General features: G+C 68.0%; 45 protein-coding genes, 1 other RNA gene and 1 pseudogene (1 of these 47 running past the window's edge). 19 read left to right on the top strand and 28 right to left on the bottom strand.

Annotated elements, in window-relative coordinates:
• Nucleotides 1-908, bottom strand: partial view of a glucose-6-phosphate dehydrogenase gene (gene zwf / locus CKY51_RS04500; RefSeq protein WP_170292291.1) — the 5' portion only. 832 nt of this gene lie to the left of the window's left edge; 908 of the gene's 1,740 nt are visible here — the first part of the coding sequence; it begins with the start codon at nucleotides 906-908; the stop codon falls past the left edge of the window.
• Nucleotides 905-2,713 (bottom strand): glycoside hydrolase family 15 protein, encoded by a 1,809-nt coding sequence (locus CKY51_RS04495; protein ID WP_022971877.1) that lies wholly within the window; start codon nucleotides 2,711-2,713, stop codon nucleotides 905-907. The genes zwf and CKY51_RS04495 overlap by 4 nt, the downstream gene beginning before the upstream one ends.
• 126 nt (nucleotides 2,714-2,839) lie before the next feature.
• Here CKY51_RS04495 and CKY51_RS04490 point away from each other — a divergent pair, with 126 nt between their 5' ends.
• Nucleotides 2,840-3,550 (top strand): response regulator transcription factor, encoded by a 711-nt coding sequence (locus CKY51_RS04490; RefSeq protein WP_031339402.1) that lies wholly within the window; start codon nucleotides 2,840-2,842, stop codon nucleotides 3,548-3,550.
• On the opposite strand, the gene CKY51_RS04485 is transcribed toward CKY51_RS04490, so the two are convergent.
• Nucleotides 3,547-4,929 carry a sensor histidine kinase gene (locus CKY51_RS04485; protein ID WP_022971879.1) on the bottom strand — a complete coding sequence of 461 codons (1,383 nt, stop codon included), beginning with the start codon at nucleotides 4,927-4,929 and terminating at the stop codon, nucleotides 3,547-3,549. The genes CKY51_RS04490 and CKY51_RS04485 overlap by 4 nt on opposite strands.
• 212 nt (nucleotides 4,930-5,141) lie before the next feature.
• On the opposite strand from CKY51_RS04485, the gene CKY51_RS04480 reads away from it, so the two are divergent.
• Complete coding sequence (locus CKY51_RS04480) at nucleotides 5,142-7,484, top strand: YadA-like family protein (protein ID WP_022971880.1); 2,343 nt, start codon at nucleotides 5,142-5,144, stop codon at nucleotides 7,482-7,484.
• A 61-nt stretch (nucleotides 7,485-7,545) separates the two neighbouring features.
• The gene (locus tag CKY51_RS04475) at nucleotides 7,546-9,426 is read left to right on the top strand and encodes a S8 family peptidase (RefSeq protein WP_022971881.1); all 1,881 of its coding nucleotides are present in this window, start codon (nucleotides 7,546-7,548) and stop codon (nucleotides 9,424-9,426) included.
• A gap of 101 nt (nucleotides 9,427-9,527) precedes the next feature.
• On the opposite strand, the pseudogene CKY51_RS04470 reads toward CKY51_RS04475, so the two are convergent.
• The 5 genes and pseudogenes from CKY51_RS04470 to CKY51_RS04450 form a co-directional block, all read right to left on the bottom strand.
• Nucleotides 9,528-9,740: pseudogene (locus CKY51_RS04470) on the bottom strand (hypothetical protein); the annotation flags it as partial.
• A 6-nt stretch (nucleotides 9,741-9,746) separates the two neighbouring features.
• On the bottom strand, nucleotides 9,747-10,415 hold the full coding sequence (locus CKY51_RS04465) for a S1 family peptidase (protein ID WP_152248939.1): 669 nt from the start codon (nucleotides 10,413-10,415) through the stop codon (nucleotides 9,747-9,749).
• Nucleotides 10,416-10,492: 77 nt separating this feature from the next.
• Nucleotides 10,493-10,780 carry a hypothetical protein gene (locus CKY51_RS04460; protein WP_211904867.1) on the bottom strand — a complete coding sequence of 96 codons (288 nt, stop codon included), beginning with the start codon at nucleotides 10,778-10,780 and terminating at the stop codon, nucleotides 10,493-10,495.
• 112 nt (nucleotides 10,781-10,892) lie between these two features.
• Nucleotides 10,893-14,216 (bottom strand): ankyrin repeat domain-containing protein, encoded by a 3,324-nt coding sequence (locus CKY51_RS04455; RefSeq protein ID WP_152248938.1) that lies wholly within the window; start codon nucleotides 14,214-14,216, stop codon nucleotides 10,893-10,895.
• Complete coding sequence (locus tag CKY51_RS04450; protein ID WP_031338372.1) at nucleotides 14,209-14,469, bottom strand: YcgL domain-containing protein; 261 nt, start codon at nucleotides 14,467-14,469, stop codon at nucleotides 14,209-14,211. The genes CKY51_RS04455 and CKY51_RS04450 overlap by 8 nt, the downstream gene beginning before the upstream one ends.
• 217 nt (nucleotides 14,470-14,686) lie before the next feature.
• Between CKY51_RS04450 and CKY51_RS04445 the strand changes: the two genes are divergently transcribed.
• The 5 genes from CKY51_RS04445 (at nucleotide 14,687) to CKY51_RS04425 (ending at nucleotide 21,143) form a co-directional block, all read left to right on the top strand.
• Nucleotides 14,687-15,883, top strand: coding sequence for a beta-ketoacyl-[acyl-carrier-protein] synthase family protein (locus tag CKY51_RS04445; RefSeq protein ID WP_152248937.1), 1,197 nt, complete (start codon nucleotides 14,687-14,689; stop codon nucleotides 15,881-15,883).
• Nucleotides 15,883-16,653, top strand: a complete 771-nt coding sequence (locus tag CKY51_RS04440; RefSeq protein ID WP_152248936.1) for a beta-ketoacyl synthase chain length factor — start codon at nucleotides 15,883-15,885, stop codon at nucleotides 16,651-16,653. Before CKY51_RS04445 ends, CKY51_RS04440 begins: the two co-directional genes overlap by 1 nt.
• Nucleotides 16,650-17,471 (top strand): glycosyltransferase family 2 protein, encoded by an 822-nt coding sequence (locus tag CKY51_RS04435; RefSeq protein ID WP_022970778.1) that lies wholly within the window; start codon nucleotides 16,650-16,652, stop codon nucleotides 17,469-17,471. Before CKY51_RS04440 ends, CKY51_RS04435 begins: the two co-directional genes overlap by 4 nt.
• The gene (locus CKY51_RS04430) at nucleotides 17,468-19,090 is read left to right on the top strand and encodes an NAD(P)/FAD-dependent oxidoreductase (protein WP_022970779.1); all 1,623 of its coding nucleotides are present in this window, start codon (nucleotides 17,468-17,470) and stop codon (nucleotides 19,088-19,090) included. Before CKY51_RS04435 ends, CKY51_RS04430 begins: the two co-directional genes overlap by 4 nt.
• 379 nt (nucleotides 19,091-19,469) lie before the next feature.
• Complete coding sequence (locus CKY51_RS04425) at nucleotides 19,470-21,143, top strand: tannase/feruloyl esterase family alpha/beta hydrolase (protein WP_031338376.1); 1,674 nt, start codon at nucleotides 19,470-19,472, stop codon at nucleotides 21,141-21,143.
• A gap of 18 nt (nucleotides 21,144-21,161) precedes the next feature.
• Here the strand turns inward: CKY51_RS04425 and fabG are convergent, their stop codons facing one another.
• The 9 genes from fabG to xanC form a co-directional block, all read right to left on the bottom strand.
• Nucleotides 21,162-21,893: a 3-oxoacyl-ACP reductase FabG gene (gene fabG / locus CKY51_RS04420; RefSeq protein WP_022970781.1), complete on the bottom strand. Its 732-nt coding sequence runs from the start codon at nucleotides 21,891-21,893 to the stop codon at nucleotides 21,162-21,164.
• 219 nt (nucleotides 21,894-22,112) lie between these two features.
• On the bottom strand, nucleotides 22,113-22,544 hold the full coding sequence (locus tag CKY51_RS04415; RefSeq protein WP_022970782.1) for a hotdog family protein: 432 nt from the start codon (nucleotides 22,542-22,544) through the stop codon (nucleotides 22,113-22,115).
• Nucleotides 22,531-24,897, bottom strand: coding sequence for an MMPL family transporter (locus CKY51_RS04410; protein ID WP_152248935.1), 2,367 nt, complete (start codon nucleotides 24,895-24,897; stop codon nucleotides 22,531-22,533). Before CKY51_RS04410 ends, CKY51_RS04415 begins: the two co-directional genes overlap by 14 nt.
• Nucleotides 24,898-25,137: 240 nt before the next feature.
• Entirely contained in the window at nucleotides 25,138-25,785 is a 648-nt protein-coding gene (locus CKY51_RS04405) for a LolA-related protein (RefSeq protein WP_038219940.1), read from the bottom strand.
• Nucleotides 25,709-26,683 (bottom strand): lysophospholipid acyltransferase family protein, encoded by a 975-nt coding sequence (locus CKY51_RS04400; RefSeq protein ID WP_022971482.1) that lies wholly within the window; start codon nucleotides 26,681-26,683, stop codon nucleotides 25,709-25,711. Before CKY51_RS04400 ends, CKY51_RS04405 begins: the two co-directional genes overlap by 77 nt.
• Nucleotides 26,680-26,967: an ApeI family dehydratase gene (locus tag CKY51_RS04395; protein ID WP_022971483.1), complete on the bottom strand. Its 288-nt coding sequence runs from the start codon at nucleotides 26,965-26,967 to the stop codon at nucleotides 26,680-26,682. Before CKY51_RS04395 ends, CKY51_RS04400 begins: the two co-directional genes overlap by 4 nt.
• 10 nt (nucleotides 26,968-26,977) lie before the next feature.
• Nucleotides 26,978-27,724, bottom strand: a complete 747-nt coding sequence (locus CKY51_RS04390; protein WP_031339056.1) for a lysophospholipid acyltransferase family protein — start codon at nucleotides 27,722-27,724, stop codon at nucleotides 26,978-26,980.
• Between the two features lie 53 nt (nucleotides 27,725-27,777).
• Nucleotides 27,778-28,461, bottom strand: coding sequence for a hypothetical protein (locus tag CKY51_RS04385; protein ID WP_022971485.1), 684 nt, complete (start codon nucleotides 28,459-28,461; stop codon nucleotides 27,778-27,780).
• 37 nt (nucleotides 28,462-28,498) lie between these two features.
• Nucleotides 28,499-28,768: a xanthomonadin biosynthesis acyl carrier protein XanC gene (xanC, locus tag CKY51_RS04380; RefSeq protein WP_031339058.1), complete on the bottom strand. Its 270-nt coding sequence runs from the start codon at nucleotides 28,766-28,768 to the stop codon at nucleotides 28,499-28,501.
• A 300-nt stretch (nucleotides 28,769-29,068) separates the two neighbouring features.
• Here xanC and CKY51_RS04375 point away from each other — a divergent pair, with 300 nt between their 5' ends.
• On the top strand, nucleotides 29,069-30,400 hold the full coding sequence (locus CKY51_RS04375) for an NAD(P)/FAD-dependent oxidoreductase (protein ID WP_031339059.1): 1,332 nt from the start codon (nucleotides 29,069-29,071) through the stop codon (nucleotides 30,398-30,400).
• Nucleotides 30,397-31,404, top strand: coding sequence for a chorismate transformation FkbO/Hyg5 family protein (locus CKY51_RS04370; RefSeq protein WP_022971487.1), 1,008 nt, complete (start codon nucleotides 30,397-30,399; stop codon nucleotides 31,402-31,404). The genes CKY51_RS04375 and CKY51_RS04370 overlap by 4 nt, the downstream gene beginning before the upstream one ends.
• A 15-nt stretch (nucleotides 31,405-31,419) precedes the next feature.
• On the opposite strand, the gene CKY51_RS04365 is transcribed toward CKY51_RS04370, so the two are convergent.
• On the bottom strand, nucleotides 31,420-32,763 hold the full coding sequence (locus tag CKY51_RS04365) for an AMP-binding protein (RefSeq protein WP_022971488.1): 1,344 nt from the start codon (nucleotides 32,761-32,763) through the stop codon (nucleotides 31,420-31,422).
• Nucleotides 32,764-33,180: 417 nt separating this feature from the next.
• On the opposite strand from CKY51_RS04365, the gene CKY51_RS04360 reads away from it, so the two are divergent.
• From CKY51_RS04360 to CKY51_RS04325, 8 genes are all read left to right on the top strand, one after another.
• Entirely contained in the window at nucleotides 33,181-35,550 is a 2,370-nt protein-coding gene (locus tag CKY51_RS04360) for a S9 family peptidase (RefSeq protein ID WP_022971489.1), read from the top strand.
• Between the two features lie 43 nt (nucleotides 35,551-35,593).
• Nucleotides 35,594-36,166, top strand: coding sequence for a hypothetical protein (locus CKY51_RS04355; RefSeq protein ID WP_022971490.1), 573 nt, complete (start codon nucleotides 35,594-35,596; stop codon nucleotides 36,164-36,166).
• A gap of 99 nt (nucleotides 36,167-36,265) precedes the next feature.
• Nucleotides 36,266-37,165, top strand: a complete 900-nt coding sequence (hemF, locus tag CKY51_RS04350) for an oxygen-dependent coproporphyrinogen oxidase (protein ID WP_022971491.1) — start codon at nucleotides 36,266-36,268, stop codon at nucleotides 37,163-37,165.
• A gap of 60 nt (nucleotides 37,166-37,225) precedes the next feature.
• Nucleotides 37,226-37,301, top strand: a non-coding RNA gene (locus CKY51_RS04345) — sX9 sRNA.
• A 393-nt stretch (nucleotides 37,302-37,694) separates the two neighbouring features.
• Nucleotides 37,695-38,396, top strand: coding sequence for an MtnX-like HAD-IB family phosphatase (locus CKY51_RS04340; RefSeq protein WP_022971492.1), 702 nt, complete (start codon nucleotides 37,695-37,697; stop codon nucleotides 38,394-38,396).
• 44 nt (nucleotides 38,397-38,440) lie between these two features.
• Entirely contained in the window at nucleotides 38,441-39,844 is a 1,404-nt protein-coding gene (locus CKY51_RS04335) for an aspartate aminotransferase family protein (RefSeq protein WP_152248933.1), read from the top strand.
• 25 nt (nucleotides 39,845-39,869) lie between these two features.
• Entirely contained in the window at nucleotides 39,870-40,934 is a 1,065-nt protein-coding gene (locus CKY51_RS04330; protein ID WP_022971495.1) for a peptidogalycan biosysnthesis protein, read from the top strand.
• Nucleotides 40,931-41,812: an arginase family protein gene (locus CKY51_RS04325; RefSeq protein ID WP_022971496.1), complete on the top strand. Its 882-nt coding sequence runs from the start codon at nucleotides 40,931-40,933 to the stop codon at nucleotides 41,810-41,812. The genes CKY51_RS04330 and CKY51_RS04325 overlap by 4 nt, the downstream gene beginning before the upstream one ends.
• A 51-nt stretch (nucleotides 41,813-41,863) precedes the next feature.
• On the opposite strand, the gene CKY51_RS04320 is transcribed toward CKY51_RS04325, so the two are convergent.
• The 8 genes from CKY51_RS04320 to polA all read right to left on the bottom strand — a co-directional run bounded on the left by CKY51_RS04320 (nucleotide 41,864) and on the right by polA (nucleotide 50,246).
• Complete coding sequence (locus tag CKY51_RS04320; RefSeq protein ID WP_022971497.1) at nucleotides 41,864-43,072, bottom strand: DegT/DnrJ/EryC1/StrS family aminotransferase; 1,209 nt, start codon at nucleotides 43,070-43,072, stop codon at nucleotides 41,864-41,866.
• Entirely contained in the window at nucleotides 43,062-43,445 is a 384-nt protein-coding gene (locus CKY51_RS04315; RefSeq protein ID WP_022971498.1) for a DMT family transporter, read from the bottom strand. Before CKY51_RS04315 ends, CKY51_RS04320 begins: the two co-directional genes overlap by 11 nt.
• The gene (locus CKY51_RS04310; RefSeq protein WP_022971499.1) at nucleotides 43,442-43,801 is read right to left on the bottom strand and encodes an EamA family transporter; all 360 of its coding nucleotides are present in this window, start codon (nucleotides 43,799-43,801) and stop codon (nucleotides 43,442-43,444) included. The genes CKY51_RS04315 and CKY51_RS04310 overlap by 4 nt, the downstream gene beginning before the upstream one ends.
• Nucleotides 43,798-44,664 (bottom strand): alpha/beta hydrolase, encoded by an 867-nt coding sequence (locus tag CKY51_RS04305; RefSeq protein ID WP_022971500.1) that lies wholly within the window; start codon nucleotides 44,662-44,664, stop codon nucleotides 43,798-43,800. Before CKY51_RS04305 ends, CKY51_RS04310 begins: the two co-directional genes overlap by 4 nt.
• 103 nt (nucleotides 44,665-44,767) lie before the next feature.
• Complete coding sequence (locus CKY51_RS04300; RefSeq protein WP_022971501.1) at nucleotides 44,768-46,159, bottom strand: sensor histidine kinase; 1,392 nt, start codon at nucleotides 46,157-46,159, stop codon at nucleotides 44,768-44,770.
• Complete coding sequence (locus CKY51_RS04295; protein WP_022971502.1) at nucleotides 46,149-46,838, bottom strand: response regulator; 690 nt, start codon at nucleotides 46,836-46,838, stop codon at nucleotides 46,149-46,151. Before CKY51_RS04295 ends, CKY51_RS04300 begins: the two co-directional genes overlap by 11 nt.
• A 109-nt stretch (nucleotides 46,839-46,947) precedes the next feature.
• A complete protein-coding gene (locus CKY51_RS04290; RefSeq protein ID WP_152248932.1) occupies nucleotides 46,948-47,178 on the bottom strand; it encodes a hypothetical protein in 231 nt (76 codons plus the stop codon).
• Between the two features lie 284 nt (nucleotides 47,179-47,462).
• Nucleotides 47,463-50,246 (bottom strand): DNA polymerase I, encoded by a 2,784-nt coding sequence (polA, locus tag CKY51_RS04285; RefSeq protein WP_022971503.1) that lies wholly within the window; start codon nucleotides 50,244-50,246, stop codon nucleotides 47,463-47,465.
• A 76-nt stretch (nucleotides 50,247-50,322) separates the two neighbouring features.
• Between polA and CKY51_RS04280 the strand changes: the two genes are divergently transcribed.
• Nucleotides 50,323-50,622 carry a DUF2782 domain-containing protein gene (locus CKY51_RS04280; RefSeq protein ID WP_022971504.1) on the top strand — a complete coding sequence of 100 codons (300 nt, stop codon included), beginning with the start codon at nucleotides 50,323-50,325 and terminating at the stop codon, nucleotides 50,620-50,622.
• A gap of 3 nt (nucleotides 50,623-50,625) precedes the next feature.
• Here the strand turns inward: CKY51_RS04280 and tssA are convergent, their stop codons facing one another.
• Together tssA and CKY51_RS22370 are read right to left on the bottom strand one after the other, a co-directional pair.
• Nucleotides 50,626-51,657, bottom strand: coding sequence for a type VI secretion system protein TssA (gene tssA, locus CKY51_RS04275; protein WP_022971505.1), 1,032 nt, complete (start codon nucleotides 51,655-51,657; stop codon nucleotides 50,626-50,628).
• Between the two features lie 45 nt (nucleotides 51,658-51,702).
• The coding region (locus CKY51_RS22370) for a beta strand repeat-containing protein (protein WP_170292290.1) at nucleotides 51,703-57,671 on the bottom strand (5,969 nt) is incomplete at its 5' end.

Below are 57,671 nucleotides of genomic sequence, written 5' to 3'. Positions count from 1 at the left end.
TACTGACCACGGACCACGTCCTCGGGGGTGAGCGGACGTACCGCTTCGATCACCTCGGCGCGGCGGCGATGCATGGCTTCGGTGGTGAACGCCGCCGGCGGCTCCATCGCGATCATCGCCAGCAGCTGGAACAGGTGATTGGGCACCATATCGCGCAGGCAACCGGTGGGATCATAGAAACGTCCACGCCCTTCCACGCCGATGGTCTCGGCGGCGGTGATCTGCACGTGGTCGATGCGATCGCGGTTCCACACCGGCTCGAACAAGCCATTGGCGAAGCGGAACGCCAGAATGTTCTGCACGGTTTCCTTGCCAAGGAAATGATCGATGCGGAACACCTGATCTTCCTGCAACACGCGCGCCACGGTGGCATTGAGGTGACGTGCGCTCGGCAAGTCGTGGCCGAATGGCTTTTCGACGATCACTCGCCGCCAACCCTCGCCTTCGCGCTGTTTGACCAGTCCGGCTGCCCCCAGATTGAGCAGCGCCGGCTCGAAGAAGCGCGCAGCAGTCGCCAGGTAGAACAGCACATTGCCCTGGGTGCCGTACCGCCCATGCAGGCGCTCCAGCAAGCCGCCCAACTGCTGGTACGCCTTCAGATCGGTGAAGTCGCCGCGCAGGTAATGCATGCGCTCGCGCAGCCAGTCCCAGGTGGCCTCGTCGAAACCATCGGTCTGGAACTCGGCATCGCGGCTACGCAGCAACTCGGTCATCGAGCGGCCCAGCGAGGTACGCCAGGCGCGCTCGCTGATGTCGCCGTGATCCACGCCGACGATGGCGAACTGCTCGCCCAGCGCGCCGGAGCGGCGCAGGTTGTACAGCGCCGGCATCACCAACCGGCGGGTCAGGTCGCCGCGCGCGCCGAACACCACGATGATGCACGGCGGCGTGGTCACTTGCTCACTCATGGATGCGTCTCCTTCTCGCCCATGCGTCCATGCAGGCGCAATGCCGCATTGACCAGGGCCACATGGGAATACCCTTGCGGGAAGTTGCCGAGCATGCGCTTGCCGCGCGGGTCGTATTCTTCGGCCAGCAGGCCGACGTCGTTGCATAGGCCAAGCAGGCGTTCGAGCAGGCTGCGCGCCTCATCGGTACGCCCGAGCAGCGCGTAGTTCTCCACCAGCCAGAAACTGCAGGCCAGGAAGGTGCCTTCGCCAGCCGGCAGGCCGTCGGCCGCATCATCGGCGCGATAGCGTTCCACCAGCCCGTCGACAGTGAGCTCGCGGGCGATCGCATCGGCGGTGGCGGCGATCCGCGGATCCTCCGGCGGCAGGAAGCCGACGATGGGGATCAACAACAACGACGCGTCCAGCCGATCGGAGCCATAGCTCTGCACGAAATGACCGTCTGGATGCACGCCCTGCGCCAACACTTCGCTGCGGATCTGCTCGGCCACCCGGCCCCAGTGTGCACGCTTGTCGGCATCGGCATGGGTGATGCCGTCGCGGCTGCCGCAGTCGAACGCCAGCCAGGCCATCACCTTGGAATGCACAAAGTGGCGACGCTGATCGCGCACTTCCCAGATGCCTTCGTCGGGCTGTTGCCACAGGGTTTCGAGCATCTCCAGGAAATGCTCGAGCAGCGATGCCGAGGTGCCGTCGTCGCCAGAAGGCGGCGCCACGCCCTTCTCGCGCGCGTAGTGGAAGGCACCGATCAGCTCGCCATAGACGTCCAGCTGGAACTGGTCCACCGCGCCATTGCCGATGCGCACCGGGCGCGAGTTTTCATAGCCCGGCAGCCAGTCGGCTTCCCACTCCTGCAGGCGGCGCTCGCCGGCAATGCCATACAGTGCCTGCAATTGATCGGGCGAGCCGGCGACCGCACGCTGCACCCAGTCGCGGAAGGCCGCTGCCTCGTCGTGATAGCCGGCTTGCAGCAAGGCGATCAAGGTGAAGACCGAATCGCGCAGCCAGCAATAGCGGTAGTCCCAATTGCGGGTACCGCCCAGCCACTCCGGCAGCGAGGCGGTGGGTGCGGCGACGATGCCGCCAGTGGGCAGATAACTCAGCCCCTTGAGCACCACCAGCGAGCGCCGTACCTGCTGCGTCCATGGGCCGACATCGGTGCAGCGGCGCGCCCAGCCGTGCCAGAACGCGGTGGTGCGTTGCAGCGCCTGTTCCGGATCGATGGCCGGCGGTACTGGCTGATGCGAAACGCCATGGCTGAGCAGAAACCAGGTGCGCTCACCTTCCTGCAGCGTAAAGTCGGCCTCGGTCCCCAGGTCCTCGCCATGCAGCGCCTGCGGCGAGCGCAGAGCCAATTGGTCGGGGCCGGCAATGGCGCGGATGCCGCCGTCGATGCTGGTGACCCATGGCACGGTACGCCCGTAGTTGAAACGGAAGGTCAGCCGCATGTGCATCGGCACACTGCCTTTGACGCATTGCACGATGCGCACCAGGTGCTGGTGCACTTCGTCGTCGGTGTCATCGGTACTGGCGACCATGAAGTCGATCAGTTCGACGGCGCCGGTCTCGGTGATCAGCCGCGTGCGCAACACCAGGCTGTCGTCTTCGTAGGCGCGCTCACTGCGGAACGGTGTTGCCGGCGCCAGCGCCCAGCGCCCATGTTCGGCAGTGCCAAGCAGGGAAGCGAACACCGCATCGGAATCGAAACGCGGCAGGCACAGCCAGTCGATCGATCCACTCCGGTCCACCAGAGCCGCACTGCGGCAATTGCCGAGCATGGCGTAGTCTTCGATTCGCGAGGCCATCGTGGGCGCCGTGACGGAGGAACCGCCAGTGTGCCAGCGGCGATGTCTGCGCAGCGTAAGCGCGTCATGGCGGGCTGCCATTCAGGCGCGCGCAAGCGCCCGGCTGCGGCTACACTGCCGCTGCGCATGACTTCCGATCCCGCTGCCCCTGCCCTGCGCATCCTGGTCCTGGAGGACGATGCGCTGCTGCGCGACCGCATCCTGGTACCCGGCTTACGCCGCTTCGGTTTCGCTGTCGACGGCTGCGGCACCGGCGCAGAACTGCTGCAGCGACTGCAGCGCGACAGGGCCGACATCGTGGTGCTGGATGTGGGCTTGCCCGATACCGACGGTTTCACCCTCGCCGGCACGCTGCGCCGGCAGTGCGCGCAGCTGGGGATCGTCATGCTGACCAGTCTTGGGCAGACCGAGGACCGCATCCGCGGCTTGACCGGTGGTGCCGATGCCTATCTGTCCAAACCGGTGGAAATCGATCTGCTCGCCGCCACCCTGCACAGCCTGGCGCGCCGCGTCAGCGGTCGCGCGCCGATGGGACCGCCACGCGGACGCTGGCAGATGAGCGAGGACGGGTGGTGCCTGCTGTCGCCGTCTGGCGCTGCCGCGGCGCTGACAGGCAGCGAGCGCCGGCTGTGCCTGCGGCTGCTCGAACAGCCGGGGCTGTTGGTGGCGCGGGAGATGCTGATCGCGGCCCTCACCGATCGCGTCTACGATTTCGACGCGCACCGGCTGGATTCGATGGTGCATCGTCTGCGCAGCAAGGTGCAGCGCCGCTGCGGAACGCCGTTGCCGCTGACCTCCGTCCATGGCCAGGGCTACATCTTCGATCCATCCGCCTAGGGCGTGTCCGCCGCAGTGCGTCCGCCCGTCGCCGTGTCGGCGTGCGGCAGCACGATCCGGAAGCGGGTCCCTGCGCCGACGGCACTGCGCACCTGGATCTGGCCGCCGGCGCGCACGACCAGGTCGCGCACCACCGCCAGACCCAGGCCAGTGCCGCGATCGGCGGGCTTGGTGCTGTAAAACGGCTCGAACACCTGCGCGGCCACCTCGGCCGGCATGCCATCGCCGTCATCGGCGACCTCGATGACAGTGCCGCTTCCGTCGGCGGACACGACGATCTCGAACTGGCCGCGGTCGGCGATCGCATCGCGGCTATTGGACGCCAGGTTCAGCAGCATCAGTTCGAACTGGCTGCGCTCGAAACGGATCGGTGCTGGCGTCGCCGGCAGCACGCAGCGCAACACGATGCGCGCCTCCAGCAACTGCCGCAGCATCGGCTGCAGCGCTTCCACCGCGACCGCCGCGTCGAAACATTCGACGTGTTCGGCATCGCGTCGGCTGAAGCGCAGCAGCCGACGCACGATGGCCATGCCACGCTCGGCCGATTCCTCCACCGCCGCCAGACTGTCTTCCAACTGCGCGATGCGCTGCGCGGCATGGCCAAGTTCGTCATCGTGGCGCGTGGCCGCAAAGCCGGACATCACCGCCAGAATGTTGTTGAAGTCATGCGCCAGGCCGCTGGCCATGCGCTCGGTGATCTCGCGCTTCTGCGCATGAATCAGTTGCGTCTGTGCGCGCTCGCGCTCCTGCATTTCCCGCTGCAGGCGCTGGCCGCGCGCATTGGACTCGCGCAGGCTCTCACGCAGCGCTTCGGTGGTGCGATCCAGCAACAACGCCACCAGCAAATAGCTGAACAACACCGGCAGCACGTTGAAGAATGCCTGCCCCGGCGTGTGGGCAGACGCGCTCAAGGCGTCGTGACCGACACCGACGCCGAGCATCGCCAGCAGGGCGACGAAGCTGATCCAGAGCGCCCGCCGCCCCAGCACCAGCCCGGCCAGGATCAGCACCAGCATCTGTGCCAGTTGGTCCGGCAACTGCTTCTGGAAGCCATGGATCGCGGCATTGACCAGCAACGATCCGAGCATCGCCGCGAGCAGCAGCTGCACGCCACCGCGCAGCGCGCCTTTGCGCACGCGCACGAAGCCAATGGCCGCGCAGGCGCCGATCAGCAAGCTCATGGCCAACGAGATGATCATCCCCGGCGGCACCGGATGGCCGCGCAATTGCGGCCAGGCCAACACCAAGGCGAGCACGATCGTGGCCGGAATGGTCACCGCCAGGAACAGCAACAGCAGCTGGATGACACGCGCATTGCGTCGATCCACCTCGTCCGCCAACGGCGCCCGGCCCAGCCAATTCCAGAACGCATTCGCCATGCCGTCCCGCCCAGCTCCGTTCAGTGAGAATTCGATGATGATCGTGTGAGAACTTGCAGGTGACAAGCCGATGACGGCGCGCCTAAGTTCACATGACGGAACGCGACCGGGGACGACGGCGCGATTCCCTGATCCCCCCTGACCGAGACGGAGGCGCTGCGCGCCACCGGCGGCCGCGCTCGTCCTGTCGTTTCCCCAACCCCGAGATCGCCATGAACGCACGCATTCCCCTGCACCGCACCGGCCGTCATCCCGCTCTCCGCGCTGCTGCCACCGCCCGCTTGCCGCATGTCGTCAACGCGCTGACCCTGGCCTGCACACTGTGCGTGGCAACGACGGCGATGGCGCAGACACCTGCGCCGCCTGCATCCGCGCCCGCAGTCGCCAGCACTGCCAGCGATGCCGGCACGTCCGCGACCAGCAGCGATACCAGCCGATACTTCCAGGCCAGCGGCAGCGACAGCAGCGATGCCGGCGCCTATGCCGATGGCGAGGAAGCGCTGGCCGCCGGCGAAGCCGCCTCGGCGGTCGGCACGGGCGCCATCGCACTCGGCGCCGGTGCGGTCGGCTATGCCAACCATGCGCTGGCGGTGGGCCATAACAGTCTGGCCACCGAGATCTCGACCACTGCCGTCGGCGGTGTGCTCGACCTCGACTTCTCCTACCAGCCCAACGGCGTGGTGATCCTGCAGCAGACCTCGGCGTCCGGCGTCGCAGCGACGGCGCTCGGCGCCGGCGCGCAGGCCAGCGGCAAATACAACGTGGCCGCCGGCGCTGGAGCGATCGCCAGCGACCGCTCCAGCGTGGCCATCGGTGGCATCGTCGATGTGGGCGAGGAAATGAATCCCGGCTTCGGCATGGAAGGCGTGCAGTTGCAGGCCACCCAGGCCACCGGCCCGCTGTCCACGGCGGTGGGCGGCGGCGCGCTGGCCACCGCCTACAGCTCGACCGCGGTGGGCGCGCTGGCCGACGCCAGTGCGAACCGTACTGTCGCAGTGGGCACCACCGCAGTGGCCAACCAATACGCGGCCGTGGCGGTGGGCGCGCAGAGCCAGGCCACCGCCGAATGGGCCACTGCCTTCGGCAATGGCGCACGCGCCTGGGGCACCCACAGCGTGGCCATGGGCCCCAGCGCGTTTGCGCAGAGCGACGACGGCACGGCGGTCGGCCCGGCTGCGCTCGCCCTCGGCGTCGGCTCAACCGCGCTCGGCAACGGCTCCTGGGCCGGCGGTACCCGCAGCCTGGCCCTGGGCGGGGGAATGGTATGGAACGGCAATTTCTTTCTCGACACCCCGGTGCTGTTCTACGACAGCATCGCCATGGGCACTGGTGCCGATGTCTTCGGCGACCACTCGGTGGCGATCGGCCCAGGCGCGCGGGTGGGCAACTCGCAGTTCGTCAACAATCAGCAAACCATCACCAACAACAGCGTGGCGCTGGGCGCCGGTGCGGTCGCCGAACGCGACAACACCGTGTCCATCGGCGCGGCGGGCGCCGAGCGTCAGCTCACCAACCTGGCGGCCGGTACGCTGGACACCGATGCAGTCAACCTGGCGCAGCTGCGCGGCGTGGCTACCGCGTTCGGCGCCGGCAGCGTGGTCGATGCGAACGGCCAACTGATCGGCGGCAACTATCTGGTGCAAGGCGCGCATTACGGCGACCTGGGCGCAGCGATGGGCGCGCTCGATACCGCGCTGACCGGGTTCGGCAATCGTCTGGACAGCCTTGGTGGCGCGGGCGGCATCAGCGTCGGTGGTAGCGGAAGTGCCGCCACCGCGCCCAGTACCGGTGCCGGCACCAATGCGGTGGCCGTCGGCTCCGGCGCCACCGCCAACGGCGAGAACGGCCTGGCGTTGGGCGCGCAATCGCTGGCCTACGGCCCCAACGACACCGCCATCGGCGGTAACGCCACGGTCAAGGCCGACGGCAGCACCGCGGTCGGCGCCAATGCGCGCATCGCCGCGGTGGCGACCAATGCGGTGGCGATCGGCGAGAGCGCCAACGCCTCGGCTGCCTCCGCCACAGCACTTGGCCAGGGCGCCTCGGCCAGCGCCGCCAATGCGGTCGCGCTCGGCCAGGGCTCGGTGGCCGACCGCGCCAATACCGTGTCGGTAGGCAGCACCGGCAACGAACGCCAGATCGCCAACGTCGCCGCCGGCAGTGCCGCGACCGATGCGGCCAACGTGGCGCAACTGCGTGCCGGCGATAGCGCCACCCTGAGCAGCGCCAATGCCTATACCAACACCCGCATCAGTGCGCTGGACGACAGCTTCACTCAGCTGCGCAGCGACACCGAGCGCCGTTTGAACAACATGGACCGGCGCATGGATCGGCTCGGCGCGATGAGCGCGGCGATGCTCAACATGGCGGTCAACGCCGCCGGCACGCAAAGCCCACGCGGGCGAGTATCGCTCGGCGCCGGCTTCCAGGGCGACCAGCAGGCACTGTCGATCGGCTACGCCCGCAAGCTCGGCGCGCGCGCCTCGTTCAGTCTGGGCGGTGCCTTCAGCAGTGGCGAGTCCTCGGCCGGCATCGGCGTCGGCGTGGACCTGTGACGTTGCGGGGCGCCACGCGCGCCGCTTTTTTTTCCTCTCACCTCGTTTCCAGGATCCGCAGATGATCTCTTCCAATACGCTTGCCGCTGCTCTCGCCGCTGTCCTGTGCGCCGCTGGCGCGCAGGCGGCCCCGCCTGCCATCGGTGTGGGCGACGTACACGAGGCAGTGCCGCCATCGGCTGCCGGCCAGGGCCAGCGCTTCATCGTCAAGACCCGCAACAGCAGTTCCCAGGCGCGCAGCCTGTTGGCCAACAGCGTGAACAGTGCGGTGGCGCGCAGCGGCATGCAGCGCGCCAAGCCGGCCAGCGCAGGCCTTCCGGCGCGTGGCGCGATCAGCGCGACGGTGCTGCGCGACATGGCGGTGCCGGGCTGGCACGTGGTGCAGACCTCGCGCCACCTCAGCGACAGCGAGCGCGCGGCCTTCATCGCCGAACTCCAGGCCGATCCCTCGGTGGTGTCGGTCCAGCCAGACCGCCTGTACCAGCGTCTGGACGAGGCCAGCGTGCGCCTGCCGACGGCCACGCTCAGCGCGGCCACCACCACGCCAAATGACCCGGCCTATGCCCGCTTGCAGTGGAACTTCCACGACCCGGTCGGCGGGGTCAACGCCGAGCAGGGCTGGACGCGCTCCACCGGCGCCGGCGTGGTGGTGGCGGTGATCGATACCGGCGTGGTCCAGGACAATCCCGACCTGGCCGCCAACGTGCTGCCGGGCTACGACATGATCACCGACCACCGCGTCTCGCGTCGCGCCAGCGATGGCCGCGTGCCCGGCGGCTACGACCTGGGCGACTGGATGGAGGCCGACTACTGCAACGCGCTGACCGGCTCCGGCAACGCGCCGGAACCGAGCTCGTGGCACGGCAGCCATGTCTCCGGCACCATCGCCCAGGTGACCAACAATGCCTTGGCCACCGCCGGCCTGGCCTTCGATGCCAAGATCGTGCCGGTGCGCGTGCTCGGCTCCTGCGGTGGCTTCGGCAGCGACATCGCCGATGGCATGCTGTGGGCAGCGGGGCTGCCGGTGGACGGGGTGCCAACCAATCCCAACCCCGCCGAAGTGATCAACATGAGTCTGGGCAGCGGCGGCCCCGATAGTTGCCCGCAGCTCTACCAGGACGCGATCGACCAGATCAACGCCAAGGGCAGCATCATCGTGGTGGCCGCCGGCAACTCCAATGCCGACGCCGGTACCTACACCATGTCGTCGTGCCGCGGCGTCATCAGCGTCGGCGCTTCGCGCATCAATGGCGGCCGCGCCAGCTACTCCAACTACGGCACGCGGGTGGACATCGCCGCGCCCGGCGGTGGCGGCGACATCGACGGCAATCCGAACGGCTACATCTTCCAGGTGATCAACGGCGGCACGCAGAGCCCGACCAGCGATTGGCAGATCGGCGGCATGGCCGGCACCTCGATGGCCTCCCCGCACGTGGCCGCGGCGGTGGCGATGGTGCAGAGCGTGGTCACCACTCCGTTCACCTGGATCGGCATGCGCGATCTGCTGCGCGCCAGCGCGCGTCCGTTCCCGGTGGCGATCCCCACCAACACGCCGATCGGCGCCGGCATCCTGGATGTGGACATGTTGCTGCAGATGGCCACCACGCCGCCGTGCCAGCCGTCGGACAGCAGTTGCGTGCCGCCGACCAAGACGCTGACCAACAAGGTCGAGCTGCGCGGCCTCGGCAGCCAGGGCGGCGATGCCTTGTACAGCTTCCAGGCGGCAGCAGGCACGGTGCTCAGCTTCATGACCTTCGGTGGCAACGGCAGCGTGGCGCTGTATGCATCGGCAGGCCAGCTGCCCACCAGCAGCAGCTACGACGCCCGTTCCGTTCGCACTGGCACCACCCAGACGATTCGCATCACTCCGGCCAGCGCCGGCACCTACTACCTGCGCCTGAGCGGGAGCTACACCGGTCTGACGCTGGTGGCGCGGCAGTAAGGCGGCCTGCAGGTGTGGGGAGCGCGCTCCCCACACCTGCCATGGCGTGGTACCGCACTGCGCAACGTTGCATGCCGCCGTCCTCATTGGCGCAAGGGCGCCAAGCGTGAGGCACGCAGGTGAGCAGCAAACCGGCTACGCGGGCGCTGCAGGTGGCGTCGCTCCATCACGACCACCAGGTCGGCGGCCTGCAGCAGTTCTGCACTGAGCGCGACCTCGGCATCGGCCGCCAGCCCGGCCGATTGCGTCTGCACGCCCGGCCAGTCGGCAAACACGTGAATTAAGCCGACACGCGAAGCGGGCTCGGCTTGAATAAATTGCTAGCCGGACGTTCCAGCCTCAATGATGGCAAGAATGTGCTTAGCTCCATATGCGACCAGGAATCCAGTGTTGTACGGGACAGTCATGGCAGTTGGCTCCCCTCTAGCATCCAGAACTTGCTCGTACTCAATGCGGAACTTTGAAACCACCCCTGCTACTCGCAGCTCCTTGCAATTCTGGTGAGAGTAAAAGAACAGCGGACCACCAGAGAAGCCCTCGTTGTTGATTGCATCTATGTGCAGGACCTGCGGATCATGAAGTTGGTAGGCAGAAACTGTCCCCTTCTTGGCGTACGCACAAGGCATGCCGCCCAAAAGATCTCCCACATTGCTCCACAATTTGTAGGGAAAGCCGAGGAAGTGCACGTCCTGCCCAAGGACTAATCCTGCGATAGTGGGAGTTACGGCTAACTCGGCATGGCTAAGTCGCTGTTGTAGCTTGAGCACGGAGATGTCTACCTCGCCCTTTCCATGCCCCACCACTTTGGCCGGTAGCGTGTGCCAACGCTCGCTGTGGAAGATTCGAATTTGTGTATCTGATTTGGACTGATCGAGCAGGTGCCGAGCAGTCACTAAGAATTCCTCTCCGCCAATTTCCAACGTGAATGCCGTACCGTACTGCTCGGCTTTTATGAAGAAGGTACGGAACAAGATGTTGGAAGGAACCATAAGCGGCTAACGCCTAAGTTAAGCCGCGTCACGAAGTGGCGTCGGCTTGAATGAATTGCTAGACGTTCTGCGGCGAGCTAATCGGCCACACAACGGAAAGTGATGTCAACGCGAGGATAGTTGCCGAGCAGGTAGGGAGGCTTTGTCTCTTGGGAGTCGACAACTTGAACTGATTTTCCGTTCTTGCTGCATTGAGCGTATGCCTCTCTCATTGCATCCGATTTCAGGTTGCCAAGTCCAGAGAATCCTGTGGCGGCTTGTTTGGTGATGATGTAAGTGTCCTTGCCGGTTTGGACAACGCCAGAATCCGAGGCGCAAGCGCTTACAGTTAGTGCGACGATACTGGCTAATGCGAGGCTTTTCACGGCGGCTCCCCATTTGTCTGATGAACGTGCAACACGCGTTCGGCCGTCGGGCTGCGCAAGCGATTGCGGCTGCAGACGAACACCACCTGCAGTGGGCCTGCCAGACGCCGGCTCAACGGCCCTCGCGCAGGAAGCGTGCCATCGACGACACTCCCGGCAGCGCCGGCTCGAACTGGCCAGCCACATCGATGAAGCCGCGCATGATGGCGATCTCGCGCGGGGTGCGGTTGAGGGCATCGCGCCGTTCGCCATCGGCACCGGCGCGCAACAAGCGCTGGACCAGCAACGGCAGGCCGTGCAGGGCGGCCAGATGCAAGGGGCCGAAACCGCGCTGATCGGCCACGTCCAGCGAGACGTCCTCGTCCAGCAGACGCTCGCTGCCAGCCAGCACCACCTGCTCGTCGCAGGCCGTGCCCGGCTCGGCACGCGCGCCCAACAGCAACAGCAGCGGACTGACCCGGCCACCGGCCAGGTGATTCGGATCGGCACCGGCCAGCAACAAGGTATCCAGCAAGGCCAGCAAGCGGTTCTTGTCGCGGGCACCGAAGCCGTACAAGGCCGCGCAGTGCAGCGGTGCCAGGCCTTGCGCATCGGTGGCGTGGACATCGGCGCCGGCCGTCAACAGACGCGCGACGATGTCCGGCAGGCCGAGCGCACAGGCCAGCATCAGCACGGTGACGCCCCCCGGCAGGCGATGCTCGATCTGCGCGCCGGCCTGCAGCAGGGCGGCGGCGATCTCGGTCTGGCGCATGCTCACTGCGGCCGACAGCGGGGTGGCGCCGCTGGTGGCGGCATGCTGCGGATCGGCGCCGCGCGCGAGCAGCTGGGTCACCACGGCCAGGTGGCCGCCACCGGCGGCGCGCAGCAGCGCGGTGCAGCCCTGCGCATCGGTGGCGTCGACCGGCAGCCCCAGGTCGATCAGGCGGCGCACCGCATCGCTGTCGCCACTGACCGCCGCCGCCGGCAAATCGGCATCGCGCAAGCTGCGCCGCGGCAGCGGCCAGATGCGCCAGTCCAGCCAGTCGGCCAGGTCGCGGCGCCCGATCGACAACGCCACGCCCAGCGGGGTCTGCCCATCGGCGGCGCGCGCTTCCGGCGAGGCGCCTTGCCGCACCAGCAGTTTGAGCGCGGCCTCGCGGCCGAGCGCAGTGGCCAGGTGCAGGGCCGTCATGCCATGGCTGTCGCGCGCCTCGCGATCCACGCCATGCTCCAGCAACCATTGCTGCAGACGCAGCCAGCCCAGCCGCACCGCCAGCGCCAGCGGCGGATCGCCGGCCGGCGAGGGCGTGAACGGATCGGCGCCGCGCTCGAGCAATTCCAGCGCGACCTGCTCCAGCGCGCGCGAGGCGGCGTCGTGCTGCACGCAGGCACTGAGCAAACGGCTCAGGCCGCCGGCACCGGCGGGCGAGACGCCGTGACGCAGCAACACCTGCAACGACGGGATCGCTTCGACGCCGCGCGAGAGCAGCGCGAACATCGGCACGTCGCCGCAGGCATCGCGCACTTCGGCATCGGCGCCGTGACGCAGCAACCAATCCACCGCTTCCGGATTGAGCGCCAGGTGCGCATCGTGCAGCAGGCCGCCCAATTCCTCCGCCGCGCAGAGTCGCGCCAGCGCGAGCAGGCCATCGCGCTGACCCAGTTGCAGGCCTTCGCGCAGCAGTACCAGCGGTGGACGGTCCGGCAGGATGGTCGGGCCGGCGCCATCGCCGTGCGCATCGCTGACCGCCACCGGCAACGGGTAGGCCGGATCGAGCAACTGCACCACGGCCCAACGTCCTGCCTCGGCAGCCACGTCCACCGCGCGGCGCCCCTGCGCATCGACGCGATCTGCCGGTACCTCCAGTTCCAACAGGCGGCGGATCAGTGCCGGCGACACACCTTCTGCCGCGCAGGCCAGCATCACCGCATCGCGGCCTTCGCCATCGACCGCCTGCACATCGACCTTGCGCGCGACCAGGCGCTCCAGCACCGCGCTGCGGGCCTGGCGGGCAGCATCCAGCCAGGGCGTACGACCGAGCAGATCGCGCGCCTCCAGGTTGGCGCCCGCCGCCAGCAGCGCCTCGACGATATCGCCATGCCCGGCCAGCGCCGCCTCATGCAGCGCGCTACGGCGCTGACGGTCGCGTGCATCCACGCGGGCCTTGTGCTTGAGCAGCAGCTGCACACCGGCCGGGTCGTCCTCTTCGGTCCCGGCCGCGGCCAGCAGCACCGGCGCACCGCCGGCCGGTTCGGACTGCGCACCGCGTTCCAGCAGGAATTTCGCCATGCGCCAGTTGCCGACCTGGCAGGCGATCGCCAGCGGCGAGTGGCCCTCGTGATTGAGGGCGTCCAGTTCGGCAGCGGCATCGCGCAGCAGCGCTGCCACGCCCGGATCGGAACTGCGCACGGCATGGTGCAAGGGGGTATTGCCCTCGTTGTCGCTGGCACGCGGGTCGGCACCATTGGCCAACAAGGTCATCACCGCGTCGGGGCGGCCATGCCAGCTGTCGCGGGTGGCCGCCAGCAAGGGCGTCATGCCGCGATGCGGCTGATTGACGTCGACCCGGCGCACGATCAATTCGCGTAGCAGCCGCAGGTCCGGCAGCACCGCCGCCAGCGCCGGCAGACTGCGCTGATCGCGCCAGTCCGGCGCCGGCAGCGCGTGCGGGTCGGCGCCGGCTTCCAGCAGCTGCAGGGCACGGTCGACACGGCCGCCGCGTGCAGCTTCATACAACTCAGGCACCAGCCGATGCTGGGCCACCGGCTCCAGCGGGCCGGGCTCGGCGGCGGCTTCGGAAAAGAAATCGGCCGCCTGGCGCGGCATCGGTGCCTCGCTGCGCGCCGGCACGGCCATGCGCTGCAGCAGCAGGTGGGCCAGCGGCGACAGGCAGGCCGTGGCTGCCGCCACCCCCCAGCGTGCCGCAGGCGACAGGCCCGCCGGCCAGGCCAGCGCAACCCCCAGCAGGCAGACCACCAGCACCAGTGCTGCGGCCAGCAGGCCGCGCCAGGCGTGTAGCTCCTGGCTGGCCAGCGCATGCCAGCTGTGCGACAGCGTTGCGCCCTCGCGCTCCAGCTCGCCCCACAGCGGCCAGGTGCGCCACAGGCCCAGCAGCGCCGCGCTCAACGCCACGCTCACCGCCAGCGCAGCGGCCAGGCTGCCGCTGTCGCGCAAGGCGGTCAGCGGCCAGCTGATCAGCGCGGCCAACGCCAGCAGGCCCACGCCCCAGATGGTCAGCAACGGCGGCAGCGCCTGCATCAAGGCGCGCGGCGTAGCCGGCACCGGCCGGGTGCCGCGTGCCCACGACACCGCCAGCGCGAAGGCCGGCTGTGCCAACCACAGCGCCAGTGCGGCGACCACACCGCCGACACCGCCGCCCAGCAAGCTCAACACCAGACCGGCGGCCGCGGCCATGGCCACGACGCGCTGGCGTGCGCCACGCGCCGCCTCAGTCATGGTCGCACTCGCCCGGTACCACGACCGTCTTGGGCAACTGCAGGTAGAAACCCTGCGCACGCAGTTGGGTGCGCACCTGCTCCACGTCGGCCTGCGCCAGCCGCCGCTCCGGCGTCAACGCCACCTCGAGCACGAACGCCAACGGCGCCAGCTGCGTCTGCACGGCGGCGGGAAGCACGGAAAAATCATCACGCGTGGCGAGGTAGACGAAGCTGTCCTGTTTGCGTTGGCTTTTGTAGACGTAGGCGTGCATGCGCGCGTGGTCGCGCTCGAAGAGCGGTATGTCGCTGGATTGTGGCCCAATTGCGCCGCGCGCGGAAGCGCGGCTGCGGTGCAAAAGTCCTGTCGCGTCAGCGACATGACCGTCATGTTCAGCTGCGCCGACGACCGGAGCGACGGCGCCCGTCGATATACTGCGGTGACTTTTCACCAGCCAGACCCTCGTGAGCTCAGCGCCGCATCCGTCCCCGATGGCCCCGATCGCCATCACTGCCTACACCTCCACCACCGCCCTCGGCCACGGCCTGGCCGCGCAAGCCAGCGCGCTGGAGGCCCGCCGCAGCGGCTTGCGCCGCAACGATTTCGGACCGCAACCGCTGGACTGTTGGATCGGCCGGGTGGAGGGTGTGGAAGCGGTGGTGCTGCCCGATCATCTGCAACCGTGGGACTCCCGCAACAACCGGCTGGCCTGGTTGGCCTTGCAGCAGGATGGCCTGGCCGATGCCGTGCACGCGCTGGCCAGCCGCCACGGCGCCGAGCGCGTGGCGGTGGTGATCGGCACATCCACCTCCAGTGTCGGCGCCAGTGAGGAGGCGTATACGCGTTTGGTCGAAGACGCCGAAGGCGCGCGCTTTCCTGACGATCTGCAACGCGCGATCGTGCACACCCCGCATTCGCCGGGCGACTTCGTCCAGCATGCGACCGGCCTGCGCGGGCCATGCATCACCGTGGCCACCGCCTGTTCCTCCAGCGCCAAGGTGTTCGCCCAGGCCGCGCGACTGATTGCCGCCGGTGTGGTCGACGCCGCGCTGGTCGGCGGCGTGGATACCTTGTGCGGCAGCGTGCTGTTCGGCTTCAACGCCTTGCAGGTGGTGGCACCCGGCCCCTGCCAGCCGTTCGACGCCCGCCGCGTCGGCCTGAGCCTGGGCGAGGCCGGCGGCTTCGCCGTGCTGGAGCGCACCGCCGATGCACCGAAGGCAGCGGCGTGGCTGTTCGGCTATGGCGAGTCCAGCGATGCCCACCACATGTCTGCGCCGCATCCGCAAGGCCTGGGCGCGCAACTGGCGATGCGCGGCGCGCTGGCCCGCGCCGGCGTGGACGCTGCCGAGGTCGGTTACCTCAATCTGCACGGCACCGCGACCCCGGCCAACGACAGTATCGAGGCGGCGGCGGTGGCGGCGCTGTTTCCGGCCACGCTGCATGCCAGCTCGACCAAGGCCTGGACCGGACACACGCTGGGCGCGGCCGGCATCGTGGAATCGGTGATCGCACTGCTGGCGCTACGCGACGGCCTGCTGCCCGGCACGCTCAACAGCAGCCAACCCGACCCGGCCTGCGGCCCGCAGATCCGTTTCGACAATGCCCATTCCCGGATTCGCTACGCAATGAACAATTCCTTTGGCTTCGGCGGCAACAACTGCTCGCTGCTGTTCGGGCAGGCGCGCTGATGCTGGCCGCCACTCTCGACGGCATCGGCTTCTGGGCGCCGGGCGTTCCCAACTGGCAGGCCGCGCGCGCGGTCGCCGATGGCGCCGCGCTGCAGGAGACCCCGGCGCGTCCGGCGCCGCAGCTGCTGGCCGCCAATGAACGCCGGCGTGCGCCCGATACGGTGGCGGTGGCGCTGGAGGCGGCGTTGGCCGCCTGCCAGGACGCCGGCCGCGACCCGGCCAGCCTGCCGTCGGTGTTCACCTCCACCCACGGCGACCTGGCCATTACCGATTACATGTGCACCACCCTGGCCAGCGATCCACTGGCGATCTCGCCGACCAAGTTCCACAACTCGGTGCACAACGCCGCGGCCGGCTATTGGACCATCGGCGCAGCGGCGATGACGCCGGCCACTGCGCTCAGCGCCGGGCCTGCCAGCTTCGCGCAAGGGTTGCTGGAAGCGGTGATGCAACTGGACGCCGGTGCCGAGGCGGTGCTGCTGGTCGCCTACGATGCCCGCTCGGTCGGACCATTGGGTCGGGTCGCACCCAGCCAGGGGCTGCTCGGCGCCGCGCTGGTGTTGAGCCGCCCCGACCAGGCCGGACGGCCGCAGCTGCAGCTGCAGCTGGCCGATGGCGCGCCTGCCGCCGCCGGACCGCTGCAGCAGCATTTCGCCAGCAACGCGATGGCGCCGATGCTGCCGCTGTTCGATGCGCTGGCCGTTGGCGGCCGCCAGGCCACGCTGTACGCCGGACCGGCGCGGGTGCTGCAGGTGGAGCTGCGCGCATGAGCCGGCAACCGCTGACCGCCGACAACACCGCCATCCTGGTGCCGGCATTGAATGAAGTGCTGCGCATCCGTGAAGTGGTGACCGATGCATTGGCCCACTGCCCGCACGTGATCGTGATCGACGACGGTTCCGACGACGGCACTGCCGACTGCATCGCCGACCTGCCGGTGCGGCTGATTCGTCACCCGCAGCGCCGCGGCAAGGGCGCGGCGCTGCGCAGCGGTTTTGCCGAAGCCCAGCGACTGGGCGCACGTGCGGTGATGACGATGGATGGCGACGGCCAGCACAAGGCCTCGGACTTCCCGCGCCTGCTGGCGGCTGCCAATCGCCACCCCGGTTGCGTGATCGTCGGTGCCCGCATGCGCAAGCGCGCCACCCAACCCACCATCCGCCGCATCGGCAACGACTTTGGCGACTGGGGTATCGCCTGGGCATGCGGCTTCCGGCTGGTCGACAGCCAGAGCGGACAACGGTTGTATCCGGCGGCGGTCTATACCTTGCCCGACGTGCCCGGCGAAGGCTTCGTGTTCGAAGCACAGCTGCTGATCTCGGCCGCACGCCAGGCCGGCGCGCGGGTGGTGGCCGTGCCGATCGAAACCCGTTATGCGGGCACCGCACCGGGCACCTTCCGCAAGAGTCACTTCCGCCTGGTGCGCGACCTGTGGAATATCACCTCGCACGTGGTCAAGCAGGTCTGGGCCTACGGCGATGTCTGGCGCGAATACCGCCGCGTGCGTGCCAACCCGGTGATCGTTGACGATCCGGATGGCGAATTTGCTACTGTGCCGAAGACCCCACGGAGCGACCCATCCACATGAATGTGCAGCGCGCAGATGTCGTGATCACCGGTGGTGGCCTGGCCGGCCTGAGCCTGGCGCTACAGCTGAAGCAACGCGACCCTGCGCTGGCGATCACCGTGCTGGAGCGGCGTGCGCATCCGGTGCGCGAGGCGGCCTTCAAGGTCGGCGAGTCCACCGTCGAGATCGGTGCGCATTACTTCGCCGAGGTGCTGGGTCTGCGCGAGCACCTGGAAGCCGAGCAGATTCGCAAGTTCGGCTTCCGCTTCTTTTTCTCCGACCAGCGCCACGATATCGATCGTTGCACCGAGGTCGGCGTCAGCCAGATCCTGCCTACGCCGTCGTGGCAGATCGACCGTGGCCGCTTCGAAAACTTCCTCGGCGAGCGCGCCCGCGCGCAGGGGATCGCCTTCCTCGATGGCTGCAGCGTCAAGGGCGTGGACCTGGCCGACGATGAGGCCGACCATGCCGTGCGTTACGAACGCGCTGGCGAACCGAGCACGCTGCGCACCCGCTGGGTGGTGGATGCCAGCGGCCGCGCCGGCCTGCTCAAGCGCAAGCTGGGCCTGGCGCAAGACAACGCCCACGATGCCAATGCGGTGTGGTGGCGCGTGGAAGGCCTGATCGATCCCAATGGCTGGTCGCAGGACAGCGGCTGGCTACAGCGCTGCACGCCGCCGGATCGGTGGCGCTCGACCAATCACATGTGCGGACCGGGCTACTGGTTCTGGTTGATCCCGCTGTCCTCGGGCGCGCATTCGCTGGGCATCGTCTGCGATGCGGCGATGCACCCGCTGGAGCGCATGAACACCCACGACAAGGCGATGACCTGGTTGCGCAAGCACCAGCCGCAGGTCGCCGCCACGCTCGACTCGGCCGAGCATCGGCTGCAGGACTTCCTGTTCCTGCGCAACTTTTCCTATGGATGCAAGCAGGTGTTCTCGCCGCAGCGCTGGGCACTGACCGGCGAAGCGGGGGTATTCCTGGACCCGTTCTATTCGCCTGGCAGCGACTTCATCGCCATCTCCAACACCTATATCTGCGAATTGATCGGCCGCGACCGTGCCGGCAAATCGCTCAGCCCCTACGTCGAGCTGTACCAGCAACTGTATTTCTCGTTTTACGAGAACACCTTGAGCCTGTACCAGGATCAATACCCGCTGTTCGGCGATGCGCAGGTGATGCCGATCAAGGTGATCTGGGACTACACCTACTACTGGTCGCTGCTGGCGCCATTGTTCTGCAGCGGGCGGATCGCCGATCTCGGCCTGCTGGCCCGTGCCAAGACCGATTTCCTGTTCGCCCGCGACATGAACCAGGCGATGCAACAGGTGCTGCGCGACTGGGGCGAGCGCAATCGCGCCCAGGCCATGCCGCCAGCCGACGGCCGCCTGCTCGACCAGTACTTGATCGACTGGTTCAACGCCCTCAACGGCGCCTTGCAAGACACCCTCGACGACGAAGCCTTTGCCGCCCGCCTGCACAGCAATATCGCCCGCATGGCGGTATTGGCGCGGGAGATCCTGCACAAGGCGCGACAACGCCATCCGCATCTGGCCGACCATGGACTGGACGCACTGACCGCCAACGCCGTCGGCGACCCGGTGCTCACCGCACCATGGTATGCAGACGCGGCCTGAGTCACCCACGGCGCGGTGCCGCAAGCGCCGCGCTCGTCGAGACTGTGGTTCGGGGCCACCCCGGTAGTTGCGCTGAGCTCTGACACGTCCCGCCATCGCCTGCCTCCAAGCCCAACGGTTCGCGCCTGCCGCCACCGGCGAGCACTTCGCTCGCCAAGTCATCGCTTCGCAGCTTTCAGTCGGCCATCACTGTATGCAGCCCGGCCTGGCGTGACACTCCATCACGCGCTGCCTGTCGCACTCCACGTGCGATAGCCCCCTCCTCAGCGCAATGGGCGCCGATCACCGTCGCCCTTCCCTCGCCTGGCGCGCCCGCAGGGTGTTGCGCACGGGCGTGCGCTGCAATCGCTTCCGGCCCACCGTCGGATTGGAGGATCACGTGAAGAAGGCCTACCTGTTGGTGTTGCCAGCCGCGCTGGCGTGCCTGGCCGTACCGCTCTACCTGCCGGCGCAAGCCACGTCCGGCAAGGGCGCGGCAGTCCCGGCGAAAATGCCGCAGAGCTGCGACGCGCTGGCGGCCAAGCTTGCCTATGCCGATACCACCTTCAGCGCGGTCACCACCGTCGCCGCCGGCAGTTTGCACAGCGGCGCACGCGCGATCGGCGAGCACTGCCAGATCGTCGGCAAGATGCACCAGCGCACCAGTGCGGTGGACCAGCAGACCTATGCGATCAACTTCGAGATGCGCCTGCCCAAGGCCTGGAATGGGCGCTTCTTCTACCAGGCCAATGGCGGCCTGGACGGCAGCGTGGTCACCGCGACCGGCGGCATCGGGGGCGGCGGCGAGCAGAACAGCGCACTGGGCATGGGGTTTGCGGTGATCAGTTCCGACGCCGGCCACGACGGCGATCAGAATCCCTTGTTCGGCCTGGATCCCCAGGCGCGCCTGGACTACGGCTATCGCGCGGTGCAGGCGCTGACGCCGATGGCCAAGCAGGTCATCGCCATCGCCTACGGCAAGGGACCCGATACCAGCTACTTCGGCGGCTGTTCCAATGGCGGCCGCCACGCGATGGTGGCCGCCGCGCGCGATGCCGCCGACTATGACGGCATCCTGGCCGGCGACCCCGGCTTTCATCTTCCCAAGGCTGCACTGGCCGCAATGGCGACGGCGCAGCAATTGGCCGCGCTCACCGACGGCCACGATGTCGCCAGCGGCCTGACGGCCGCCGAACGCCGTCTGGTCGGCGATGCCATCCTCGCGCGCTGCGATGCCCTGGATGGGGTGAAGGACAGCATGGTGCAGGACGTGGCGACCTGCCAGAGCCGTTTCGATCTGGGCCGCGACGTGCCGACCTGCGGCAGCGCCGGCCGCACCGGCAGCTGCCTGACCGCAGCGCAAAAACAAGCCATCGGTGCCATCTATGCCGGCGCGCGTGACGGTGCCGGCGGGGCGGTGTACGCCAGTTTTCCCTACGACCCGGGTGTGGCCAGCGGCGATTGGGCCAACTGGCGGCAGTCGGCATCGCTGACCCTGGTACCGGCATCGGTGGCGTTCGAGTTCATGACCCCGCCCGCCGATCGCAGCGCCGAGCAGGATCTGGCCGGCTATGCGCTTGGCTTCAATTTCGCCCGCGACGCGGCGAAGATCTTTGCCACCTCCGGTGTCTACACCACCTCCGCGTGGGACTACATGACACCGCCGCACGAGACCGATCTCTCGGCGCTGAAAGCACGCGGCGGCAAGCTGCTGATCTACCACGGCACCGGCGATGCGATCTTTTCCTTCGACGATACCGCGGCCTGGTATACGCAGCTGACGATCGCCAACGATGGCAAGGCCAGCGATTTCGCCCGGCTGTTCCCGGTGCCAGGCATGAGTCATTGCGCCGGTGGGCCGGCAACCGATCAATTCGACGCATTGACGCCGTTGATCGCGTGGGTGGAACAAGGCCAGGCACCGGCAGCGATCACCGCCGCTGCGCGCAGCGACAACGGCGAGGTGCCCAGCCAATGGGGCAAGGGACGGACGCGGCCGTTATGTCCGTATCCGCAGGTGGCGCGCTATGTCGGCGGCAATGTCGACAGCGCTGCCAGCTTCAGTTGCCGCTGAGCATGGGCGGCGTGGTGCTCAGCCCATGCCGCCGTTGACGCCGATGACCTGGCCGTTGATGTAACCGGCAGCGTCCGAGCACAGAAACGCCACCAGCGCGGCGACCTCCTCCGGCTTGCCGGTACGCCCGGCTGGTACCAGTTGCTTGATCGCCTCGGGCGGAAAACTCTCGCCGACCATTTCGCCGTCGATCACGCCGGGCGCGACGACGTTGACCGCGATGCCGCGGCTGGCCATCTCGCGCGCCAGGGATTTGCTGGCGCCGTGCAGCGCGGCCTTGGCAGCGGTGTAATTGGTCTGGCCACGATTGCCCAGCACGGCCGCCACCGACGACACGCTGACGATGCGTCCCCAGCGCGCGCGCGCCATCGGCAGCAACAGTGGCTGGGTGACATTGAAGAAGCCGTGCAGCGACACATCGATGACGCGATGCCACTGCTCGGCGCTCATGCCCGCCATCGGCGCGTCGTCATGGATGCCGGCGTTGTTCACCACGATATGGATGGGACCTGCTTCCAGCAGGTGCGCCAGCGCCGCACCGCTGTCCTGGCCATCGGTCACATCGAATGTCACCGACTCGGCGCTGCCGCCACTGGCGGCGATCGCCGCGACCACCTCATCGGCGCGCGCGCGATTGCGGTTGGCATGGACGATGACATGATGGCCCTGCGCGGCCAACTGACGGCAGATCGCACCGCCGAGGTCGCCACTGCCGCCAGTGACCAGGGCGCGTCGTGCAACTGAGTTCATAGCCACGGACCGTCGTGAGCAGAGAGGGAGCGCTATCGTAGAGCAAGCGGTCCGCCGACAGACAGCCGGATCGTACGTTCGTCCCGATAGGCCTGGCGCAATCGGGCATCGCTACAGCGGCGGCACCATCGACCGGCTGTCTGCGCATCGCGCACACCGCGTGGTGATGCGAACCCGCTGATGGCAACGAGGCCGCAGGCAGCGCCCTGAGCGCAGACCTCAGGCGGCGCCCAGCATCACCGTCGCCCGGCCTTCGGCCAGCAGTTGCTCGCCATGCTGCAGACGGAAACTGTATTGCTGGCTATCCTCGCCCTGCATCAGCACCTGCGCCTGGCAGGCGATGGCATCGGGCAACTGCTCCAGATCGGCCACATGCAGCTCCACGCCACGCAACGCCACCAGCATGCCCGGACGTACCGGCTTGCCCGATGCGCGGCCCAGCAAGCCGCCGTGCACTGCCATCGCCTGTGCGCCGTATTCGCAGAGATGCACGGCACGCAGGCGCCCGTCGGCGCGCAGCGGATGCGCCGCGCTGCGATGCGCGTGACTGCGCAGCACGATGTGCTGCGCGTCCCACGCCACCACCTCTTCCCACAGGCACATGCTGCCCTGATGGGGAATCAGGCTGGAGATCTCGTCACGTCCCAGCATGCGGCTCCTCGATCGCCATGCGTTGCTGCGCCGGTTCGCGCGACACCAGCAACGCCAGAATGAAATTGAACAGCACGCCCAGCGCCACCGTGCTGCCTATTGCGCGCAACACCGGGATACTGGATGCGGCCAACAGCGCGAACACCAGCAAGGTCATCAGACTGCAGACGATCAGCGCATGCAAGGTGCGGATCTGATCGGCGTGATCGTCGCCGGCATGATCGAAGAACAACGCGTAGTCCAGCCCCAGCCCGGCCGCCAGGATCAATGCGATCAGGTGGAAGAGGTTCAACTCCACCCCGGCACCTCGCAGGATGGCCAGGATCAGCACGGTGGTCAGCGCCATCGGCAGCAGCACGCGCACGATCCGTCGCCATTGTCGCAACGCGATCGCCACGGTCAGCGCCAGCAGCACGGCCGCGATGGCCAAGGCGCCCAGCACGCGCCCGCGATACGCGGCCACCAACGATTCGGAGGCATCCTTCAGGTCCAGCAGATGGGCATCGCTGCCCTGCAGCGCAGCGGCCACCGCCGCCGGATCGCGCAGCGCGGTCAACGACACCAGCGCGGTGCTGCGGCCTTCGCGGCCGAGCAGCAGGCCGCCGACCGGGGTCGCCAGCGGCGTCCCGGCCAGCGCGGCCGGCGTCAGTGGCGGTGCCTGCCGTGCGGCCTGCAGATCGTGCAGGAACGGCTCGAAGACATCGCTGCGGAACGGCGTGGTCGCTACCGCGGCCTCGGTCAGCGCGCGCGCCTGCGCCGCATCCGGCAGTCGCGCCTGGCGGGCGCGCTGGGTCTGTGCGCTGGGCAGATACCGGGCGGCCATGTCGTAGCCGCCCAGCGCGCCGCTGCGCACCAGCGCATCCAGACGCGGACGCAGGCGCTCGCTGGCTTGCAGCGCGGCCTCGTCGGAGCCGGCGCTCAGCGCCAGCACGTAACGCACATCCGGCGCGCCGAGCTCCTGACGCAGGTGCATGTCCTGCGCCAGCGCCTTCGGCGGCACCGGCGTCAGCTTGGATAGATCGTTCTGCCAGAACGGTCCCGGCGCCCACACGATCACCGCCCCGCCGACCAGGGCGATCGCCAGCAGGCTCAGCCGCGGTCGTGGCAACCGCGCGATGCCTCGCCACGCCGCGGCCAGCACGCGCGAATCGGCATAGTCGCGCGGCGACGGATCGATCAATGCCGGCAGCAGCCAGCGCGTGGTGACCGCCGCGGTCGCCAGCCCGGCGATGGTGAACACCGCCAGCTGGCGCAGGCCATCGACGCCGGAGAACAGGAAGGTGACATAGGCAATGCAGGTCGACACCACGCCGGTGGCCAGCGTCGGCCACAGATGGCGCGCATTGGCGCGCGGATCCAGGCCCGGACGCTGATGACTGAAGAGATGGATCGGATAGTCCTGCACCACGCCGATCAGGGTGAAACCGAAGGCCACGGTGATGCCATGCACGCCTTCGAACAGCAGTGCCACTGCACCGAGACCGGCCAGGCCGGCGCTCGCCAACGGCAGCACGCCCAGTACCGGAATCTTCCAGCTGCGGTAGGCCACCAGCAGCAACAGCACCAGGCCCACCGTATCCAAGGTGCCGATCCATTGCGCCTCGCCCTGCGTCCGCGCGGTGATCTCCACCGCGAACGCGCCCGGGCCGGTCAGCGTCAACCGGGTGGCGGTGCCCTTGCTGATCTTGGCGAAGGCGGCCTGCACGGCATCGTAAGCCAGCTGCTGGCCGGTGGGATCGAAGCCCGCCGCACGCGTCTGGGCGATCAGCAGCGCCGAATCGCCGGCATGGTCGAACCACACCTCATCGATGGTCTGTGGCGCGGTGGCCGGCTGTAGCGTCTCGGCCAGGTGCAGCACTTCAAGCGTGGGATCGCGCGGCAGCAAGGGCTCGACCATTGCGGCCGCGGGCGAGCCCAGATCCTGCACGCGCGCCTGCAAGGCGGCCTGCAGGCTGGCGGCGTCCAGTGGCTGGCGGTCGAAACTGTCGCTGAGCAGATAGCGATAGGGCAGCAACCGCGCGGGAATGGCCTCCAAGCCGGCGCTAGCGCCATTGCCGACCAGCTCAAACACCGCTGGCTGCGCCGCCAGCGCCTGCCGCAGCGCCTGCGATTGCGCGGCCAGCGTCGCTGGATCGGCATGGGACAGCGACATCAGCAGCAGGCGCGAGCCCGGGCCTTCGCCGAGCTCTTCGATCAGCAACTTCTGCGCGGGCGTGCGTGGGGCGGGCATGAACTTGCGCAGATCGCCGGTGACCTGCAGCGCCTGGCTCAGCCAGAACCCGGCCGCGACCAGCAAGGCCAACCACAGCAAGGCCAGGCCGATGCGGCGATTGGCCGTCAGCTCAAACGCCATGGCAAGGCCTCGGCCTGTCCATGCAAGCCGCCGCGGTGATGTGCGCGGCCTCCGGCGGTGCGGGTGCGTGCTTGCGGGGAGTGGACATGCAGTCGCGTGAAAGGCTGGCACCCTGCAGCGCTCGGTTCAGCCAGCAAGCGCCAGCGGCCTGCCAAGCGCCCCAGGACCGTGCCAGGACACGCGTTGTCGGCAGCATGGTGGATCGTCCCGCGACCGCAGGTGCAACGCGCGTGGCGCGGCTCACGCGCCGGTGCCGTGGCACAGCGCCGTCAGTGCCGCCGCATCGGTCACCGTGGCGGCGGCGTGCGCCGCACCCGCCAACAGCGTGCGCTGGACATCGCCCTTGGCCGGCTGGCTTTCGATGCAGCGCAGCTCGCCGTCCTGGCCAAACAGGCGCAACTCGCGCACCTGCCGCGCCACGGCCGCGTCGATCGGTTGCAGGGTGAGCTGCCAGGCCTGCGGCCGGCCTTGTCCACTCACGCGATAGTGCTGCTCGAGCAAGGCGCGATCGCCAGCCAAGAGCGCACCGAAGCCGGACTTGAGCCCGGCCAGCTCGGGAACGCGCGTCAACGAGAACCGCCGCGGTGGCTTGCCCTCGCGCTCCAGCACGCCTTGGTCGCCCTGCAACGTAGTAGTCTCGTGGTAGGGCGAGGTGACCTCGCGCACCAGCGTCTGTGCATCCGGGCGACGGTACTGGCCCTGTACGCGCAGCGGCGTCTTCAGCAAGGCCGAGCCGCGCAGTTCGACGAACTCGGTGCTGACCGGCGTCGGGCGCGCCAGGCGCTGCAGCACCTGGCCCACGTCCAGGGTCTCAGGCGGTGCGGCGCATAGCGGTGCGGCGCTGAACAGCAGTATCAGCATCCACGGCAGGGTGCGGCGCATCGGCATGATGGGTGTTCCAGAAATCGTAGAAGTTGAACCAGTTGTACGGCGCATAGCGGGTGTAATGCTCCAGCCTGGCGGCGTAATCGCGCATGAGCACGGCCAGCACCGGCGCACGCTGGCGCCGCGGCAGGTCCAGCCCTTCGCTGAAGGTCTCGAAGGCCAGCTCGTAGTGGTTGCCACCCCGATACAGACCGAACGCCAGCACCACCGGCACCTTGAGCGCGGCGGCGATCAGCCAGGGCGAGGTCGGGAACGTGGCGTTGCGGCCGAGGAACATCGCCGGCAGCGCCGGATCCTCCGGCCGCGGCCGGTCGATCAACAAGGCGACCAGCGCACCAGCGTCAGTGGCCTCCTTGATCGCCATGACGATCGAGGTCGCGTCCATGCCGGCGTCGATGATATTGGCAGCCAACTGCGGATTGAGCGCGCCCAGCAGCTCGGTCATCGCGCGGTTGTGCGACTTGTCCAGCACCACCTTGACCTGCACGTCCGGCCGCTCGGTGGCCAGCACGCGCAGCGCATCGAAGCTACCAAGGTGCGAACCGAAGATCAGCACACCGCGACCGCGATCCATCTGCGCATGCAACTGATCCAGCCCGGTGATGTCCACGCGAAAGCGCTGCATCTGTCCGCTGAGCATGTAGACCCGATCCAGGATCGTCGCAGCGAAGGTGTGGATATGGCGCGCCACCTCGCGCAGCCGTGCAGGACGCCCGAACACGCGGCTCAGGTAGTGGCGCGAGGCGTTGCGTTCGGGCCCGCGCACCAGCAGGAAATACAGCGTGATCGGATACAACAGCGCGCGACCGAGCGCGCGCCCGCCATGACGGGCGATGCCGCGGATCAGCCACAGCGCGAAGCGGCCGCCGCCCTCGGGCCGCTGTTTCCAATGACCGCTCATGGCGCCGCCTCGGCGACCAACTCGCCACTGACCAGCAAGGCCTCGCCCCGCTGCACGCGGAAGCGCCAACGCGGGCCGTCGCCGTCCAGTGTCACCGTGGCGGTCTGCCCGGGGAGCAAGGGCTGTACGAACTTCACCTGCGGCAACCGCACGGGCGCGCGCGCGCCATGCCGTGCCTCGATGGCCTGCAGCACGTGATCGAGCACGACCACGCCAGGCACGATCGGCTGCCCCGGAAAATGTCCGGGCAGGCAGGGATGGTCATGTGGGACAAGGAACTCCATCGGCGGCGACTCAGATTCTCGGTTGAAGCATGGCAGCAATCGTGCGGTGGGCCTGTTCGGCCAACTGTTGGCGATCCGGCGCCTGTGGCCCGGTCACCGGGATCGGCGCACCGATCCGCAAACGGATGGTGCCCGGCCGCACGCGAAACAGGCCATCCACCGGCAAGACCTTGCCGCACCCATCCACCGCGATCGGCACCACCGCGACCCCGGCATCGATAGCGGCCTGCAGTAGCCCGGCCTTGAATGGCAACAGCGCACCACTGCGGCTACGCGTGCCCTCCGGGAACAGGCACAGGTGGTGACCGTCACGCAGCAACGCTGCCGCCTGCCGCCGTACCAGCGCCCCGGCGCGACGGCTGTCGCGATCCAGGAACAGCATGCCGGTGGCGCGCGCGTACCAATTGACGAACGGCACCTGCAGCATTTCCTCCTTGAGCAGGAAGCGCAGCGGCACCGGCAAGGCCCTGAACAACGCACAGATGTCGATGATCGATTGGTGGTTGCTGACGAACAGGTAGGTCTGCGACCAATCCAATCGTTCGCGTCCCTCCACCACCAGCTGGGCACCGGCACCGCGCAGCAACAGCGGCGCCCACAGCCAACGCGCCATCGCGAGCGCCCGCGCAGTGTTGCCGGTGGCAGCCACCAACAGCGCCAGCGAGATGCCAACGACGGTCACCAACAAGGTGAACGCCAATTGCACCCCGTTGAACACGGCCCACGCCAGGCGCGACGGCATCCTTGCCAGCGACATCTTTTTCTTGTCCCCAAAAATATGCACGAACGTCGGCGCCCCCGGCCACGCGCTCAGCGCAGCAACTCGCGCCAGAACCCTGGCCCAAGCTGTGCCATCTGGCGCAGGAAGTCTGGCAGGTTACGATACGGACGCTGCGGAAACCAGCGCCCGCGCAGCAGGTACTCGCCGACAAAGAAGCCGCCGACCACGCCGTAGGCCAGCAGATTGGCGAACAGGGATGCATTGGCATCGCTGATCGGCCACGGGGAGGCTAGGCCCAATTGCGCCAGCACGCCGCTCGGCTGTGCACACAGGCCCAGCACCAGATTGAGCACGGTCAGGCCTGCCAGCAACAATGCCCAGGCAGCGGTGAGTCGACGCGTGTAGCGGTATTGGGCGGGACTGATCGGCATCTCGGCACGCCGGTACAGGCCTTCGACGATGCGAGTGATCAGGGGTGTACGGCCGGCGCGCAGACTGCGGGCGAAGAACCAGGCGATCCAGCCGGTGAACACCACCGGCGGCGCGGCCAGCAGCAGCATGGCGTGCGGCGAACGCCACAGACTGCCCAGCCCGACGATGAGCAGCGCCGCCAGCAGCCAGGCCCACGCCCGGCGCGCGGCCAGCGGCTCGATCAGCACCATGCCCACCAGCAGGCCGCCGGCGATGACGGCCAGTTCCGGCCGATGGCTGGCGTTGGCCCAATGCGCCAATGGCGAGTACGCCAGCGCCAGCAACACCCCCACGCCGAACACCCATGGCGCCGCCTCGGTGGGCGACGCGGGCAGCGCCTCAGACGGTCTTGTTGGCTTGGACATGGTCCGTCAGCGCCCGCAACGAGGCGAAGATGCGCCGGTTTTCGTCGTTATCCGAGCGCAGCTGGAAGCCGTAGCGCTTGCTGATCGCCAGCGCCAATTCCAGCGCATCGATCGAATCCAGTCCCAGTCCGGTGTTGAACAGCGGCGCCTCCGGGTCGATGTCGGCAGGCTGGACGTCTTCCAGGTTCAGGCTTTCGACCAGGAGTTCGGCCAGTTCACGTTCGGCAGCGGTTTGCGAGGACATCCAGAGAGCTTCCAGGCTAGAGACAAAAAACGGGTTCAGGGACGATCGCCCGGCGGCGCCGATGACGGCAAGCGCAGCGGCGGCGTTCGGCTTGGCAGTGTACGTGGCGCCAGCGCCAATTCCGAGCCGCACACACACCGGTCCAGCACGCAGTGGCCAGGAATCAAGGGTTTTGCAGGGCATCAGCGGCCGTCGCAGGTGTCCGGGCCGCCGGTCAGGCTATCATGCCTGTCTGACGCTCGCTCGCCGCAGGTTCGCTCCAGGATGACTTCCGCCGCTGCACGCCCCGCTCCGACCGCCCTGCCGGTCGCCGGGCCGGAAACCGGACATGAATGTCCAGATATCTTGATCGTCGGCGGCGGCCCTGCCGGCTGCACCGCTGCGATCCTGCTGGCCCAACAAGGCTGGCAGGTCACGCTGCTGGAAAAGGAGCAACATCCGCGCTTCCACATCGGCGAATCGCTGTTGCCGATGAACATGCCCATCCTGGAACGGCTGGGGGTGCTGGAGGCAGTGCGCGAGATCGGCGTGCTCAAGCGCGGTGCCGACTTCCCCAATGATAGCGGCGGCTACAACACGTTTCGGTTCTCGCGGGCGCTGGACGCCAAGGCCGACTTCGCGTTTCAGGTTCCGCGTGCGCAATTCGACCAGGTGTTGTTCGCGCGCGCGCGCGCCGTCGGGGTGGATGCGCGCGAACAGGTCAAGGTCGAGTCGGTGGACTTCGACGGCGCACAGCCGGTGCTGCAGGCACGCGGCCCGGATGGACTGCGGTCGTTCCGGCCACGCTATCTGCTCGACGCCAGCGGTCGCGATACCTTCCTCGGCAACCGCCTCAAGCTCAAACAGGCCAACCGCCAACATCAGTCGGCCGCGCTGTTCAGCCATTTTCGCGGCGTCACCCGTCGCCCGGGCGAGGACGCCGGCAACATCAGCATCTACCGCCACGCACACGGCTGGATGTGGCTGATCCCACTGCCGGATGACGTGACCAGCGTCGGTGCGGTCTGCTATCCGGAATACATGAAGACCCGCAAGGGTGATAGCGAGGCCTTTCTGATGCGCACGCTCGCGTTCAACCCCGAGCTGAGCGCGCGCATGCGCGATGTCGAGCGCGTGGCGCCGGTGCATGCCACCGGCAACTACGCCTACGCGTGCACGCGCATGGCCGGGCCGCGCTGGCTGATGCTGGGCGACGCCTACGCCTTCGTCGACCCGATGTTTTCCTCCGGCGTGTTCCTGGCCATGCACGGCGCCGAACGTGGCGCCGCCATGGTCGCTGCGGCACTGCGCGCACCGCAGCAGGAAGCCCGCCTGCAACGCGCCCTGCAGCGCGAACTGACCCGCGGCATCGATGAGTTCAAATGGTTCATCTACCGCTTCACCTCGCCAACGATGCGCACCCTGTTCGCGCAGCCGCAGAACACCTTGCAGATGGAAGAAGCGGTGGTGGCGATGCTGGCCGGCGATGTCTTCGACAGCCCGCGGGTTCGCCTGCGGCTACGCGCGTTCCGCGCCATCTATGCCTTGACCGCGCTGTCGATGCTGCCGCGCGCCTGGCAGTCCTGGCGCCAACGCCGGCGTCAGGCGCGCACCGGTTTCGACGGCGACACCTTGCAACGAGAGATTCCATGACCGCATCCCAGGCCCTTCCCGCGCAACCGCTGCGCCACCCCTGGCTGCAGGTGGATTACGTCGAACAGACCGACCCGCGTGCGCTGCTCGACGATGCGCACGTGCTGGCCGTGTTCGGCTTCGGCAACGCGGCCCCGCGCCTGGACGATCCACGCTACCTGCGCGTCCCCTTGCAGCCGTATGAGGCCGAAGTGCTGGAGGTGTGGCGCACTGCCGCACCGGTTCGCAGCGGCCGCGATGGCGACATCGCCTGGGCCAGCGATGGACGGCTGCAGTTCGGGGTGATCGAGATCGACGAGCAGGATGGCGAGATCGAAGTGGCCGCCGCCAAGGCCTATGCCGCGATCACCGCCTTCGTGTCCGCCAGTCAGACTCCGCGCCTGCTGCGCATCTGGAACTATCTGGATGCGATCACCCTGGGCAGCGGCGACCGTGAACGCTATCGGCAATTCTGCGTCGGCCGCGCGCGCGGACTGGGTGCGTTCGACAACAACCAGCTGCCGGCCGCCACGGCGGTGGGGCGCTGCGATGACGAGCGGGTGATCCAGATCTACTGGCTGGCCGCCGCCGATGCCGGCACGCCGCTGGAGAATCCGCGCCAGGTCAGCGCCTACAACTATCCGCGCCAATACGGGCCGCAGCCGCCGAGCTTCGCGCGCGCGATGCTGCCGCCGCCCGGTGGCGACATGCCGCTGCTGCTATCGGGCACGGCTGCCGTGGTCGGGCATGCGTCGATGCATACCGGGCAGTTGCTGGCGCAGTTGGACGAGACCTTCGCCAACTTCGATGCGTTGCTCGACGTGGCGCGTCGGCATGCACCGACGCTACCGGCGCAGTTCGGGGCCGGCACCCGCCTGAAGGTCTATGTGCGCGAGTACGCGGACCTGTCGCGCGTGGCGCAGGCGCTGGACGCACGGTTCGGCGCGGCGGTACCGCGCTTGCTGCTGCACGCGGTGATCTGCCGCGACGAGCTGGCAGTGGAGATCGACGGCGTCCACGGCTGAGGCCGCCGGCGCCGTTCAACCCTCGAGCAGCCCCAACACCTGATCACGCGGCAGCTTGCCGGTCTCGTTGCGCGGCAGCACCGCCAGCTTGCGCAGCCGCCGCGGCAGGAAGACCGGATCGATGCTGGCACGCAGCGCTTGCAGGATCTGCGCCTCTTCCAGCGTCGGTGCCACCACCAGCGCGGCGATGCGTCCCACTGCCTGTCCCGCCTCCGGTGCCAGCTGCACGATCACGCCATCGAGCACGCCCGGTACCGCCAACAGCCGGCGGGTGAGTTCGGCCAGCGAGGCGCGCTTGCCGGCGATCTCGAGCAGATCGGCCTGGCGCCCGCGGACCTGGAAACACCCGTCGTCATCGACGTCCATGATGTCGGCCAGCAGCACCGGGGCCGCCAGATGCGGCGCATGCACCAGCGTTCCGTTGGCCTGGGTCTCCAGTCGCACGCCGGGCAGCGGCGTCCAGGCTGCCTCCACCGCGGTACGGCGCACCGCGAACACGCAGGTTTCGGTGGAGCCGAACATCTCGCGCACCTGCCCACCGAAGCGTGCCTCGGCCGCAGCGGCGATCTCCGGCGCCAGCGGCGCGGTGGCCGAGACGATGCCGGCCAGCGGCGGCAATGACACACCGGACTCCACCAGTGCCCGCAGGTGCACCGGTGTGGTGACCAGCAAACGCGGTGCCGGCACCTCGGCCAGCGCGCGCGCCACGTCTTCGGGAAAGAACGGCCGGCCGGCGTGCACCGCCAGCGGCGTCACCATCGGCAACAGCACCGACAGCTCCATGCCGTACATGTGTTGCGGCGGCACCGTCGCCACCACTGTCGGCACCGCCTCGGCCTGGCTCCACAGGCTCTGCAACGCCACCAGATCCTGCCGCGTGCTGGTCAGGAAGCTGCCCCAGGTCTTGGGATTGGGTTGCGGGCTGCCGGTGCTGCCGGAGGTGAAACCGATCGCCACCAAGGCGTCGTCTGCCAGATCGGGCACCCCGCCCTCGCCTTGCGGTAATTGCTCGGGCAATTGCCAATAGCGCGGCGGCGCCAGGGCCAGCGCCTGGTCGCCCAGGCAATAGGCGTCGGGGTAACGCGCCTGGACGTCGCCCACCACCGCCGGCGCGCGCGACGACGGCAGCAAGGACACCTGGCCGCGCACTGCGCAGGCGTAGAACGCCACCATGAAGTGATAGCGGTCTTCGCACAGGTTCACCGCATGGCGGCCTTCGGGCAGGCACTGCGCCAGCCCGTGCACATGCGCGATGAATGTCGCCAGATCGATCCGCACCCCGTCGCGCCAGGCCAGCGGACGGCTGGGCGCGCCGACGGCCAGCGGGTGGAACACAGGGGAGGCAAGCGGGCTGGACATGGTGAGGATGCGTGCAAAAGCGCGCTAGCTTGGCCGCGCTGCCGAGCGCTGGCAAGTCGCTTTCGTCGGAAAGTCGGGCGCGCAGGCGCCGGCCGCACCGCCGTGGGCGCGACCGCCCGATGGCGGCGCAGGGCCTCGTCCGGTGTGATCGTTCGGTGTCGGCGGCACTGCGCCGCTGCAGTGCCGCTGCCTTCGTCTGGATGCCTGCGCATCGATCAGGGTGGACCACCTGCGCAGCGGCGCGACCGATCGCGACGCGGGTCAGCACGCGACCACCCATCGCTTGGGCTCGCTTGTCGCGCTTTGCGCACGCTGGCGGTCGCCACCCAGCACGCGCGGCCATGACCTGTGGCCCAGCCCTGCTGCGCAAGTGAGCTGCTAGGCTTGCCCGCTCTCCTTCGCAGCCTGCCGTCACCAATGCCCAGACTGTTGTCGCTGTCTCTCCTGCTGCTGGCCACGGTGGCCCATGCACAGACCACCGCCCCGCTCACCATCGAACAGGTGATGGCCGATCCGGACTGGATCGGTCCGTCGGTGGACCAGGCCTGGTGGCAATGGGATGGCAAACAGGTGCAATACCTGCTCAAGCGCGCAGGCAGCCCGGTCCGCGACACCTATCGGCAGGCGCTTGGCGGTACGGCCGCCGCGCCGGTCGCCGATGCCGCGCGCGCCGACCTGGATGCCGCCAACCCGCGCTATGACGCCAAGCGCCAGCGCATGCTGTTCGCCCGCAATGGCGATATCTTCCTGCGCGATCTGCGCTCGGGGGCCCTGACCCAGCTCACCCGCAGCAACGAGATCGAATCGCGGCCGCAGTTCGCCAGCGATGGCGGCGCCATCTGGCGCGCCGGCAACGCGTGGTATCACTGGCGCGCCGACCGTGGCACCACCCAGGTGGCCGTGGTGAAGGCCGAACGGGATCCGAAGGCGGCCCCGAAGTCCGATGCCCTGCGCGATCAGCAACTGGCCACGCTGGCCACGCTGCGTCGCGATCGCGAACAACGCGATGCCCTGCGCACGCAGGAAGATGCCTGGCGTCGCGCCGATCCCAGTCGTGCGCCGGCGCCGGTCTATCTCGGCGATGAGGTGGAGATCGTCGATAGCGCGCTGTCGCCGGATGGCCGCCACCTTCTGGTGGTCACCCAGGCCAAGGGTGCCGACGAGGGCCAGAGCGGCAAGATGCCCAAGTACGTCACCGAGTCCGGCTACGAGGAATTCCAGGAAGTGCGCACGCGGGTGGGACGCACCGCACCGGCGCCGCATGCGCTGTGGCTGGTCGACGTGGTGGCGGGCAGCGCCAAGCCGTTGAGCTTCGACGCCTTGCCCGGCATCGGCAACGACCCGCTGGCGGCACTGCGCAAGGCGGCCAAGCGCGACCCGCTCAAGGGCAATCGCCCGGTGCGGGTGGAAAGCGACGGCGATGCCACCGGCCCGGCCGTGCAATGGAGCGAGGATGGCCGCAATGTGGCGGTGGAAATCCGCGCCATCGACAACAAGGATCGCTGGATCGCCACCGTCGATCTGGACAACGCGCGCCTGCAGCCGCGCCACCGGCTCAGCGATGGCGCCTGGATCAACTGGAACTTCAACGACTTCGGTTGGTTGCCGGACAACCGCACGCTGTGGCTGTTGTCGGAGGAATCGGGCTATTCGCAGTTGTACACGCTGGAAGGCAATGGCAAGCCACGCCAGCGCACACGCGGTCGCTGGGAAGTCTCCGCGCCGGTGCCGGCGGCCGATGGCCGCAGCATGTTCTTCCTGTGCAATCGGCAATGGCCGGGCGACTACGAGGTCTGCAAGCTGGACCTGGACAGCGATGCGGTCAGCGAAGTGACCGCGCTGGACGGGGTGGAAGACTTCAGCCTCTCGCCGGACGGCCAGCAGGTGTTGGTGCGCTATTCCGGCAGCTACCTGCCGCCACAGCTGGCGGTGGTGCCGGCCGCCGGTGGCCAGGCCAGCGTGCTGACCGATACCCGCACCCCCGCCTTCAAGGCGCAGCCGTGGATCGCCCCGCAGTACGTGCAAGTGCCCTCCAAGCACGGTGCCGGCACCATCTGGGGCAAGTATTACGGGCCTACGCATCCCGAGCCGGGCAAGCAGTATCCGATCGTGATGTTCGTGCACGGCGCCGGTTACCTGCAGAACGTCTCGGCGCGCTACACGCCCTACTTCCGCGAGCAGATGTTCCACAACCTGCTGGTGCAGCAGGGCTACATCGTGCTGGACCTGGATTACCGCGCCTCGGAGGGCTACGGCCGCGACTGGCGCACGGCGATCTATCGCAACATGGGGCATCCGGAGCTGGAGGATTATCTGGACGGCCTGGACTGGTTGGTGGCGCAGAAGCAGGGCGACCGCAGCCGCGCCGGCATCTATGGCGGCTCCTACGGCGGCTTCATGACCTACATGGCGCTGTTCCGCAGCCCCGGCACCTTCAAGGCCGGTGCGGCGCTGCGTCCGGTCGGCGACTGGATGCAGTACAACCACGAGTACACCTCCAACATCCTCAACACCCCGGAGCTGGATCCGGAGGCCTACAAGACCTCTTCGCCGATCACCTATGCCGATGGACTGCGCGATCACCTGCTGATCGCCCACGGCATGGTCGACGACAACGTGTTCTTCAAGGATTCGGTCGACATGACGCAGAAGCTGATCGAGTTGCACAAGGACAACTGGTCGGTGGCACCGTATCCGCTGGAACGCCACAGTTTCACCCGCGCCGATTCCTGGCTGGACGAGTACAAGCGCATCCTCCAGCTGTTCAACACGCAGGTGAAGCCATAACCGCCAGCGCCGGCCAGCGCCGTTGTCGCCGGGTGCGCAGGTGATGGTGCCTGCCGCGACGGGGACGCGTGGCCAGGCCGGCATGGTGACGCCGCTGGCGTGGATCTCGCTGCTGCTGGCCGCGCTGGGCGTGCTCAGCAACCTGGGCCAGGTCGCGCTGCTGGTGCTGATGCCCGCTGGCGACCTGCTGCCGCTGCCGCCTGGCATGCAGCTACCGGCGAGCTGGCAGGGGTTGTTCGACCACGCCATGGCACTGTCGGTGCTCGGTGTGGTGCTGTCGGCGCTGTTCGGCTGGCTCAGCTGGGCGCTGCTGCAGCGACGCGAATGGGCGCGCATCGGCTTCGTGATCGTGCTGGTGCTCAGCGGCCTGCTCAATTTCGCCGGGCTGGCGCTGATCGGACCACTGTTCGATGGCGTGCAGGCCCTGCTGCCGGCCGCTGCGCTGCAGGGGCCGGAGGGGCCGGAGCTGCTGCAGCGGTTGCAAGCCACGCGCCAGGCCGCATTGCTGCTGACCGGGCTGGGTGCACTGGCGATCGCCTGCGTGCATGGCGCGTTGGCCTGGCGGCTGTGCACGCCGGCCGTGCGCGCCGAGTTCCACGCCACCCGCACCGATTGACGCAGCCGCGGCCTGGGCGTGCGCTGCATACCTGGTCTCGCGCACCCTAGTCCGCGTCGCAGCCACCGCAAAGCGCATAACACGCTCTAGAATCGGGGCATGAACGAATTCGAGCGTGTACGCGATTATCTGACCGGCCTGCAGGACCGTATCTGCGCCGCCGTGGAAACCATCGACGGGCGCGCGCGCTTCGCCGAAGACCTGTGGCAGCGCGCCGAGGGCGGCGGCGGGCGCACCCGTATCCTGCGCGACGGTGCGGTCTTCGAACAGGCTGGCATCGGCTTCTCCGATGTTTCCGGTGCGCGGCTGCCGCCATCGGCCAGCGCCCATCGCCCCGAACTCGCCGGTGCCACCTGGCGCGCCTGCGGGGTGTCACTGGTGTTCCATCCGCACAACCCGTACATCCCGACCACCCACATGAACGTGCGCTACTTCCGCGCCGAGCGCGATGGGGAGATGGTGGCGGCGTGGTTTGGCGGTGGTTTCGACCTGACGCCGTTCTATCCGATCGACGAAGACGTGCTGCACTGGCACCGCACGGCACAGACCTTGTGCGCGCCGTTCGGCGAGGAACGCTATGCCGCCCATAAGCGCTGGTGCGACGAGTACTTCGTCCTGCGCCATCGCAACGAAACGCGCGGCGTGGGCGGGCTGTTCTTCGACGACCTTGGCCAGGACTTCGAACGCGACTTCGCCTACCAGCGCGCGGTCGGCGACGGCTTCCTGGAGGCCTATCTCCCGATCGTGGCGCGGCGCAAGGACACGCCCTACGGCGAGCGCGAACGCGAGTTCCAGCTCTATCGGCGCGGGCGCTATGTCGAATTCAACCTGGTCTACGATCGCGGCACGCTGTTCGGGTTGCAGAGCGGCGGGCGCGCGGAAAGCATCCTGATGAGCCTGCCGCCGCGGGTGCGCTGGGAATACGGCTTTACGCCTGCAGCGGGCAGCGACGAAGCGCGCCTGGCCGACTATCTGGTTCCGCGCGACTGGCTGGGATAAGAGCGGCGAACCAAACGACTGCCTAGCCGTCAGAAGGGCGCGGCCGCTGCTCGGATCCTCATGTACGAGCCGTACACTGCGATTCCTGTGCGCCGTCCACGCCCATCGGACAGCTGTTGGCGACGTTTTGTTGGCGGCTCTAAGTCGCGCTGCGCCGCCTCCGCTTGTTGCCGCGCAGCGTGAGGCGACAGCGCGACATGCGATCACGTGGCCGCACGCCTGATGACAGGCCAGCATCCGGCCGTGTGCGCGCCGGCGAGATTGGCAACGCAGGCAGCCTGCCTGCGACAGGCATTGTGCTCCGGCGGGCAGGTGACCGCGGCCAGTGAACCGCGTTCTTCGCGCACCGGCACCGACCGCCCAGGCGCTCCCACGCGCCAAGCAGACGGCACGTGCCCCAACCACTGCTGAAGCCAGCCGAAGCACCGCATTCCGGGTCGCAGCCGGAAAGGAGGACGAAAGGTCGCCCCTCTACCGTGCTCCCCATCCTGTGCTGCCGTCGGTTCTTCGAATGTCTTCTTCTTCTGCGTTGTCGTGGAGCGTCCTGTGCGATTTCGACGGGACCATTGGCCTGCAGGATGTCATCGACACCTTGCTCGAACGCTTCGGCCTACCCGGGTGGCAGGCGCTGGAGGCGCAATGGCAGGCAGGCCTGATCGGCTCGGGCGAATGCATGCGCGGCCAGGTCGCCCTGCTGGACATGAGCGCGGAGCAATTGGAAGCGCATCTGGCCACCTTGCAGATCGACCCGGCCTTTCCGCGCTTTGCCGCGGCAGTGGCCGCACGCGGTCTGCCCTTGCAGGTGGTCAGCGACGGGCTGGACCAGCCGATCCGGGTGATGCTCTCGCGCCACCGCCTGGAGCACCTGCCGATCGCCGCCAACCGCTTGTGCAGCACGGCGCAGCCACGGCAATGGCTGCTGCAGTCGCCGTATCAGGCCAAGGACTGCGGCGCCGGCACCTGCAAGTGCGCACAGATCCGCCAGGCGCGCGAACGCCCGCAGCAACGCGTCCTGCTGATTGGCGATGGCGCCTCGGATTTCTGCGGCGCGGCGCGCGCCGACTACGTGTTCGCCAAGCGCCGGTTGATCGACCACTGCCGGCTGCGTGGCATCCCGCACAGCCCCATCGCCGACTTCACCGAAGCACTGGCGCTGCTGCCCGCCCTGCTCGACGGCGACCTCGCCCTCGAATCAATGGCGCGCAGCGAACCGGCCCTGCTGTGCAGCTAAGCACCCCCTCTTCTTCCGCCTTTACCCGATCAACGGATCCTGCGATGAACCTGATGCGTAATCCCGAACTGGCGCTCGACGCCGACGCCCAATTGCTCGCCGACGAAGCCCGCTACAGCTCCTTCGGCGATACCGTGCACTACGTCGATCCGCCGAAGATCTTCCATCGCTGCGCGGGAAGCTACATGTTCGATGCGGCCGAAGTGCCATATCTGGATCTGCAGATGTGGTATTCGGCCTGCAACTTCGGCTATGCCAACCAGCGCTTGAACAACGCTCTCAAGCATCAGATCGACACCTTGCCGCAGGTCGCCAGCCAGTATCTGCACCCGACCCGCATCCAGCTGGCCAAGACCATCGCGCAGGACGTCAAGGGCAAGTTCGGACTGGATGGGCGCGTGCACTTCAATGTCGGTGGCGCGCAGGCCATCGAGGATTCGCTGAAGCTGGTGCGCAATGCGCGCAACGGCAAGAGCCTGATGTTCGCCTTCGAAGGCGGCTATCACGGCCGTACGCTGGGCGCATCGTCGATCACGTCCAGCTACCGCTATCGCCGTCGTTTCGGCCACTTCGGCGAGCGCGCGATGTTCATCCCGTTCCCGTATCCGTTCCGCCGCCCCAAGGGCATGACTGCTGAGGAATATTCGGATCACTGCGTGCACCAGTTCGCGCGCCTGTTCGAAACCGAATACAACGGCGTCTGGGATCCCAAGGTCGGCCAGGCCGAATACGCAGCCTTCTATGTCGAGCCGATCCAGGGCACCGGCGGCTACGTGATCCCGCCGCCGAACTTCTTCCGCGATCTGAAGAAGGTGCTGGACAAGTACGGCATCTTGATGGTGGTCGACGAGATCCAGATGGGATTCTGGCGCACCGGCAAGCTGTGGTCGATCGAGCACTTCGGCGTGACCCCGGACGTGCTGGTGTTCGGCAAGGCGCTGACCAACGGCCTCAATCCGCTCTCGGGCCTGTGGGCGCGCGAGGAGCTGATCAATCCGACCGTCTTCCCGCCCGGCTCGACCCACTCCACTTTCAACTCCAATCCGCTGGGCACCTCGCTGGGACTGGAAGTGATCCGCATGGGCTACGAGATGGACTACGAGCGCACCGTGCCGTTGAAGGGCGCACATTTCCTTGCCGGCCTGCGCGATCTGCAGAAGCGCCACCCGGAAATCGGCGACGTCGACGGCCTGGGCCTGGCGTTGCGCGCGGAGATCTGCGAGGCCGACGGTTTCACCCCCAACAAGGCGCTGCTCGATCGCATGGTCGACATCGGCCTGGCCGGCGAGTTGCGTCATCAAGGCAAGCCGATCGGTTTGGTGCTGGACGTCGGCGGTTGGTACAAGAACGTCATCACCCTGGCGCCGTCGCTGGACATCACCCATGAAGAGATCGATCTGGCGATCTCCCTGCTGGATCAACTGCTGAGCAAAGCCAAGGCCGGCTGAGGCGAAGTCACTCCCCGGAGGCCGCATGCATTACTGCACCCAACTCGAACCCGAGGCGCTGTTGCGCGGCTTCATCGATTGTCCTCCGCTCGGCTTCCAGGCCGAGCGGCTGGACAGCGGACTGCCACTGTTTCGTACCCGCCTGGATCTGCTGACCACTGCCGATCAAGCACTGCGTGACCGTGTGGCCGGGTTGCCGGGCTATCGGTATTGGCAACGGTGGCTGCGCTGGCAGGCCTGCTTCATCGGTTCCACCGTCACCGAATACGCACCGCTGCCGCTGACCGGCAGCGTCGACGCGTTGGCCGAGGAGGTGCTGGCCCAGGCCCATCGCGCACCGCTGCTGATCGTCAAGGATCTGCCCAGTGGTTCGCCCTTGCTCGACCCGCAGGGTAACCAGCGCGCAGAGGCATTCGCACAGGCCCTGGTCGAACGTGGCTTCGTGCTGATGCAAGGCATGTCGCTGGCGTGGGTGCCGATCGACTTCAGCGAAGAAAGCCAGTACCTGGCCCGGTTGTCTTCGGGAAGACGCCGCAACATCCGCCGCAAGCTGCGCTCGCGCGCCGACCTGCGCGTGGAACGCCTGCCGACTGGTGCGGCGTGTTTCCAGGACGACGCCGTGTGCGCGCAATTCTATGCGCTCTACCGCAATGTCTATGCGCAGAGCCAGATCCATTTCGATCTGCTCGAAGAGCGATTCCTGTCCACGCTCCTGCGCGATGCCGGCAGTGGCGGCTGCGTGTTCGCCTACTACCATGCCGATGCGCTGATCGGCTGGAACCTGTGCTACGAACACGCCGGCATGCTGGTGGACAAGTACATCGGGTTTGCCTATCCGCAGGCGCGCGAACACAACCTGTACGCCGTGAGCTGGATGCACAACCTGGAGTACGCACGTCGCAACAACCTCAGCCACTACGTGGCAGGCTGGAGCGACTCGCAGATCAAACGCGAACTCGGCGCACATCTCAGCCCGACACGGCATGCGGTGTACCCACGCAATGCCTTGTTGCGCATGTTGTTGCGACAGCATGCGCACCGTTTCGAGCACGAGGCCGAGGACATGCGCCATGCGGGGGCGCTGGGATGAGCCCGGCCCTGGTCCTGGACCTGGACGGCTCCAACGGTCAGCCACCGGGCGGCCGTGTGGTCGCGCTGCAGCACTGGCAGGAGAGGATCCGCTTCGGCTGCAGCCATGCCACGCTGCGGCAATTCGTCCAGGAATTGCAACCGGCGCTCGCCGATTCGCACGGCACCGTCCTGCTGGGGAGCGGCGATTTCCATCATCTGAGCTGGCCATTGATCCAACGGGTGGCCGAACGCAGCGCCCGCCCACTACAAGTGGTCGTACTGGACAATCATCCGGACAATATGCGCTATCCCTTCGGCGTGCACTGCGGCTCATGGGTGCGGCAGGTCGCAGCCTTGCCGCAGGTCGCGCGCGTGCACATGGTCGGGCTGTGTTCGTCCGATGCCGGCAGTGCGCATTGCTGGGAGCAGTACCTGACGCCACTGCGTCAGGGGCGGCTGCACTACTGGTGCCTGGGCGTGGACACGCGCTGGGCACGGCTGCTCGGCTGCGCCGATGCGGTGCATGGGTTCGACGAGGTCCATGCCTTGCTCACTGCCTTCGCCGCACGTGCCGATGCTCAGCTGCCGGTGTACCTGTCCATCGACAAGGACGTCTTCGCCGAGCACGTGGCGCGTACCAACTGGGACCAGGGGCGCTTCGATATGGCGGCGATGCACCAGTTCCTGGAAGCGCTCAAGGGTCCGCTGATCGGCAGCGACATCACCGGCGAGATCTCGCATTACCGCTACCGCAGCTGGTTCAAACGGCTGCTGTCTGCGCTCGATGGGCAACAACCGCCGGAGCTGCCGCAGCTGCGGTTCTGGCAGGCCGGCCAACACGCGCTCAATCGGCGCTTGCTGGGCCTGCTCGACACCTATCCACGCCTGGCCATCTAGTCACCATCGCAGTGCTTATGCTCGCGCTGCAATGACGCGACGACCCGGCCCTCAGACGCGGTGGGACAGCACGTCGGCCAGTACCTGGCGGATGCGTGCGCGCCGCGGCGCATCCAGCCAGGCGCTGTTGCCGAGCGTCAATGTGCACTCGGCCAACGCACGCGCCTGTGGCACCGACGTGTCGGGAACGCAGTCGCGCAGATAGGCGTAGTCCGGCAAGGCATGGATGAACATCCGGCTGGCGCCGACTCCCTGCGTCCACAGCGCGTCCAGCACTGCATCGCGACACTGGCGATCGGGCAGGCGCAACCACAACACCGGCCATGTTCCCCGTTCCCCAGGGCGATCGCCAAACACCTCCAGTCCTGGCAGCGCCGTCAGTTCGCTGCGCCATTCCAGCGCGCGCGCGCGCGCGGCGACCTGGAAGTCGGCCAATCGAATGGCAGCGTTGGCTCCCACCGCGCGCCTCCATGGGCCTAACCGGTGCAACGGAATCTGCGCATCGAAACGATCGCCGATCGCCGCCTCCGGGTCGCCACGTCGGAGTGCGCGACGCAGCGGCAAACCGTAGGCCAGCCGCAGCGCCATCGGCCGATACAGCAGCGTCATCCCCAGCAGCTCGAGGCTGCGCCGCAGCTCCCACAGCAGCCGCCACGGCACCTGCGCAGCCTCGCGCGCCAACAGCGCGCGCAGCTCGGGATCGGCACTGACCAGCACGCCGCCTTCGTACAGCGACAGTCCCTTACCGACCGCCAGGCTGAAGAAGCCGATGTCGCCCTGCAGTCCGGCACTGGTACCGCCCAGCCGTGCACCCAACGCCTGCGCGGCGTCTTCGATGACCCACGCACCGCAGGCGTGCGCGACGGCGCTGGCGCTGGCCACATCCGTCAACCGGCCGCCCAGATGCGTGGGCACCACCGCCAACGTGCGTGGACCGCAGACGGCACGCAGCGCTGCGGTGTCCATGTCGAAATGCCCTTCGCGCAGATCGCACAGGCGCAGTTGCAGACCGGCTGCACGCACCGCCAGCGCGACGAGGGGGCAGGTATAGGCCGGCACCACGACTTCGTCGCGACGCGGCGCCAGGCGCTGCAGCGCGCGCAATGACAACAGGAACGCGGCGGTCCCCGAACAGGTGAGTAGCGGATCGGGCAAGTCGTACAGCGCATGCAGCCGGTCTTCCAGGCGCGTCCGGCGCGGCAGCAGATCGCCTAGCCGCAACGGAAGGCCGGCTGTGGGCGGTAGTTCGTCAGCCCACATCGGCCAGCCGGGATTCGGCACGTGCCAGGCAGGCCACTCCGGCCAGGATCAATGTCGCACCCAGCACATGCACCGCCGTCAGCGGCTCGCCCAGCAGCCAGGCCGACAACACCAGCACGCTGACCACCTCCAGATGCGAGGCGGCAAAGGCCGGGCCAATCGGCGCCTCTTCCAGCAAGGTCATCCAGGTAAAGAACGCACCGACATAACCGAGCACGGCACCGTAGAGAAACGGCTGGGCGAACAAGCGCTGCAACCAGGAGAGACTGAAGTCCAGCGGCAAGGCGCGATCGCCGGCGAGTTTGAAGCACAGCTGCGCCAGGCTGTCGAAGCACAACAGCAACGGAAAGCCGATCAGATACAGCCGCCTCATCCGCCCGCCCCTACGATGGCCACGCCCAGGCCAATCAGACTCATGCCCGCCACGCGGAGCGGCGTCAGACGTTCGCCAAACAGCAGCCGGCCGGCCAGCATCAGCGCCAGGATATTGATCGAGCCGAGCAACACGCCCTGCGACAGCGGCACCAGCGAGAGGAACGCGATCCAGGCAAGGAACTCGACGACATAGCAGGCCAGTCCGGTCCACAACCACGGCCGCGCGAAACGTGTGCGCCAACGCGTCAGCAGGTCGCCTGCGATGGGTTCGAAGGCGGCCTGCTTGAATGCCAATTGTCCCAACGTATCGACCACCACCGTCACGGCCCAGAGTGCCGCCGCCGCCGGCGTCATGAGGTTTGCAGCGCCGGCTGCTGCCACGCGGCGGCCGCTTGCGACTGCAGCTCGCCGTTGGCCACACGCTCGAAGAAACTGACGCTGGCAGAGGTCAACAAGCCGCGTTGCCGGTCAAGCGTCAGCATGTGGTAGCTGTCCTCCATCAGCAGGAATTCGGTCTTGCCGGAAACACCGTCCAGCACCATCTGCGCATTGCGCAGACTGGCCACGTCGTCTTCGGAGGCATGCGCGACCAGACACGGGGCGTGCACCTTCCGCAGCCGCCGGCGGACCCGCGACGACAGCTCGCGCAACTCGGCCAGCGAATGCCAGGGATTGCCGGGCAGGCCAGCGACACTGCTGTCCCCGCTCTGCATTGCGCTGGCGATGCGCGCGCGCAGGCGCTCATCGCGCAAGCCGTATGGTGGTTCTTCCAGGAACATCCGGCGACGGCCGATACCAAATAGCTTGAACGCCGGCAGCAGGAACGACAGATGCCGTGTCCAGGGGATGTTCCAGCCATCGTAACGGAAGGTGGCACCGTAAACGCCGACGCCAGCGATCAACTCCGGCCGTTCGATCGCCAACTCCAGCGCCAACAGCGCGCCCATCGACAATCCCGCGACGAACACCTGGTCCACCTGCTTGGCCAAGGCTTCGGCGGCGTCGACGACGCTGCCGTACCAGTCGCGCCAGCCGGTGGCGAGCAGGTCGTCCATGTCGCCGCAGTGGCCGGCCAGTTGCACGCCATGCACGGTGAAGCCGGCGCGGTGCAAGCCCACGCCCAGCCGACGCATTTCCGCTGGCGTTCCGGTCAACCCGTGGACCAGCAGCACGCCACAACCGCCGCCAGCAAGAAAGAATTCATTGGGACGCATCATCAACCTGCCCTCCTGTCAGGGGCGCACGATGCCATCGAAGGTTTTCCTGAAGCTTTCGTTGCCCGCTGCCGACGCCACGGCAGCGGTGCCGTTCAGTGCGCACTCACTGCTGCGGCGAGGGGAAGTGGACTTCCACACGCAGGCCACCACGGGCGCCGCGGCAGAACCCCACCCGCGCGTTGTGGCGATTGGCCACCCCTTGCACGATCGCCAGACCCAGCCCGGACCCATCGCCGCGCACGCCCGGCACGCGAAAGAAGCGCTCGCCCAAGCGGCTCAACAGCGCGTCCGGCACACCGGGGCCGTCGTCTTCCACGCTCAGCACCACCGCACCGGCCACTGCCGCCAGGCCGACGGTGACGCTGCAGCCGCGACCGGCGTAGCGCAGTGCGTTGTCGATCAAGTTGTCCAGCAACTCCTGCAATGCCAGCGGGTCGCCGAACACCACCAGCGCGGCGTCCTCGCTGTCGGCCTGATAGCCCAGGTCCACATCGGCGGCCAGCGCCTCGGGCACACGTGCGGATACCGCCTCGGGAATCAGCCGATACAGCAGCACCGGCAGCAAGACCTCGTCGCGATGGTGCGGGGACTGCGCGCGACTCAACGCCAGCAGCTGGCTGGCCGCACGTGCCGCACGCGCGGTCAATTGCTGGATCTGCAACAGGGCCGCGCGGGTCTGCTCCGGATCGGCGCTCATTGCACGTTCGGCATGCAGTTGCAGGCCTGCCAACGGCGTGCGCAGCTGATGGGCGGCATCGGCGATGAACCGCTCATGCAGCTGCACGGTGTCGCGGACGCGCGCGAACAAGGCGTCCAGGGTGCGTGTGAGCGGCAGGATCTCCTGCGGTACGTCCGGTCCGGTCACCGGGGCCAGCGCCTGTTCGCGTGCAGCCAGCCGTGCATTCAATGGGCGCAGCACCCCCAAGCCGTGGTTGACTCCAAGCCACACCAGGGCCATCACGGCGGCGATCAACACGGCCTGCACCGGCAAGGTCAGCCACAGCACATTGCGTGCGCTGCGCTCGCGGTCGACCAGCGACTCGGCAACGGTCACCGTCAGCACATCGCCAGCGTCGAACGGGGACGGCATCGCCACCGAGGCCGCGCGCAGTCGACGGATGCCGTCGTTAGCCGAGTACGGCACCGGCCGTTTGCCCAGCGCCGGATGCCGCAATCCATGCAGACCGGTATCGCCGTAGCGCCACCCGCGGCGACGGCTGAACACGGCGAAATAATTGGGACCGTCGGGGTCGTAGCGGAGCAGGAACTGCGCCTGCGCCGACAAGCTGCGCCGCTCCGGCAGCTGCTGCAGCAGCGCGGTCAGCGCATGCAGGTCGCCCACCAGGTTTTCGTCATGTGCGCGATTGGCATAACCCAACGCCATGCGATAGGTCACCGCGGCATCGATCGCCAGCAACACCAGCATCGGCACCGCCAGGAACAGCAGCAGGCGGCGACGCAGGCTTGGCCGCGCTTGGGCTCCCTCAGCCCTCATCGTCGCCGTCCTGGCGCTCCTGCAGCAGATAGCCCAGCCCGCGGATCGTGCGTATCCCCACCCCGCTGCCGTGCAGTTTGCGGCGCAGGCGATACATTGCGATATCCAGGCCGTTGTCGCTGATGTCCTCGTCCCATCCGCACAAGGCTTCCACCAGCTGGGCGCGGTTGGTCACCCGACCGGCCCGCGTGGCCAACGCACCGAGCAGCCCGTATTCGCGTGCAGTCAGTTCCAGCGCCACGGTATCGATCCAGGCGCGGCGGCCGGTCAGGTCCAGCCGCAGGCGACCCAGGCGCAGCTCCGGCGTGCCGTGGCTGATGGCGCGGCGCAACACCGAGCGCACGCGCGCCTGGAACTCCTCCAAGGCGAATGGCTTGACCAGATAGTCGTCGGCGCCCAGATCCAGCACCTGCACGCGCTCCTGCAAGGCTTCCCGCGCGCTGATGACCAGCACGGGGGTGGTGGCGCCGCGCTCGCGCAGGCGTTGCAGCACGCGCGCGCCGTCCATGTCGCCCAGCAGGCCCAGGTCCAGGACCAGCAGCTGATAGTCGGTGTCGCGCAGTGCCGCGTCTGCCTGGTTGCCATTGTCGACGTGGTCGACCACGTGTCCTTGCTGGCGCAGGGCACCCACCACGGCGTCGGCGATCGATGGCTCGTCCTCGGCGATCAGCACCCGCATCGTGATGCTCGGGCGGGGGTCGCTACAGAAAAAGCGGCAGTGCGGCGGTAGCTGAATGGGCGCAGTGGCATGGCGAGCGGATCTGAACTGACTCGAGCGGCACCATACTTCACTCCTGCGTCACGCTGCATGCCGTGGTGCGAAATTGTTTCGTGCCGCACACGCAATGCTGCGTTGCATTAACCTTGATTACATTCCCAACCGGCCAAGACAGGGCGATCAGCGGACCGATCTGGAGTGATCGCGACATTGATGAATATCCAGATGAATACCAAGCAGCCGGATACCAGCGCACAGTCGGCGCAGCGACGCGCATGCGATCGCGGACGTTGATTTTCACGCAGCAAATAAAAAGCCCCGCGGACCAGGGGGAGGTCGGCGGGGCCAGGGGAACGGAAACTTGGGGAGGAGTTTCCGCTCCGAGATCTGCTCCAGGGGATGGGAGAGATCTGCCGACAGGCGTTGCGCCCGTCGAGGGATATAACACCATTTTCTACATTGATGGTTCGTGAAGAGAACCGTTAAGAAATTGTAGAATTTAGGGCATATTCATTCCATAAGCGCGCAGCGTGGCGCGATTATGTTGCCATCGCGCATTCAGGATATGCCCATTTACTTATTGCGTCAGTGCGCTTGATCCCAGTTGTCGCCGACACCCGAATCCACGACCAACGGCACGCGCAGCGTGGCAGCCGCGGCCATGCGCGCGGTGACCTCGGCGAGCAAGGTGTCGACGAACGCTGCGTCGGCCTCGAATACCAATTCATCGTGCACCTGCAGGATCATGAGCGCCCGCTCGGCATGCGCGGCGATCCAGTCGTCCACGCTGACCATGGCGCGCTTGATGATGTCCGCGGCGGTGCCCTGCATCGGCGCGTTGATCGCGGCGCGCTCGGCGCCGGCGCGCTGGCCCTGGCTGCCGGCATTGATGAAATCCAGATACAGCCGACGACCGAACACCGTCTCCACATAGCCCTTGTCGCGGGCCTGCTGCCGGGTGGACTCCATGAAGTCGCGGACGCCTGGATAGCGACTGAAGTACAGCGCGATGTAGTCCTGCGCCTCGCCGCGGCCGATGCCGAGCTGGCGCGCCAGGCCAAAGGCGCTCATGCCATACATCAGGCCGAAGTTGATCGCCTTGGCGGCGCGGCGTTCGTCGCTGCTGACCGCCTCGATGCTGCGGCCGAAGACTTCGGCGGCGGTGGCGCGGTGCACGTCGGCGCCGGATTCGAAGGCGCCGACCAGGCCGGGGTCGCCAGACAGGTGGGCCATGATGCGCAGCTCGATCTGCGAGTAGTCGCAGGCGATCAGCTTGCGTCCGGGCGGGGCGACGAAGGCGCGGCGGATGCGGCGGCCATCCTCGGTGCGGATCGGGATGTTCTGCAGGTTCGGATCGGAGGAAGACAGCCGCCCGGTGGCGGCGCCGGCCTGGTGGTAGCTGGTGTGCACACGCCCGGACTGCGGGTGGATCATCTCCGGCAGTTTGTCGGTGTAGGTGCTGCGCAGCTTGGCCAAGCCGCGGTATTCCAGGATCACCCGCGGCAGTTCGTGCTGATCGGCGATGGCCTCCAGCGCCTCCTCGTTGGTCGACGGTTGGCCCTTCGGCGTCTTGACCACTGCCGGCAGCTTGAGCTCGTCGAACAGCAAGGCCTGCAACTGCTTGGGCGAGTCCAGGTTGAAGCTGCGGCCAGCCAGCTCGGTGGCCTTCTGCTGGGCGGCGAGCATGCGCTTGGACAGGTCCGCGCTCTGCCGGCGCAGTTCCTCGGCGTCCACCCGCACGCCATTGGCTTCGATGCGCTCCAGCACCCCGACCAGCGGCATTTCGATCTGGCGGTAGACCTGCTCCAGCCCGGGTTCGGCGGCCAGGCGCGTGCTCAGCACCTGGTGCAGACGCAGGGTGATGTCGGCGTCCTCGGCGGCATAGCGGGTGGCGTCCTCCAGGCTGACCTGGGCGAACGGGATCTGCTTGGCGCCCTTGCCGCAGACGTCTTCATACTTGACGGTGTCGTAGCCGAGATAGCGCTTGGCCAGGCTGTCCATGTCGTGGCGGGCGCTGCCGGAGTTGAGCACGAAGCTCTCCAGCAAGGTGTCGTCGGCATAGCCGGCCACCGCCACCCCATGCCGGCGCAGCACGTGCAGGTCGTACTTGCCATGCTGGCCGAGCTTGCGCAGCGCCGGGTCGGCCAACAGCGGACCCAGCTGCGCCAGCACTTGCTCGCGCGATAGCTGGGCTGGCGCGCCGGGGTAGTCGTGGCCCAGCGGCACATAGGCCGCCTGGCCGGGCACGGCAGCCACGCTCAGGCCGATCAGATTGGCCTGCAAGGCATCCAGGCTGTCGGTTTCGGTGTCCAGGGCGAATTGACCGGCCACACGCAGGCGGGCGATCCAGTCATCGAGCTGGGCCTGGGTCAGCACGGTGTCGTACTGCCCGGGTGCGGCCAGCGCCGGATCCAGATCGGCCGGCGCAGCAACGGGCGCTGAGACGAAGCCGGTGCCGCGCGCACGGCCGGGCTCGGTACGGGCATTGGCCACCGCCGCTGGCGCGGCGCCAGCCTCGCCGGCGCCACCGCCCAGCTCGCGCAGCGCCTGGGTGAAGCCGTAGCGGGCGTAGAGCGCCGCCAGCGCCTCACTGTTGGGCTCGCGCAGGTCCAGCGCGCGCGGGCCACTGGCCAGCACCACATCGGTCTTGATGGTGACCAATTCGCGGTTCAGCGGCAGCCGCGGCAGCGCCGCTCGCAAGTTGTCGCCGATCTTGCCCTTGATCTTGTCGGCATTGGCGATCACGCCATCGAGCGAATCGTATTCGGCCAGCCATTTGGCCGCGGTCTTGGGGCCGCACTTGTCCACGCCCGGCACGTTGTCGACGGTGTCGCCCATCAAGGCCAGCAGGTCGACGATCTGATTGGGGCGCACGCCGAACTTGGCGATCACCGCCTCGTCCGAGTCCATCCGGCTGCCGCTCATGGTGTTGACCAGCTCCACCCCTGGACGCACCAACTGGGCGAAGTCCTTGTCGCCGGTGGAGATGGTGACCTGCAAGCCATCTGCGGCGCCCTGCAGCGCCAGCGTGCCGATCACATCGTCCGCTTCCACGCCATCGATGCGCAGGATATCGATGCCCAACGCATGCACGATGTCGCACATCGGCTGCACCTGCGCGCGCAGGTCGTCGGGCATCGGGGGGCGGTTGGCCTTGTAGTCGGCATACAAGTCATCGCGAAATGTCTTGCCAGGCGCGTCCACCACGAACGCGACATAGGCCGGGCGCTCCTTCAGGGTGGCACGCAGCATGTTGACCACGCCGAACAACGCACCGGTGGGCTCGCCCTGGGCATTGGTCAGCGGCGGAAGCGCGTGGAACGCGCGATACAGGTAACTGGACCCGTCGATCAGGACTAATCTGCTCATCGGGCGATTCTACGCTGCACGCTCCAGCCACACTGCACGGCGCATACTGGGCGGCGACCACGAACGGATCACGACGATGAAACCAGCCATGCTTTTGTTGCCGCTGCTGCTGCTCGGCGGCTGCGCCACCACCGGCCGTCCCGCAACCGCCGACAGCGACCTGCCGCCGGACCTGCGCGGCGCCGAGGTCACCACCAAGACCATGGCCAATGGCGACAAGATCGACGAGTTCCGCGTCAACGGCCAGCTGAGCATGGTGCGCGTCACCCCGTCGCGTGGCGCGCCGTACTTCCTCTACGACCGCGACCACGACGGCCACACCGATGCCGAGCGTGACAAGGTCAACAAGGTCTACTGGAACCTCTACAGCTGGTGAGGCTCAGCCCTCCTCCAGTGGCCCGGTGACCCGCTGCAGCTCGTCGATGCCGGCCGGCGCCAGTTCCTTCATCAGCGCCAGGAAGTCGCAACCCACCAGGCGCTGCGCGCGCCGCAACAGCATCGGCACCGGGCTGGATGGCTCGTGGCGGGCGTAGTAGGCGCAGATCTCCTCCAGCCGCCGCCGTACATCGTCTGGCCCAGCGATGGCGCCGGCCGGCCGCGCCGGCGTGCTGGCGGCCGCAACGCCGTCCTCCGCCACCACGGTGGCAGGTTCCTCGGCCGTGCCCTGGCGCGCCTGCCACTGCGGCAGCAGCCAGCGCTCCAGTTCGCGCAGATCGGCCAGCAGCGGGCGCAGGTCTGGCGCGGCGGTGCCGACCCGCTCGGACAGCAACGCATCGATGGCGCGGGCGTGGCCCAGCGCAGCGCTGATCGCTTGTACCGAGGCCGTCAGCAGGTCCAGCTCGCAGTCCAGGCAGCAGGCCTCGATCTCGGCCAGGCTGGGTGGGGCCTGATCGTCGCTCGGTTTGAGACTGCCGTTGGCCAGCCGTAGATCGCGCAGGCTGAAACGGCCCAGGCGCGGCGAATGCACCACCACCGTGCCGCGCAAGGCGCCCAGCAACCCCAGCGGATCGCCCAGCCCCGCCAGCGCGTTGATGCGAGCGGTGGGGTCGTCGTCGTCGTCCGCGTCCAGCTGCGGGTGCAGCGCGCCCCAGTGCCGCTCCAGCAAGCCGTGGATCAACGCCAGCGCTTCGGCCCAGCCAGGCAGGCCGCGGAGCCGTCCCCAGGCGGCGCCGAGCCGGCTGGCCACGCGCAGGTCGCGGGTTCGTCGGCTCAGCTCCAGCGCCAGCGTCTGCACCGCCTCCCAATCGGGCTCTTCGGCGGCAATCACCGCCTCGCCCAGCGTGCGCTCGGTGCGCACCGTGGACAGCCGCTCCAGGCGCAGGAAGTCGGCGTCGTACTCCAGGTCCGGGCCAGCCGGGGCCTGCGCGTCCAGCGCGTCCAGCAAGGTGTCCAGCGAACTGTCGTCATGCATCGCACAGGCTCCACTCAGGGACCGCCGCGTGCGCGGCGGTGAGGATTACGGGGGGCTACAGCCCGCGTCCGGGTCGCCGGCATCGCAGGCCGGTTGCTGGTCGGCGGGCAGGCGTAGACCTGGCTGGACCAGACCGAAGGCGCGGTACGGGGTGCCACTGGCCGACAGGTCCACGAACGCCACGGTGCGGCTGGCCGAACTCTGCGCACGGCCAGCGAAGGCCGAGGCCGGCACGTTGAAGCCGGAGGCACCGGCCAGGTCGAGCAGAGGGCCGTCGGCGGCGGTGGCATTGAAATACGCCGGCGGCGCGCCGATCGCCGCCACGGTCTGGGTGCCGGTGCCGGTCACATACAGCGGATTCTGCTGGGTGCCGATCTGCCCGGTGGCGGCAAAGGTGCCGGTGCCGTTGCGCAGCGGCGCGCGGCCATCCTGGAACAGATTGCCGCGGACCGACAGGAACATCGCGCTGTTGCCGGCATCCACGCTGTAGCTGCTGCCATTGGCCAGCACCAGCAACAGGTCGCCGCCGTTGGTGAAGCTGAAACCGTTGCTGGCGACGAAGTCGCCCAGGCGGACGACGCGGTTGTCGATGAAGCCAGCGGCATCGCCCAGCGCCACCGGACCACCGGCACGACCGCCGAGCAGGCCGGCAGTGATCGAACTGCCTGCGCGCTGGCGGATACCGGCGACGGCCTGCAGCCAGCTGGTGGCGCCGCTGAGCTGACCGCTCAGCTGCAATTGGCCACCGCTGCTCAGGCGCAGCGAGGGGCCGCCGTCGACGCGGCCGCTGACCAACAGCGTGCGGTTGCTGAACAGGTCCAGCCCCTGCGCGCTGAAGTCGCCGAGTCCATCGATGGCGTTGCCGCTGCTGGTGAGCACGACTGCCCCGGCGGCGTTGCCGCTGAGCTGACCGGCGCGCAGGCTGCCGGCGCTCTGGGTGATCGCCCCGCCGCTGCGCAAGGCCACGCTGGCGCCGGCGACATCGTGACCAAGCACGATGCCGGTGCCGCCGCGCAAGGCGATGTCGTTGGCGCTGAGCGTGCCAGCGGTGGTGAGCTGGCCACCGGCCTGCAGCCGCAGGGCATCGCTGGCCTGCGCGGTCGCCGCCAGGTCGTTGCGATCGACGATGGCGATGCTGCTGCCGAGCGCTTGCACCGTACCCTGGAAGTCGTTGCCGGCCGCATCCAGCACGATCGCGCCGCTGCCGGCATCGAGCAGGCTGCTGCCGACCACCGTCAACGCGCCCTGCTGGGTGATGTCGCTCGCCAGCGCCACCGGCGCCGCTGTCGCTTGCAAGCGGGCGTTGGTTGCGGCGGCGGCGGCAGTGCCGCTGCGGGCGACCAAGCTGCCGGCGATGCGCCCCTGGCCCAGTTCCAGGCCGGCACCGCTGTCGAGCTGCAGGTTGCCGACCCCCAACGTCCCCAGTGCGAGTGCGTTGCGGTCGCGGATGCGGCTGTCGCCGCCGCGCAGGTCCAGCGCCGCCTGGAAGTCGTTGCCCGCAGCGTCCAGCACGATCGCCGCGCCGGCGCTGTCGACGCTGGCACGGCCAGCGACCGTCAGCGCACCGCTCTGGCTCACGGCGCCGCCGTTACTGGCCGCGGTGAGCGCACCATTGACCAGACCGGTGCCCAGGTTGAGCGCGCCGTTGCTGGTGACTTGCAGGTCGCCGGTCGTCAGCGTTCCCACACTCAGCGCGTTGGCATCGCGCACGCGGGTGGCACCACCGCTGAGGGTCAGTAGACCCTGGAAGTCGTTACCTGCTGCATCCAGCGCGATGGCGCCGTTGCCGGCCGTGACCGTGGTAGCGCCTGCCACCAGCAGGTTCCCGCCGCTCTGGACGATCGCCGCATTGGTGCTGGTCAACGCCAGCGTCTGTGCGGTCACGTCATCGCCCAGGGCAATCCCGCTGCCGCCGGTCAGGCGGACATCGCCGCCGCGCAGCGCACCGGCGCGCAAGATGCCGGCGCTGGCGGTCAGCGCGAGCGCGCCGGTGCCGGCATCGATCTGCGCGCCCGAGAGCGTCAGATCGCCGCCGGCCACCAAGGTCACCGGCGCATTGCTGCCGCTCTGCAGTGCCGCGATAGCCAACGCATTGCGGTCCTGCAGCAGCACGGCATTGCCGGCCAGCGTCAGCGCACCGCCGAAGTCGTTGCCGCCGTCGTTCAACACGATGTCGCCGCGGCCGGCGTTCAGGCGCGTGGCGCCGTTCACCGCCAGCGCGCCGGACTGGGTGATGTCGGCATCGCCGCTGCTGCCGACCAGCACGCCCCGCACGCTGCCACTGCCCAGATCCAGGGCACCGGCACTGCTGGCGGTCAGCGCATCGGTGGAGACGCGGCCCAGGCGCAACGCAGTCGCGGCAATGGTGGTATCGCCGCCGCTGAGGTCCACCGCGCCGGTGAAGCGATTGCCGGCATTGGTCAGCGCGATTGCACCGGTGCCGGCGGCGACGGTGGTCGTGCCGGTTGCTGCGAGCGTGCCGCCGGTCTGCACAATGGCCGCATTGGTGCTGCGCAAGCCCAGCGTGCCCGCTGCCGTGATGTCGTGGCCAAGCGTCAGGCCATCGCGGCCGGTGAGGGCGACGTCCGCGCCGCGCAGGGTGCCGGTGGTGTTCAAGGCACCGCCGTTGGCACTCAGCGTCAGGTCGCCGCTGCCCGTATCCAGCGATTGCGCCGCCATGTTCAGAACGCCACCAGCGGTCAGCGCGATCGAGCCATTGCTGCCGGCAGTCAAGCTGTTGATGGTCAGATCGCCGCTGTCGTTGACGCTGATCCCGGTGCCGGTCAGGCCGATGCCGCCGCCGAAGCGATTGCCTGCACCATTCAGTGCGATGACACCGGTGCCGGCATTGACGGTGGTGGCACCACCGGCGCGCAGCGCGCCGGACGTTTGGTTGATCGCCGCATTGGTGCTGCTCAGCGACAGCGTGCCGCTGGCCGTGACGTCATTGCCCAGCAAGACGCCATCGCGGCCGCTGAGGGCGACGTTTGCACCGCTCAGATTGCCGTTGCTGGTCAGTGCGCCACCGCCCGCACTCAGCGTCAGATTGCCGCTGCTGGCCGTGATGGCTTGTGCCGGTAATTGCAGAGCACCACCGGCGCTGATCGCCGCGTTGCCGTTGCCGGAGGCAGTGAGCGCCGACAGCGTCAGATCGTTGCGATCGATGACGCCGATCGCCGATCCCGTCAGGCTCAGGCTGCTGAAGTCGTTGGAGGCGCCCAGCAACGCGATCGCACCGGTGCCGGCAGCGACGGTGGTCGCGCCGGTTGCTGCGATCGCGCCGCCGGTCTGCACGATGGCCGCATTGGTGCTGCGCAAGGCCAGGGTACCCGCTGCCGTGATGTCGTGGCCAAGCGTCAGGCCATCACGACCGGTGAGGGCGACGTTCGTGCCGCGTAGGGTGCCGGTGGTGTTCAAGGCACCGCCGTTGGCACTCAGCGTCAGGTCGCCGCTGCCCGTATCCAGCGATTGCGCCGCCATGTTCAGGGCGCCACCAGCGGTCAACGCGATCGAGCCGTTGCTGCCGGCAGTCAAGCTGTTGATGGTCAGATCGCCGCTGTCGTTGACGCTGATCCCGGTGCCGGTCAGGCTGATGCCGCCGCCGAAGCGATTGCTTGCACCATTCAGTGCGATGGCGCCGGTGCCGGCATTGACGGTGGTGGCACCACCGGCACGCAGCGCGCCGGACGTCTGGTTGATCGCCGCATTGGTGCTGCTCAGCGACAGCGTACCGCTGGTCGTGACGTCATTGCCCAGCAAGACGCCATCGCGACCGGTGAGCGCGACGTTCGTGCCGCGCAGGGCGCCGGTGGTGTTCAAGGCACCGCCGTTGGCGATCAGCGTCAGGTCGCCACTGCCCGTATCCAGCGCTGGTGCCGCCATGTTCAGGGCGCCACCAGCGGTCAACGCGATCGAGCCGTTGCTGCCGGCAGTCAAGCTGTTGATGGTCAGATCGCCGCTGTCGTTGACGCTGATCCCGGTGCCGGTCAGGCCGATGCCGCCGCCGAAGCGATTGCCTGCACCGTTCAGTGCGATGGCGCCGGTGCCCGCATTGACGGTGGTGGCACCACCCGCACGCAGTGCGCCGGACGTTTGGTTGATCGCCGCATTGGTGCTGCTCAGCGACAGCGTACCGCTGGCCGTGACGTCATTGCCCAGCAAGACGCCATCGCGGCCGCTGAGGGCGACGTTTGCACCGCTCAGATTGCCGTTGCTGGTCAGTGCGCCACCGCCCGCACTCAGCGTCAGATTGCCGCTGCCGGCCGTGATGGCTTGTGCCGGTAATTGCAGAGCACCACCGGCGCTGATCGCCGCGTTGCCGTTGCCGGAGGCAGTGAGCGCCGACAGCGTCAGATCGTTGCGATCGATGACGCCGATCGCCGATCCCGTCAGGCTCAGGCTGCTGAAGTCGTTGGAGGCGCCCAGCAACGCGATCGCACCGGTGCCGGCAGCGACGGTGGTCGTGCCGGTTGCTGCGATCGCGCCGCCGGTCTGCACGATGGCCGCATTGGTGCTGCGCAAGGCCAGCGTGCCTGCTGCGGTGATGTCGTGGCCAAGCGTCAGGCCATCGCGACCGGTGAGCGCGACGTTCGTGCCGCGCAGGGTGCCGGTGGTGTTCAAGGCACCGCCGTTGGCAATCAGCGTGAGATCGCCGCTGCCAGTATCCAGCGATGGTGTCACCACGTTCAGAGCACCGCCAGCGGTCAGTGCAATGGCGCCGTTGGCGCCGTTGGTGAGCGAGGACACAACCAGATCGCCCGCATTGACCACGCTGATGCCGGTGCCGTCCAGTATCATGCCGGCGCGGAAGTCGTTGCTGCCGTGGGTCAGGGTGATGGCGCCGCTGCCGGCCTGGATGTTGCTGTTGCCGACGACGGTCAAGCCTCCCGTCTGTGTGATCGCGCCGTTGTTGCTCAAGGCACCGAAGGCACCGTTCACGGTGCCGCTGCCCAGGTTCAATGCACCGTCACTGACGACCAGCAAAGTGCCGGTGCTCAGCGTACCCAACGTCAGCGCGCCTCTGTCGGTGATCTGCGTCATGTCGCCAGCCACCAGGCTCACCGTTTGCTGGAAATCGTTGCTGCCGGTGTTCAGGGTGATGGCGCCGGTTCCGGCATTGAGGTTGCTGGTGCCGTTGACGGTCAGACCACTGTTGGTGGACTGCGTGATCGCGCCGTTGTTGCTGGTGGCGAGCAATGCACCGCCCACCGTGCCGCTGCCCAGATTCAGCGCACCGATGCTGGTAGCGGTGAGGTCGCCAGTGTCCAGCGTGCCCAAGGTCAGCGCGCCGCCGTCGGTGATACGCGTGGTGCCGCCGGTCAGCGTCACCGCGCCCTGGAAGTCGTTGCCCGCGCCGTCCAGCGTGATGGCGCCGGTCCCGGCATTGACGGTGCTGGTGCCGATCGCAGCGACGCTGCCGGCGGTCTGGGTGATCGCGCTGTTGGTGGTGGTCAACTTCAACGTGCCGGTCGCAGTGACGTCATGCGCCAGCGCAATGCCGCCACTCCCGGTGAGGTCCACGTTCGTCCCGGCCAACGCGGCGCGCGTGCTGAGGCTGCCGCCGCTGGACAGGGTCAGGTTGGCGCTGCCGGTGTTGATCGCCGTGCTCGGCAGGGTCAATGCGCCGGTGGCACTCAACGACAGCGCACTGTTGCTGTCCAGGCTCAACGTGCCGATCGAAAGATTGCCCGCGGCGTTCAACGAGATCCCCCGGCCGGTCGCGCTGACCAGATCGCCAAAGGTGTTGCCGCTGTTGTTCAGCGTGATCGCCCCGGTGCCGGCAGTGAGATTGCTGGTGCCGACGACGGCCAAGGTGCCGCTTCCCGACTGCGTGATCGCGCCGTTGTTGCTGGTGGCGACCAGGGCGCCGTTCACCGTGCCACTGCCCAGATTGAGCGCACCGATGCTGGTAGCGGTGAGGTCGCCAGTACTCAGCGTGCCCAAGGTCAGCGCGCCGCCGTCGGTGATACGCGTGGTGCCACCGGTCAGCGTCACCGCGCCCTGGAAGTCGTTGC

It is taken from the genome of Xanthomonas maliensis (genome assembly GCF_009192945.1).
GTDB lineage: Bacteria > Pseudomonadota > Gammaproteobacteria > Xanthomonadales > Xanthomonadaceae > Xanthomonas > Xanthomonas maliensis.
Note: the sequence above shows the minus strand (reverse complement) of the source record. Positions and strands in the feature narration are given on the sequence as shown.

Bases quoted from the DNA above. Each gene is read 5' to 3' on its own strand.
- CKY51_RS04315 (WP_022971498.1), bottom strand. From the start codon at position 43,445: ATGAGGCGGCTGTATCTGATCGGCTTTCCGTTGCTGTTGTGCTTCGAC.
- CKY51_RS04390 (WP_031339056.1), bottom strand. From the start codon at position 27,724: ATGTCGCTGGCAAGGATGCCGTCGCGCCTGGCGTGGGCCGTGTTCAAC.
- CKY51_RS04295 (WP_022971502.1), bottom strand. From the start codon at position 46,838: ATGCGGGTGCTGATCGCCGAGGACGAGCCATCGATCGCCGACGCCGTG.
- CKY51_RS04320 (WP_022971497.1), bottom strand. From the start codon at position 43,072: ATGTGGGCTGACGAACTACCGCCCACAGCCGGCCTTCCGTTGCGGCTA.
- CKY51_RS04445 (WP_152248937.1), top strand. From the start codon at position 14,687: ATGGCCCCGATCGCCATCACTGCCTACACCTCCACCACCGCCCTCGGC.
- CKY51_RS04395 (WP_022971483.1), bottom strand. From the start codon at position 26,967: ATGGAGTTCCTTGTCCCACATGACCATCCCTGCCTGCCCGGACATTTT.
- CKY51_RS04330 (WP_022971495.1), top strand. From the start codon at position 39,870: ATGCATTACTGCACCCAACTCGAACCCGAGGCGCTGTTGCGCGGCTTC.
- CKY51_RS04300 (WP_022971501.1), bottom strand. From the start codon at position 46,159: ATGAGGGCTGAGGGAGCCCAAGCGCGGCCAAGCCTGCGTCGCCGCCTG.
- CKY51_RS04435 (WP_022970778.1), top strand. From the start codon at position 16,650: ATGAGCCGGCAACCGCTGACCGCCGACAACACCGCCATCCTGGTGCCG.
- CKY51_RS04495 (WP_022971877.1), bottom strand. From the start codon at position 2,713: ATGGCCTCGCGAATCGAAGACTACGCCATGCTCGGCAATTGCCGCAGT.
- CKY51_RS04370 (WP_022971487.1), top strand. From the start codon at position 30,397: ATGACCGCATCCCAGGCCCTTCCCGCGCAACCGCTGCGCCACCCCTGG.
- CKY51_RS04325 (WP_022971496.1), top strand. From the start codon at position 40,931: ATGAGCCCGGCCCTGGTCCTGGACCTGGACGGCTCCAACGGTCAGCCA.
- CKY51_RS04310 (WP_022971499.1), bottom strand. From the start codon at position 43,801: ATGACGCCGGCGGCGGCGGCACTCTGGGCCGTGACGGTGGTGGTCGAT.
- xanC (WP_031339058.1), bottom strand. From the start codon at position 28,768: ATGTCCTCGCAAACCGCTGCCGAACGTGAACTGGCCGAACTCCTGGTC.
- CKY51_RS04475 (WP_022971881.1), top strand. From the start codon at position 7,546: ATGATCTCTTCCAATACGCTTGCCGCTGCTCTCGCCGCTGTCCTGTGC.
- CKY51_RS04480 (WP_022971880.1), top strand. From the start codon at position 5,142: ATGAACGCACGCATTCCCCTGCACCGCACCGGCCGTCATCCCGCTCTC.
- CKY51_RS04335 (WP_152248933.1), top strand. From the start codon at position 38,441: ATGAACCTGATGCGTAATCCCGAACTGGCGCTCGACGCCGACGCCCAA.
- CKY51_RS04430 (WP_022970779.1), top strand. From the start codon at position 17,468: ATGAATGTGCAGCGCGCAGATGTCGTGATCACCGGTGGTGGCCTGGCC.
- CKY51_RS04365 (WP_022971488.1), bottom strand. From the start codon at position 32,763: ATGTCCAGCCCGCTTGCCTCCCCTGTGTTCCACCCGCTGGCCGTCGGC.
- CKY51_RS04440 (WP_152248936.1), top strand. From the start codon at position 15,883: ATGCTGGCCGCCACTCTCGACGGCATCGGCTTCTGGGCGCCGGGCGTT.
- CKY51_RS04485 (WP_022971879.1), bottom strand. From the start codon at position 4,929: ATGGCGAATGCGTTCTGGAATTGGCTGGGCCGGGCGCCGTTGGCGGAC.
- CKY51_RS04410 (WP_152248935.1), bottom strand. From the start codon at position 24,897: ATGGCGTTTGAGCTGACGGCCAATCGCCGCATCGGCCTGGCCTTGCTG.
- CKY51_RS04355 (WP_022971490.1), top strand. From the start codon at position 35,594: ATGGTGCCTGCCGCGACGGGGACGCGTGGCCAGGCCGGCATGGTGACG.
- hemF (WP_022971491.1), top strand. From the start codon at position 36,266: ATGAACGAATTCGAGCGTGTACGCGATTATCTGACCGGCCTGCAGGAC.
- CKY51_RS04280 (WP_022971504.1), top strand. From the start codon at position 50,323: ATGAAACCAGCCATGCTTTTGTTGCCGCTGCTGCTGCTCGGCGGCTGC.
- fabG (WP_022970781.1), bottom strand. From the start codon at position 21,893: ATGAACTCAGTTGCACGACGCGCCCTGGTCACTGGCGGCAGTGGCGAC.
- CKY51_RS04455 (WP_152248938.1), bottom strand. From the start codon at position 14,216: ATGACTGAGGCGGCGCGTGGCGCACGCCAGCGCGTCGTGGCCATGGCC.
- CKY51_RS04405 (WP_038219940.1), bottom strand. From the start codon at position 25,785: ATGCCGATGCGCCGCACCCTGCCGTGGATGCTGATACTGCTGTTCAGC.
- polA (WP_022971503.1), bottom strand. From the start codon at position 50,246: ATGAGCAGATTAGTCCTGATCGACGGGTCCAGTTACCTGTATCGCGCG.
- CKY51_RS04450 (WP_031338372.1), bottom strand. From the start codon at position 14,469: ATGCACGCCTACGTCTACAAAAGCCAACGCAAACAGGACAGCTTCGTC.
- CKY51_RS04400 (WP_022971482.1), bottom strand. From the start codon at position 26,683: ATGAGCGGTCATTGGAAACAGCGGCCCGAGGGCGGCGGCCGCTTCGCG.
- CKY51_RS04490 (WP_031339402.1), top strand. From the start codon at position 2,840: ATGACTTCCGATCCCGCTGCCCCTGCCCTGCGCATCCTGGTCCTGGAG.
- CKY51_RS04415 (WP_022970782.1), bottom strand. From the start codon at position 22,544: ATGCTGGGACGTGACGAGATCTCCAGCCTGATTCCCCATCAGGGCAGC.
- CKY51_RS04360 (WP_022971489.1), top strand. From the start codon at position 33,181: ATGCCCAGACTGTTGTCGCTGTCTCTCCTGCTGCTGGCCACGGTGGCC.
- tssA (WP_022971505.1), bottom strand. From the start codon at position 51,657: ATGCATGACGACAGTTCGCTGGACACCTTGCTGGACGCGCTGGACGCG.
- CKY51_RS04305 (WP_022971500.1), bottom strand. From the start codon at position 44,664: ATGATGCGTCCCAATGAATTCTTTCTTGCTGGCGGCGGTTGTGGCGTG.
- CKY51_RS04465 (WP_152248939.1), bottom strand. From the start codon at position 10,415: ATGGTTCCTTCCAACATCTTGTTCCGTACCTTCTTCATAAAAGCCGAG.